Below are 40,680 nucleotides of genomic sequence, written 5' to 3' on the forward strand. Positions count from 1 at the left end.
GCCAAGGGCGCGTTAGCGTGAGTCACGAGGACCTCCAGTAGGTGGGTAGGTGTGGTAACCCCCTCCGTACTGGAGGTCCTCGCTATTCGTCTACGCCTCGCCGTTCACAACCTGATGAGGAACTACAGCTAGCTGGTGGTCGCCAGCACCAGCGGACGGACCTCCGCGGCGCCCGCGGCGCGCACCGCCCGGGCGGCGAGGGTGAGGGTCCAGCCGGTCACCACGAGGTCGTCGACGAGCAGGATCCGCGACCCCGCGGGGACCTCACCCTGCAGGGCGGACCGACGGCCGACGGCGGCCACCCGCTGCGCCGAGTTGGCCGCTCCCTGGCCCGGGACGACGTCGGGGTCGACGATCGCCCACCGGCCCACGACCGGCACCTTCAGGTAGCGCGAGAGCCCCTCGGCGAGGTCGGCGGTGAGGGTCGGCCGGCTCGCGGACTCGACCTCGACGAGCCCGTCGACCGGCGGTCGCCAGTCGCCGAGCACCTCGATCACGGCCCGCACCAGCGGGACCGGGACCGGGCCGTCGGGGGTGCCGGGGGCGAAGAGCTCGCGCAGCGCGTTGCCGTAGCCGAGGTCGGTGAGCCGCGCGACCGCACGGCCCTCCTCGGCCGCCTCGGCGATCTTGCCGCGCAGGTCGATGCCGAGGTTGGCCAGCGAGGTCGGCCACATCTTGCGGGGCTCGACCACGACGCCGGGCCGGGCCAGCCGGGCCTCGGCCTCCTCCACGGCGTCCGCGGAGACCTCCCGGGCGACGTCGAAGCCGCCGCAGTTGTCGCACCGGCCGCAGTCGACGGCGCCGGGGTCGTCCAGCTGCTCGCGCAGGTAGCGCATCCGGCAGTCGTCGGTCGCGATGTAGTCGAGCATCGCCCGCTGCTCGCGCTCCCGCGCCTCCTGGACCCGGCGGTAGCGCTCCTCGTCGTAGCTCCACGGCCGGCCGGTGGACTCCCAGCCGCCGCGGACGCGGCGTACGGCGCCGTCGACGTCGAGCACCTTGAGCATCGTCTCGAGGCGGGTGCGGTTGAGGTCGACGTAGGTCTCCAGCGCGGCGGTGCTCAGCGGCCGGCCCTCCTCGGCCAGCACGTCCAGGACGCGGCGGACCTGCTCCTCGCGCGGGAAGGCGAGCGAGGCGAAGTAGGCCCAGATGTCGCGGTCCTCGATCGCCGGCAGCAGCACCACGGTCGCGTCCGGTGTGCCGCGGCCGGCGCGGCCGACCTGCTGGTAGTAGGAGACCGGCGAGGACGGGGCCCCGAGGTTGACCACGAAGCCGAGGGTGGCGTCGAAGCCCATGCCGAGGGCGCTGGTCGCGACCAGCGCCTTGACCCGCCCGCCGGCGAGGTCCTGCTCGAGCGCCTGCCGCTCGGTGGTCTCGGTCTGGCCGGAGTAGGCGGCGACGTCGTGGCCGCGCGAGCGGAGGTAGTCGGCGACCTCCTGGGTCGCCGCGACCGTCAGGCAGTAGACGATGCCGGAGCCCGGCTGCTCGGCGAGGTGGTCGGCCAGCCAGGCCAGCCGCTGCTCGGCGGTCTTCAGGGAGACCACCCCGAGCCGGAGCGACTCCCGGTCGAGCGAGCCCCGGAGCACCAGGACATCCGTGCCCATCTGCTCCGCGACGTCCTGCGTCACGCGGGCGTTGGCGGTGGCGGTGGTGGCGAGCACCGGGATGCCGTCGGGGAGGTCGGTGAGGAGGGTGCGGATCCGGCGGTAGTCGGGCCGGAAGTCGTGGCCCCAGTCGGAGATGCAGTGGGCCTCGTCGACGACGAGGAGCCCGCAGGTCGCGGCCAGCCGGGGCAGCACCTCGTCGCGGAAGCCGGGGTTGTTGAGCCGCTCCGGGCTGACCAGCAGGACGTCGACCTCGCCGGCCCGGATGGCGTCCTGGATCGGCTCCCAGTCCTCGGAGTTGGTGGAGTTGATGGTGACCGCGCGGATGCCGGCCCGCTCGGCCGCGGCGATCTGGTTGCGCATCAGCGCGAGCAGCGGCGACACGATCACGGTCGGCCCGGCGCCCTGCTCCCGCAGCAGGAGGGTGGCCACGAAGTAGACCGCCGACTTGCCCCAGCCCGTCTTCTGCACCACGAGCGCCCGCCGCCGCTCGACGGCGAGCGCCTCGATCGCGGACCACTGGTCCTCGCGCAGCTGGGCGTCGTCGCTCCCGACGAGCGCGCGCAGGTGGCGCTCGGCGGAGGCGCGTACGTCGGTCGCGGCGGTGGTCATGCCCTCTGTCTACCAGCGGCGTCCGACGGCCGGCACGACGGTGGGGCCGGGCTGTGGATGACGGGCAGGATCAGGCGGCCGGGCCCTTGCTCCGGACGTCGGCGACCGACTGCATCGCCTCGCGCAGCTCGGCCAGCCAGTCCTCCTCGTGCTGGCCGACCAGGCGCACGCACCAGGCCAGCGCGTCCGAGCGCGACCGGGCCACGCCGGCGTCGACGAGCGTGTCGAGCACCAGCCGCTGGGGCTGCCGGAGCCGGGTCATCACCGGCGCGGCGACGTGGGTCCACAGCTCCGCGTGGTCGCCGACGACGACCCCCCACGACACCTTCGCGTCGTACCGGTGCTGGGCCTCGCGGGCGATCTCCATGCGCTGGGCGCGGGTCTCCTCGCGGAAGGCCGACGCGCGGCCGGCGCGGGCCTCCGCGCGGGCGACGTCGGTGGCGTCCTCGGCCAGCTCGACGTCCGGGATCGTGAGCCGGAGGGTGATCTCCTCGCGGTCGATCGTGATGTCCGCGGGGGCGGTCTGCCACTCCGCGGGGAGTCGCCCGGCGAACCAGCCGGCGACGCGCTCTCGCGCTTCCTCGGTCAACATGCTTACATGATTACACCGCAAGCAAAACGATGCCACGGGTGGAGGATGCCGACATGGGTGTGGACGAGCCGGGACTGCCGACGCTCTACGACTGGGCCGGAGGCGGTGACGCCGTCCGTCGCTTCATCGACGCCTTCTACGACCGGGTCGAGCGCGACGACCTGCTGGCCGGCTTCTTCCCCGGCGGCGTCCACGAGGACCACCGCGCCCACGTCGCCGCCTGGTGGTCGGAGGTGCTCGGCGGACCCGCGACCTACACCGCCGAGCACGGCGGCTACGAGGCCATGCTGGCCCACCACCGCGACCTCGCGATCACACCCGAGCAGCGGCACCGGTTCGCCTCGACCATGAGCCTCGCGCTCGACGACGCCGGGCTGCCCGACGACCCGGAGTTCCGCGCCGCGGTCATCGGGTACGTCGAGTGGGGCACCCGTCTGGCGATGCACAACTCCCGCCCCGGCGCAGCCGACGTCGTCGAGCACGCACCCGTCCCGCGGTGGGGATGGGGCGTCGCGCCGCCGTACCGAGGCTGAGGTATCGCCGACGACGACGTATCTGACGAATGCCCGTCCGCTCCTCGAACTCCAACGCGGCTCACTCGGGTCGCCGACCTCAGGAGCGAATCATGAACAAGTCAGTCCCGATCGCGGCCGCAGGTTTCGCCGTCCTCGCCATCAGCGGCAGCGCCCTCCTCGGTGCCACCACCGCCACCGCCGCCGACGGCGGCAAGGCGGCGCTGCCGCACCTCGCCGCCAAGAAGGCGCAGGTGGTCGCCTGCTCGGGCGGCACCACCGTCTCGATGAACTACCGCAGCATGGACCAGCAGTCGATCGCCGCCGGCGCCACCGCCGACGTCGAGGGCTCGCAGATCACCGTCAAGGGCCCGAAGAAGGGCACCGACCGGATCCTCGTCACGCTCTCCGCGCTCGCCATCAACGGCAGCAGCCAGCTCGGCCTGGCCAGCCTCTACAAGGACGGCGTCGGCACGCCCGAGGGCCAGAAGTACTTCGGCTACGGGAGCACCCCGGCCACCGTGCAGTTCTGCGGCACGATCAACAAGGGCCAGCACACCTTCGTCGTGAAGATGCAGGACGACGGCGGCACCGGGCTCACGATGTACAACCCGACCATCACCTTCCAGCGCTTCAACTGACCGCCGTCAGGCGGCGGTGAAGGCCCCGTCGGCGAGCACGGGTACGACGTCGGACGCGTCGAGCTGGGCGGCCAGCTCGACATCGTCCGGGAAGCCCCCGTCGACGAGCTCACGCCCGCTGGTGCTGGCGGGCAGCTCGGTCGGCAGCCGGTCGGCCACCGCACGGAACGCCTGCTCGGCCACGCGGGCCTCCACGGAGAGGTCCACGGATCCGAGGTCGGCCAGCGCCGCCACGACCGCGCCGGCACCCCAGAGGTCCTCGACCGCCGGACGCAGGGTGTCGTCCGGCCACCGTTCTCCGGCCGCGACGACGACCACCGGGGACTCGTCGTCGTGGCCGGCCGGCCGGTCCCGCAGCCAGCGCGCGACCGCGCTCCGGTTGCGCAGCGAGGCACCGACCACCTGCACCCCCGCGTCCGCGAGTCCGAAGCAGATCGACGAGCCGTTGGGTGAGGGCAGCACCAGGCGTCGTACGCCGGTCGCGGCCAGCACCGTCGAGGGCGACAGGCTGACCTCGCCGGGGTGCGCGGCCCGACGTCCGACCGCGAGGACCGCGTCCCGGGTCCGGGCGTAGGTCGTCGCCCGGACGTCCGCCCACCGGAAGGGGTAGACGGTCATGCCGCGCTCGACCGCGACGGTCAGCGTGGTCGTGAAGGACAGGACGTCGACGACGACCGCCACGCCGCCGGGCCGGATCGACGCGGCCGCGCCGGTCGGACCCCACTCGACGTGGACGGACGTCACCAGATGCGCACCCGGTCGGCCGGGTCGAGCCACAGACCGTCGCCCTCGACGGTCTCGAAGACCTCGTGGAACTCGTCGAGGTTGCGCACGATGTTGGCGCGGAACTCCGGCGGGCTGTGCGGGTCGATGGTGAGGTACTGCTGCTCCTGCTCCTTGCGCCGCTTGGTGCGCCAGCAGAAGGCCCAGTTGAGGAAGAGCCGGCGCCGCGACTCGGCGTCCGCGCTCCCGTCCTGGGAGATCAGGTACGCCGTGTGACCGATCGTCAGGCCGCCGAGGTCGCCGATGTTCTCGCCGACGGTGAGCGCGCCGTTGACGTGCTCGCCGGGCAGGGCGCGCGGCTCGAAGGCGTCGTACTGCTCGATCAGCGCCTTGGACTTCACCTCGAAGGCGGCCTTGTCGTCGGGGGTCCACCAGTCGTTGAGGTTGCCGGCACCGTCGTACTGCGCGCCCTGGTCGTCGAAGCCGTGGCCGATCTCGTGCCCGATCACCGCGCCGATGCCGCCGTAGTTCTCGGCCTGCTCGGCGTCGGGCGAGAAGAAGGGCTTCTGCAGGATGCCGGCGGGGAAGCAGATCTCGTTGGTGCCGGGGTTGTAGTAGGCGTTGACGGTCTGCGGCAGCATGAACCACTCGTCGCGGTCGACCGGCCCGCCGATCTTGGCCAGCTGGCGGTCGGTCTCGAAGGCCGACGCCGCGGCGACGTTGCCCATGAGGTCGTCGCTGGTGACGTGCAGCGCGGAGTAGTCGCGGAAGGTGTCGGGGTAGGCGATCTTCGGGCGGAAGGTCGCGAGCTTCTCGTAGGCCCGCTCCTTGGTCTCCTCGGTCAACCAGTCGAGCTGGGAGATCGACTGGCGGTAGGCCGCGAGCAGGTTGGCGACCAGCTCGTCCATCATCGCCTTGGACGCCGGCGGGAAGTGCCGCGCGACGTACTCCTTGCCGACGGCCTCGCCGATCGCGCCCTCGACCAGGGCGACGCCGCGCTTCCACCGGGCCCGGAGCTCGGGCGTGCCGTTGAGCGTGCGGCCGTAGAAGTCGAAGTTGGTCTCCACGAAGTCGTCGGTGAGGTACGCCGCGGCCGCGCGCAGCACGTGCGCGAGCAGCCACGAGCGCCACTCCTCGAGGCCGATCACGTCGAGGACGCCGGACAGGTGGGAGAAGAAGGACGGCTGCCGCACGCAGACCTCGGCGAGGACGACGTCACCGTCGATCGCGGGCCCGCCGAGGTTGGTGATGTAGGCGTCCCAGTCGAAGCTCGGGCAGAGCTCGACGAGCTCGGCCTTGGTCATCAGGTTGTAGGTCTTCTGGACGTCGCGGGTCTCCGCACGCTCCCAGTGGCCGGCCGCGATCCGGGTGTCGATCTCGAGCACGGTCGCGGCGGCGACGTCGGGGTCCGGCGTGCCGGCGAGGCTGAAGAGGCGGGTCAGGTAGGCGACGTACTTCTCCCGCACCTCGGCGAACTTCTCGTCCCGGTAGTAGGACTCGTCGGGCAGGCCCAGCCCGCCCTGCACCAGGTGGAAGAGGTAGCGGTCGGAGTCCTTGGAGTCGGTGTCGACGTAGGAGCCGAAGAGGCCGTGTCCGCCGATCCGCTCGAACTCGCCGAGGAACGCCGCGAGGTCGCGCACGTCGCGCAGCCCGGCAACCGCCTCGACCAGCGGCCGGATCGGCGCGGTGGCGCGGCGGTTGATCGTGTCGGTGTCCATGAAGGAGGCGAAGAGCGCCCCGATCTTGCGGGCGTCCTCGTCGACCTGCTCGCCACGGGAGACGCGGCCGGCCAGGTCCTCGATGATCGCGTGGACCTGCTCCTCGGCGGCGTCGGCGAGCTGCACGAACGGTCCCCAGCTGGACCGGTCGGAGGGGATCTCGGTGTCGACGAGCCACCGCCCGTTGACGTGGCCGAACAGGTCGTCCTGGGGCCGGATGTCCAGGTCCATGCCCTCGCGGGCGTCCTCGAGAGTCGTCACGGCCCCGACCCTAGATGACAGGTGGCGAGAGGAGAACGGCACTAGCCTGCGGGCATGACCGACGTACCTGCCGACGCCCTGCGCGTCGTCGCCACGATCCCCACCGACCCGGCGAAGTCCGAGGAGGTCGGTGCCGCGCTCGCGACCCTCGCCGCCGCCACCCTCGCGAACGAGGAGGGCTGCTACGCCTACGACGTCTACGCGTCCGCCGCGACCCCCGGTGTCTTCGTCACCGTCGAGGCGTGGCGCGGCCAGGCCGACCTCGACGCCCACATGAGCACCCCGCACATGGCGGACGCCTTCGGTGTCCTGGGTGGCGCGATCGCCGGCGACGTGGCGATCCACCCGCTCCGGGCCCTCTGAGGCTGCCCGTCCGTCGGCGGGTCTTACCCGCCGGAAACACCCGCGGTCGATACTTCCGCACATGAGCACCGTCGACGTACCTCTGGAGCCCCGCGACTACGGCAGCAAGGTCGCCGCCGTCGAGCCGGGGGGCGTGGAGTTCATCCCGCTCGAGGAGCGGCACGGGTCGCCCGTGCAGCTCCTGTGGACGTGGGCCTCGCCCAACCTCGAGTTCGCGACCGTCTTCGTCGGCGTGATCGGCACCCTCTTCTTCGGGCTGTCCTTCACCCAGGCGGCGCTGGCGATCCTTCTCGGTACGGCGCTCGGCGCGATCACCCACGGCTACCTCTCGACGATGGGCCCACGCACCGGGCTGCCGCAGATGGTCGCCTCGCGCACGGCGTTCGGCTTCTGGGGCAACGCCCTGCCGGCCGTGGTCAGCTCGGTGATGGCCGGCATCGGGTGGTTCGCGGTCAACAGCGTGAGCGGCGCGCTGGCGCTGGCGTCGCTGACCGACCTGCCCGACGTCGTCTGCCTGCTCATCGTGGTCGGCATCCAGGTCGTGGTCGCCTTCTTCGGCCACAACTTCGTGCACGTCTTCGAGCGCTTCGCCTTCCCCGTCCTCGCGGTGATCTTCCTGGTCGCGATCGTCGTCGTCTTCACCAAGGCCGACCCGGGCGCGCCCAGCGGCGGCGGTGGCTTCGGCGGCTTCATGCTGCTGGCGTCGGCGAGCTTCGGGTACGCCGCGGGCTGGAACCCCTACGCCTCCGACTACTCCCGCTACCTCGCGCCGACCACCGGCCGGGTGCAGGTCTTCGCGTGCGCCGGCCTCGGCATCTTCCTCTCCTGCGCCGTCCTCGAGCTGGCCGGTGCCGCGGCCGTCACCGCCGGGGCGGACCCCTTCTTCGGCAACCCGACCACGGCGTTCACCGACCTGCTGCCGTCCTTCCTCGGCAACCTGACGCTGCTGGCGATCGCGCTCGGCGCGGTGTGCGCGAACGTGCTCAACATCTACTCCGGCGCGATGGCCTTCCTGACCCTGGAGATCCGGCTGCCGTCCCACATCCGGCGCGCGCTGGTCGCGGGCGTCTTCGGCGTGATCGGCTTCTTCGTCGGCTGGAGCGGCCTGCAGGACGCCGGCTCGAAGTACGAGAACTTCCTGCTCGTCATCGCCTACTGGGTCGCACCGTGGCTGGGCGTGATCCTCACCGACCGGCTGCTGCGCCGCGGCACACCGTCGGTCGGCGCGATGCTGACGAAGGGCTACGCCAACTGGGCCGGGCCGATCGCCTTCGTCGTCGCGACGGTGGTCTCGGTGTGGCTCTTCTCCGACCAGACCAAGTACGTCGGCCCGATCCCGTCGAACCACCCCGGCGTCGGCGACCTGACGCCGGTCGTCGGCTTCCTGATCGCGGCCGTCCTCTACGCCGTCCTCTACCGACCGCTGGCGGCCCCCACCCCGCCGACCCCGGCAGCGGTAGCGTCCGAGGCATGAGCCTGGACCTCACCACCGCCCGGGACTGGCTGGCCGTCGCCGTCGAGGAGGCCCGGCTCGGGCTCGCCGAGGGCGGCATCCCGATCGGCGGCGCCCTGGTCGCCGCCGACGGCACGGTGCTCGGTCGCGGCCACAACCGCCGGGTGCAGGACGACGACCCGTCGATGCACGGCGAGACCTCGGCCTTCCGCAACGCCGGCCGGCAGCGCACCTACGCCGGCACCACGATGGTGACGACCCTGTCGCCGTGCTGGTACTGCTCGGGCCTGGTCCGCCAGTTCGGCATCTCGCGGGTCGTGGTCGGCGAGGCGACGACGTTCTTCGGCGGCCACGAGTGGCTCGCCGACAACGGGGTCGAGGTGCTCGTGCTCGAGGACCCGGAGTGCATCGGCCTGATGACCGACTTCATCGCCGCGCGGCCCGAGCTGTGGTTCGAGGACATCGGCGAGGACCCCGCCTGAGCGGGATCGTCGGCGTCGATCGTTGCCGGGTCAGTCCCGGACGCGGACGACGGACTTGCCGAGCGTCTTGCGGTCGTCCATGTCGATGAGCGCCTGGCCGAACTCCTCGAGCGCGTACGACGCACCGATCGGCGGTCGGACGATGCCCGACTCCATCATCGGCAGCAGCTCGGCCCACTGCTGCTGCATGTAGCCGGGACGGAACATCGCGTAGGCGCCCCAGCCGACGCCGCGGACGTCGATGTTGTTGAGCAGCAGGCGGTTGACCTTGACCTCGGGGATCCCCTGCCCGGCGGCGAAGCCGACCACGAGCAGCCGGCCCTGGGTGCCGAGGGAGCGCAGCGAGTCGGTGAAGACGTCGCCTCCGACCACGTCGACCACCACGTCGACACCCTGGCCACTGGTCAGCTCCTTGACGGCGTCCTTGAACCCGTCGAGCAGCACGGTCTCGTCCGCGCCCGCGGCCTTCGCGATCGCGGCCTTCTCGTCGGTGCTCACCACGGCGATCGTGCGCGCGCCGTACCCCTTGGCGACCTGGATGGTCGCGGTGCCGACGCCGCCGGCGGCGCCGTGCACGAGGACGGTCTCGCCGGCCTTCAGGTCGCCGCGCTCGGCGAGCGCGAACTGCGCCGTCAGGTAGTTCATCGGCAGCGCCGCACCCTCGTCGAAGGAGAGCGCGTCGGGGAGGTGGAACGTCGAGTCCGCGGGGTTGGCCACGAGCTCGCCCGCGCCGCCCCAGCCGCCGACGCCCGCCACCCGCTGGCCCGGCTCGTAGCCCTCCGGCCCGCTGACGACCACCCCGGCGAAGTCGACGCCGAGCGTGAACGGCACCTCCGGCTTGAGCTGGTACTCCCCCTTGCTCAGCAGCAGGTCCGGGAACGAGATCCCGACCCGGTGCACCTCCACCAGCACGTCGCTCTCTCCGGGCGTCGGCTCCAGCACGTCGCGCACGACGACGTCAGCAGGACCGGTGGTGTCGATGACCTGGGCTGCACGCATGCGCCCGACGCTAGCGGGTGGGTGTTGGCCGTCGCTGGTTGAGGTGCGAAGGCGCCCTGGCGCCTGAGCCTCGAAACCCGGCGAGCTGACCTTCGGCCTGCGGGAGGCGCGGACTCCTCGCCGACAGGCAGCAAAGGCGGGTACGCCGCGCTCCCGGTCACCGCCGCCCCCGAACTTTCCGGTAAGTGCCAACCCGGTGGTTGAGGTGCGAGGAGCGCCAGCGACGAGCCTCGAAACCCCGGAAAGCCGACCATGGCCTGGTGCGCTGGTAGTCGACTGTCGGCGGTCGACGAGCAGGCGTTCCGGCGCGGGATCACGGCTCGGGATCGTGACCATCCTGTGACCCAGAGCCCTGTGGATATGGGGGTTCTGAGCATCTCACTGTCGGTGGCCAGTGGTTGAGTGGACGTATGGCAACGACCGCGACTCCCACCCACCGAGTGTCGGTGGCGATCGCGCACGCGAGTGCTGATCTGACCTCGATCGCCGACGCTCCGGTCTGGTCGATGAGCGACACCGAAGCCGCCGAGGCGCTCGTCGAGCTTCAGTCACTGAAGGCGCAGGTCGCCGAGCTCGAAGCCCGAGTCGCCGCCCACGCCGACGAGCAGCACGTCGGGCAGGACCGCGGCGCGTCTTCGACCGCGGTGTGGCTCGCCAACCAGACCCGGACCACCCGCGCTGCGGCCCATTCGGCTGTGAAGCTGGGCAAGGACCTTCACGCCCACCCGTTCACCCGAGCCGCGCTCGCCGCCGGCGTGATCTGCGCCGACCAGGCCCGCGCGATCCTGCGCTGGGTCGACACGCTCCCCGACGACCTCGACCCGGAGCTGAAGGTCAGGGCCGAGCAGCACCTCCTCGACCTCGCGATGGAGCACGACGTCAACGGCCTCAACCGGCTCGGGAAGCGACTCTGGGAAGTGATCGACCCCGACGGTGCCGACGCCCGCGAGGCGGAGATCCTCGAACGCCAAGAGGCCAAGGCACTGCGCTCGATGTACCTCAAGGTCTGGGACGACGGCGACGGCTCCACCTGCAGTGCGTTCAAGATGCCCCACCTCGGCGGCGCCGCCCTGAAGAAGATCATCGCCGCCGTCATGGCCGCCAAGCACCAGAACGCCACCAAGGGCGCCGGCACCGGCCACCTCACCTCAGAGCGAACCGGTCCCGAGGCTCAGGGGCAGGCGTTCTACGAGCTGCTGATGCGGTTCCCGAAGAACAAGCTCCCCAAGCTCGGCGGCCTCAACGCCACCCTCCTCGTGACCATCTCCGAGGAGTCGCTGCTGGGGCGCCTCGAGCAGGCCGGGACCATCCTCGACACCGGCGACCGCATCAGCGCCGCGCTCGCCCGGAAGCTGGCCTGCGAGGCCGGAATCCTCCCCGTCGTCATGAACGGGAAGTCCGAGGTCCTGGATCTGGGTCGCGAGCAGCGGCTGCACTCCAAGGCCCAGCGGATCGCGATCACCCTGCGCCAGCACGGACAGTGCGTCGCCGAGGGCTGCGACCGTACGAACGGCCTGCATGCCCACCACCTCATCGAGTGGGCGAAAGGCGGACCCACCGACCTGACCAACGCGGTCGGGTTGTGCCACTGGCACCACATGAAGGCCCACGACACCGGCTACGACTTGACCCACCACCCCAACGGCAGCGTCACCTTCCACCGACGCTTATAGGAGGCCCGTGGAGCCGGCACTGGCTCGGCCCCTACAGGTCAGCACCGAAGACCAGCGCCGGTGCTCCGCCCTTCTCCACCTCGCGCTCGAGTGCGAGACCGATCTTCACTGCCACCCGCTGCGACGGTTCGTTGTCCGGACGGATGATGGCGATGAGATGCCCGACCCCCGAAGTGCGAGCGACCTCGCGGACGGCCAGGCCCGCCTCAGGCGCGTATCCCCGACCCCGCAGGTCCGGACGGACGTGCCACCCGGCCTCGACGAACCACTCTCCCTCGACCTCCTGCATGGTCAGGCCGCAGTCGCCGACGAACTCCCCGGCGTGGGTCTCGAGGACCCACAGACCGAACCCGTGCTCGGTGTAGTTGCGTCGGTTCCACGAGATCCAGCCCTCAGGTCCGCGCGAGCCCCCGAGGTCCAGCGAGGAGATGTCCGGCAGGTCCGCCTCGGTCATCTCGCGGAAGCGGAGCCTCGGCGTCGGCTCGGGCAGCACGCCATCACCGTAGTCCCGGCGGGAGGATCAGCCGGGGCGGACCAGCTGGTTCATCTCGAAGTGCATCGGGTCGGTGTAGTGCCAGTCGCCGCCCCAGGTGAAGCCCCAGTGCTTGAAGATCGCGACGACGCCGCGGTCGATCTGGCCGGCGGTGCCGCGCTGGTTCTCGACGGCGTTGATGTCGAGGGCGAGACCGAAGGCGTGGTTGGAGAGCGTGGTGGTGCCGGCGATGAAGCGGGGGTAGTAGCAGCCGGCGTACTGGCTCGGGTGGATCTTGTCGGCGAGGCCCTGGGCCTGCACGTCCTGGAGGGCGGCCTTGAGCTGGGGGAAGATCAGCTTGTTGCAGGTGACGTTGCCGAGGATCGGCACCGTCTCGGTGGTGATGTGCGAGGCCACCCATGCGGGGTCGGGGGCGATGTGGCCGCCGCCGAGGACGGTGTAGCGGTAGGTGCCGACGGCGTCGGCGATGGTGCCGACGACGACGGCGGTCTGCACGACACCCGGGTCCAGGCCGTAGCGGGCGACGGCATCGGTCATCGAGACGGTCGTGTCGGTGCCCTTGAGGATCTTCTCGATCGGCTTGCGCAGCGGCTCCGGGGCGGTGCCGCCGGTCCGGATCAGCAGCGCGTTGCCCTCCGTCATGCCGAGGTCGTCGATGTAGGTGTCGTTGACGACGGCGTCGACCAGCCAGGACTGCGCGGAGTAGGCGCCGACGTGCACCTTCACCGCGTCGTCGGTGCTGCCGAGGGCGAGGTAGTCGTTCTTGTCGATCGGGGAACGCTTGACCAGCCCCGGTCGGATCGCCAGCTCGCCGCCGGCGACGCGCTGCCAGAACGTGTCGGCCTGGGCGCTGTCGGCCTTCGTGACCCAGTTGCGGTAGGTCGCGGGGTCGACCGCCGCGACCCGGATCGTGCGGTTCTCGATCGGGATCGAGGCGAGCGAGATCTGCTCGACGTCCTGGACCCCCTCCAGCTTCTCGATCGCGTCGATCCGGTCCTGCGGGATCGTCGCGGCGCCGTTGACCACGATGTCGGCGGGCGCGATCGCACCGGTCCGCTTGCCCGGCGGGTCGACCGCGTGGGCCGGGTCGAGGACGGACGCGGTCGCCGTCGGCGACCCGGACGCGGAGGCGCCGGGGTCGGTCGGCGGCGTCGACGACGCCGGGTCGCCGGCGTGCTCGCCGCCGCCGTCGCAGGCGGTCAGCGACGCCGTCAGCGCACCCATGAGTGCCGCCGTGCCGAGCGCGCGCGCCAGTCGCATAACCCCTCCCCAGGTGACGAGGGTACGTCTACCCCGGGCGGGACCCGGCTACCCCCGGCGGCGCCGGATCTCGGCGTTGATCGCCGGGACCACCTCGTGCAGGTCGCCGATCACGGCGTACGTCGCCTTGGTGACCATCGGCGCCTCGGCGTCGGTGTTGATCGCGAGGATCGCCTTCGCCGACGAGCAGCCCGCCCAGTGCTGGATCGCGCCGCTGATGCCGCACGGGATGTAGAGGTCCGGCGAGATCCGGGAGCCGGTCTGGCCGACCTGCTCGTGGTGCGGCCGCCAGCCGAGCGAGGTGACGACGCGGGAGACGCCGAGCGAGGCGTCGAGCAGCTCGGTCAGCTCGAGCAGGTCCCCGAAGCCGTCCGACGACCCGGCGCCGCGGCCCGCGCCGACCACGACCTTCGCCGACTTCAGCGACCCGGACAGGTCCGGCTCGGGCTCCTCGGTGGACACCACCCGCGCGACCAGGTCGGCCTCCGCGACGGCCGGCGTCTCGACGACGACCTCGGCCGGGCCCGGCGCGTCGGCCGGAGCCGCCTCGACCGCGTGCCCGGCGACGGTGAAGACCGCCGGTCGCTGCGAGAGCTGCATCTCCTCGAGCGCCGCACCGCCGACCACCTGCCGGGTGACCGTGAAGGGTGAGAGACCGCCGAAGGACAGCACGTTGGCGGCCATCGCCACCCCGGCCCGTGCTCCGACGTGAGCCATCACCTCGTTGCCCCGCGGGGTGCCGGCAGCCATCACCACGACCGAGCCCGCGGTCTCGCGGACCGCGAGGACGCCCGACGCCCAGGCGGCGCCCGAGAACGCCTCGAAGGCCGGACCGGTCAACGCGTGCACACGACGTACGCCGTACGCCGCGAGCTCGTCGACCAGCGACGCGGACGGCTCACCGACCAGCACCACGTCGATCGGGACGCCACCGCCCGCTGCGGACAGGTCGCGAGCGAAGGTGACCGCCTCGCGGGACACCTCGACGGCATCGCCCGCGAGCGAGGTCTCCACCAGCACCAGGATCATCGGGACAGCACCCCCAGCTGTTCGAGCACGTCGACCACGGCCGGCGCGGCCTCCGCACCCTTGCCGAGGATCTGCACGTCGGACGGCGCGGGCGGCGGGAGCAGCAGCCGCACGCGGCCCGGACCGGCCGGCTCGGCGGTCGGGGTGCGCTCGTCGATGGCGACCTTCTTGGCCTTCATCCGGCCGGGCACGGTCGGGTAGCGGGGCTCCACGCCGCCCTCGAGGACGGTGACGACGGCGGGCAGCGGGAGCCGGTAGGTCTCGTGGCCGTCCGGCCCGGCGCCACTCGCGGCGACCTGACCGTCGGCGACCGAGACGTTGGTGACGCCGTTGACCACGGGCCAGCCGAGCTCGTAGGCGAGCCGGATGCCGACCTGGAAGTCGCCGCTGTCGGCGGCGTCGTTGCCGAGCAGCACCAGGTCGTGGCCTCCCCCGGACTCCTGGGAGTCGCGGACGACGGCGGCGATCTCGCGCGCCACGTCGGCCGGGCCGAAGGTCTGCGGGTCGGCGACGACGTGGGTCGCGGCGGTGCAGCCGACGGCGAGCGCCGCCCGCAGCTGCTCGACCGCGTCGGCGTCGCCGAGCGTCATCACCGTGGCATCGCCCAGCTGGACCGCGATCTCGACCGCGCACTCCTCGTGCGCGCTCATCGTGAAGCCGGCGTACCGGCCGTCGACGGCCTGCGCGTCGTCGGTCAGCACGACCTCGCTGGAGGAGTCGACGACCCGCTTGATGCAGACCAGGGTGGTCATCGAATGCGCTCGTTCGAGGGGTCGAGGAGGGCCGTCGCGTCGACCGAGCCGACGGTGACCGGGTAGAGCTCCTCCATGTAGGACACGGCGAGCTCGTTGCCGATCACCGCCTCGGCGGGCGGCAGGTAGGCGAGCAGCAGGTGCTTGCCCAGCGAGGGCGCGGAGCCGGCAGTCGTGACGTAGGGGTGGTGGCCGTGGCCGTCGGTCAGCGTGCCGCCGTCGCGGGTCAGGACCGGCTCCCCGCCGAGCATGTAGCGCTTCACCCCGGATGCCGAGGTGTGGTCGTCGACGACGAGCGTGCAGAGCACCGCGGCCGGCGAGGACTCCCGCTGGGCCAGGTAGGCCTCCTTGCCGACGAAGTCGGCGGCCTTCACCTTCGGCCGCTGCATGCCGGCCTCGACGATCGACCGCTCGGCGTCGAGCTCGTAGCCGAACGCCCGGTAGCCCTTCTCGATGCGGCCCGTGGTGCCGTAGACGCCGATGCCCACGGGCACCGCGCCGTACGCCGCCCCCGCGTCGAGCAGCGTGTCCCACAGCCCGGCGGCGTCGTCGGCCGCGACGTAGAGCTCCCAGCCGAGCTCGCCGACGTAGGAGATCCGCGAGGCCAGGACGGTGACGTCGCCGACCGCGATCTCGCGGCAGGTCAGGAAGCCGAAGCCGGCGTCGCTGACGTCCGCGGAGGTCAGCGAGGCCAGGATGTCCCGGGCCCTCGGGCCCCAGAGGCCGATGGTGACGACGTCGTCGGTGCGGTTGGTCAGCGTGGTGCCGGCAGGCACGTGCGCGGCGAACCACTGACGGTCGGCCGGCCCGTGCGCGGCGCCGGTGACCACCCGGAAGTGGTCGTCGCCGAGCCGCATCACCGTGAGGTCGGACTTGAAACCGCCCTTGGGGTCGAGCACCGGCGTGTAGATCACCTTGCCGACGGGGACGTCGCACTGCGCCACGCAGGTGACCTGCACGGCGTCGAGCGCGCCCGGACCCTCGATGTCGAAGACCTCGAACGCCGACAGGTCGATCACGCCCGCCGCCTCGCGCATCCGCAGGTGCTCGGCGTTGATGATCGGGCTCCACCAGCGGGCGTCCCACTCGTGCTCGCGCGGCATCACGGCGTCGCCGTACTGCTCGAGGAGCCCGGCGTTGGACTCGTACCAGTGCGGCCGCTCCCAGCCGCCGGTCTCGAAGAAGACGGCGCCGAGCTTCTGCTGCGACTCGTGCATCGGGGCGAGCCGCTGGTCGCGGTCGGACTCGTACTGCTCGGCCGGGTGCACGATGCCGTAGGTCTTGATGAAGGACTCGGTGGTGCGCAGCCGGGTGTGCTCGCGGCGCAGCTGGTGGGGGTGGAAGCGCGCGATGTCGCTGTGGCTGACGTCGATCTCGGAGTGGCCGTTGACCATCCACTCCGCGACCGCGCGCCCGACGCCGGGACCCTCCTTGATCCAGACCGCGGAGGCGGTCCAGAGGCCGGCGACGTGGCTCTCGCCGAGGATCGGGCTGCCGTCGCAGGTCAACGAGAGCAGGCCGTTGATGGCGTAGCGCATCTCGGCGCCCTCGGCGCCGAGCAGCTCCGGCATCAGCTCGTAGGCCTGCTCGAGCTGCGGATCGAAGTCGTCGGAGGTGAAGGGCATCTCGGTCGGCGACAGCTTCGCCTGCTCGATCGAGGGGATCTCCTCCGGCTCGTGGAGGATCGCCCGGTGGGCGTAGGAGCCGACCTCCATGTCGGCGCCGTGCTGGCGCTCGTAGCAGAAGGTGTCCATGTCCCGGACGATCGGGAAGGAGATCTCGCCCTCCCGCTCGGACAGCTGCGGGCACGGGCCGACGCTGATCATCTGGTGCACCGCCGGCGTGAGCGGGATCGAGACGCCCGCCATGTCGCCGATCTTCGGGCTCCAGACCCCGCACGCGATGACGACGTACTCGGTCTCGATGTCGCCCTGGTCGGTCCGCACCCGCCTGATCCGCCCGTCCTCCACGTCGAGCCCGAGCACCTCGACGTTGGGGACGGTGGTCAGGGCGCCGGACTCGACCGCGCCGTCGCGCATGATCGTGCCGGCGCGCAGCGAGTCGACGACGCCCACGCTCGGCGTCCAGAAGGCGCCGATGAACTGGTCCTCCTCGATGAAGGGGACCTTCTCCTTCACGAAGGCCGGCTCGACGAGCTCGGCCTCGATCCCCCACGCCTTCGCCGACGACATCCGGCGACGCAGCTCCTCCATGCGCTCCTCGGTGCGCGCGATCTCGAAGCCACCCGACTCCGTGAAGACGCCCATCTCCTTGTACTGCCTCATGGAGTCGAGGGTCAGGTCCGTGATCTCGCGGGAGTGGTCCACCGGGAAGATGAAGTTCGACGCGTGGCCGGTCGAGCCGCCCGGATTGGGCAGCGGGCCCTTGTCGATCTGCACCAGGTCGCGCCAGCCGAGCCGCGCGAGGTGGTGGACGAGGCTGTTGCCGACGATGCCGGCGCCGATCACGACGACCTTGGCCGAGGCGGGAACGGTGGCCATGGAGCTCTCCGGTCTGTGTCCGAGGGATGGTGCCTGCGTTGCGTATCACGCAACGTGATTCGCCATACGAAACTACGACAAGGATCGCCCGGCCCCGGCCGGGAGGTCAACCCCCGGCCGGGGTGGGTGATCGTGGGTCAGCCGGTCAGCTGGAGACGCCGGCCGCCTCGAGCCAGGGGGCGACCTTGTCCGGGTTGGCGTCGACCCACTTCTTCGCGGCGTCCTCGGGGTCCATGCCGTCCTCGGCGATGTACTTCGCGACCAGGTTCTGGTCGTCGTTGGTCCAGCTGAACGCCTTGACGAGGTCGTACGCCGGGCTGCCGGAGTCGGCGAAGTCCGACGAGACGATCTTGTTGAGCGGGTAGGGCGGGTAGTCGCAGGCGACCTTGTCCGGGTCGGCGTCGCAGCCGTCCGTGTACTTCGGCAGGTCCACCTTGACCAGCGGCACCTCCGCCAGGAACCACTGCGGCTCGTAGAAGTAGCCGATCATCGGCTTCTTGTTCTCCTCCGCGGTGCGGAAGGCCTCGATCAGCGCGTTCTCGCTGCCGGCGTAGACGACCTTGAAGTTCAGGTCGAGGTTCTTCACCAGCGCCTCGTCGTTGGTCACGAAGCCCGGGTCACCGTCGTAGAGGGTGCCGAGGTCGCCCGACTCGCTGGTCTTGAACATGTCGGCGTACTTGTTGAGGTTCTCCCAGTTGGTGATGTCCGGGTACTTGTCGGCCATCCACGGCGGGACGTACCAGCCGATGACCCCGTCGTTGCCGGTCAGGCCTGCGTCGACCGCACTGCCGTCGCCGCCCTGGTCGGTCATGTACTTCTTCGCGAGCTCCGGGTGCCCCCAGTTCTCGATGACCACGTCGACCGAGCCGGTCCCGAAGCCCTTCCACGACACCTGCTCGTCGAGGTTCTTGTAGTTGACCGTGCACCCGAGCTTGGTCTGGGCCAGGTAGCCGACCACGTAGGCGTCCGCCTCGTAGCCGACCCACGGGTTGACCGCCATGTTCAGGTCACCGCAGTCCTTGGTCCCCGCCGGTTCGTCGGCGTTCTGGATGGAGTCGCCACCACACGCACCGAGCGTGAGCACCGACGCCGTCACGAGGGCGGAGAACCCCGCCAGCGTGCGCTTGACTCTCATCTTCGACCTTCCATTTCTCTTAGTGACGATTCATCCGAGCATCGTGGACGGCCCGCGCTGCGGGCGTCGTCCGGCCTTGAGGGTGGCGCTCTCTCCCGCGCGCGCGGCGCCGTACGTCGTGATCCGGTCGAGCATGATCCCGAGGAGCACGATGGTGATGCCGGCGGCGAGGCCCTTGCCGACGAAGTCGGCCTGCCGGAAGCCCCAGATGATGTCGAAGCCGAGACCACCGGCGCCGACCATCGCGCCGATGACCACCATCGACAGCACGTAGAGCAGACCCTGGTTGGTGGCCAGCAGCACCGAGCCCCGCGCCATCGGGAGCTGGACCTTGGTGATCTCCTGCCACCGGTTGGCGCCGGTCGAGCGCGACGCCTCGATCGTCTCGGAGGAGACCCCGCGGATGCCGTCGGCGACCAGCTTGGTCGCGATCGGCGCGGCGTAGATGACGCCGGCGATGATCGCGGTGAAGCGGTTGGGTCCGAAGAGGATGAGCACCGGGATCAGCGGCACGAACGGCGGGATCGTCTGGCCGGCGTCCAGGAAGGGGCGCAGCACCCGGTCCGTGGTGAGGTTGCGGCCCATCGCGACGCCGAGCACGACGGCGATCGCCACGACGAGCACGGTCGCGACGAGCACCGAGGTCAGCGTGACCATCGCGTTGTACCAGAGGTCGAGGAGGTAGATCCCGGCCAGGCAGACGAACGTCGCGACGAGGGCGCGCAGGCCGCCGACGATCATCGCGATCAGCAGCAGCGCGAGGCCGGTGACGAACCACGGCGACTCGGCGACCAGGCTCTGCACCGGGTTGAGGAACCAGTTGGTGAAGCCGTCCTGGATCGAGGTGGTGAAGCCGGAGAGGTCGGTGAGCAGCCAGTCGCCGAAGTCGTCGACCGCGTTGCGTATGGGGGTACCGAGGTCCGGACTCGAGGGGAACTCGTTCGCCCACACGTACATGTGTGAGAGGTAGAGGGCGACCAGGGTCCCGGCCGATCCGGCGACCAGCACGATCCGGCGCAGGCGACGGCCGTGGTTGCCGGCGCGACGGGCCTGCTCGGCGCGGACGCTCGCGGCGGTGGTCGTGCGGTCGAGCGTGATCGCGAGCACCACGATGCAGATGCCGGCGACCGCCGCCGTGCCGAACTGGTTGCGCTGGAGCCCGTCGATCACAGGCTGCCCGAGGCCGGGACCGTCGATGTACGCCGCGATCGTGGCCATCGCCAGCGCGGCCATGATCGTCTGGTTGACGCCGACGATGATGGTGCGCTTCGCGAGCGGGAGCTCGACCTTGACCAGCCGCTGCCACGCGGTCTGACCGAGCGACGAGGTCGCCTCGACGACGCCGGGGTTGACCGTGCGCAGGCCGTGGGCGGAGATCCGGATGACCGGCGGGGTCGCGTAGACGAGGGTGACCATGATCGCCGCGGCGGGACCGATGCCGAAGAGGATGCTGAAGGGCAGCAGGTAGACGAAGGACGGCATCGTCTGCATCACGTCGAGGACCGGCGTGACGATCGCCGAGACGACCTTGCTGTGCGCCATCCAGATGCCGAGCGGGATCCCGACGAGGCAGGAGAAGACCACCGAGAAGAGGGTGATCAGCAGGGTGTCGACCGACTCGGTCCAGAAGCCGAGGAAGCCGAAGAGCAGGAACGCCGGCACCACGAGCAGGACCAGCCGCCACCCCGCGATCGCGAAGGTCGCCAGCGCGGCCAGCGCGACGATCCCGAGCCAGCCGAACTGCGGGAACGGCCGCGGGAACGGCGCAACCGTGAACAGGTGCTGCAGCCAGGTGAAGATCGAGTCCAGGCCGTCGGAGAGGCCGCTGATGATCCGGACGACGATGTCGGACGGCGAGGCGAAGGCGTCCTGGAGGTTCTCGCTGAGGTCCTGGAGCCAGTCGTGGACGCCGGTGCTCGTGGAGGTGCCGATGTGCAGCGTGTGGGTGCCCTCGGTGAACGACCAGACGATCACCCAGCCCACGACGACGGCGAGCAGCGCCCACAGCCGCGGGTGGGCGCGCACCACCGCGACGACCCGGCCCTCGTCCCGGATCCGGGCCCTGGAGCTGGTCGCGGCGGTCGTCATGCGAGCGATTCCTCGGCCACGACGACCCGGAGGATGTCCTCGTCGTCCACCAGCCCGACCACGGTGTCGCCGTCGACGACCCGGCAGGGCCCACGGTGGTCCAGCACCGTGCGGGCCGCGTCGCGGACGATCTGGTCGGACCGCAGCACCGGACCGTCGACCGCCTGGCCGTCGGGCTCACGCATCACCCACTTGAGCGTCAGCACGTGCGACTTGGGCACCTCGGAGGTGAAGTCCTTGACGTAGTCGTCGGCCGGCGCGCCGACCACCTCGTCCGGCGTGCCGATCTGCACGATCTCGCCGTCGCGCATGATCAGGATCCGGTCGCCGAGCTTGAGCGCCTCCTGCAGGTCGTGGGTGATGAAGACCATCGTCTTGCCGAGCTCGTGGTGGAGCCGGATCACCTCGTTCTGCATGTCCCGCCGGATCAGCGGGTCCAGCGCGGAGAACGGCTCGTCGAAGAGCAGCAGCGACGGGTCGTTGGCGAGCGCCCGGGCCAGGCCGACGCGCTGCTGCATGCCGCCGGAGAGCTGGTCGGGGTAGGACATCTCGTAGCCCGACAGCCCGACCAGGTCGACGATCTCGGCGGCCTTCTCGCGGCGCTCCTTGCGTCCGACGCCGCGGACCTCCAGGCCGTAGGCGACGTTGTCGATCACCTGGCGGTGCGGCAGCAGGCCGAAGTGCTGGAAGACCATCGAGGCGTGGGTACGGCGCAGCTCGCGCAGCTCGGACTCGTTGGCCTTGGTGATGTCGTGCCCGTCGATGACGACCTCGCCGGCGGTCGGCTCGATCAGCCGGGTCAGGCAGCGCACCAGCGTCGACTTGCCGGAGCCGGACAGGCCCATGACCACGAACACCTCACCCGGTGCGACCTCGAAGGAGACGTCGCGGACGCCGACGACACAGCCCGTCTTGGCCTTCAGGTCGGCGCGCGAGAGGTCCGCGTCCGGCGTACCGATGATCTTGTCGGCACCGCGGCCGAAGATCTTCCAGAGGTCCTTCACGGTCAGCGCGGCGTCGGTCATGACGACTCCTCGGGATAGAGCGGCATGCCGTCGCGGTAGCGGTAGAACGGCACGTCGGCGGGCGGGAGCGGGGTGTTGCCCGCGATGAGGTCGGCGGCCTTCTCGGCGACCATCATCACCGGGGCGTAGATGTTGCCGTTGGTGACGTAGGGGAAGACCGAGGCGTCGACGACGCGCAGCCCGTCGACGCCGTGCACGCGCATCGACGACGGGTCGACGACCGCCGTGTCGTCGACGCCCATCTTGGCCGTGCACGACGGGTGCAGCGCGGTCTCGGCGTCGGCGCGGACCCAGGCGAGGATCTCCTCGTCGGTCTCGACGGCCTTGCCGGGCGAGAGCTCGCCGTCGTTGTACGGCGCGAACGCCGGCTGGTTGAGGATGTCCCGCGCGACCCGGATCGCCTCGACCCACTCGCGCCGGTCGTTGGGCGTCGAGAGGTAGTTGAAGAGGATCGACGGGTGCTGCTTGGGGTCGCGGCTCCGGACCTTCACGTGGCCGCGGGTGTCGGCGTACATCGGACCGATGTGCACCTGGTAGCCGTGGCCCTCGGTCGGCGCGGACCCGTCGTACCGGATGGCGACGGGGAGGAAGTGGAACATCAGGTTGGGGTAGTCGACGTCCTCGTTGCTGCGCGCGAAGCCGCCGCCCTCGAAGTGGTTGGTGGCGCCGAGGCCGCGGCGGTGGACGAGCCACTGGTAGCCGATGCCCGGCCGCTTGCGCCACGCGAGGCCGGGCGCGATCGAGACCGGCTGCTTCGAGGCGTACTGCACGTAGACCTCGAGGTGGTCCTGCGCGTTGGCGCCGACGCCGGGCAGGTGCTGCACGACCGGGATGCCGAGACCGCCCAGCAGCGCCTGGTCGCCGATGCCGGAGAGCTGGAGCAGCTGCGGCGAGTTGATCGCGCCGCCGCAGAGGATCACCTCGCCGGCGTGCGCCGTACGACGGGCGCGGCCGGCGCGCAGGTAGTCGACGCCGACCACGCGCTTGCCCTGCACGCGCAGCCCGGTGGCGAAGGCGAGGGTCTCGACCTTGAGGTTCTTGCGGTGCCGGACCGGGTGCAGGTAGGCGCGGGCGGCGGAGAGCCGGCGGCCGCGGTGGACGTTGCGGTCGAAGGGCGCGAAGCCCTCCTGGCGGTAGCCGTTGACGTCGTCGGTGAGCGGGTAGCCGGCCTGCTGCGCGGCCTCGAAGAAGGCGCCGAAGAGCGGGTTGTCGGCGGGCCCACGCTCGAGCACGAGCGGCCCGTCGCCGCCGCGCCACGCGTCCGCGCCGCTGCTGCCGTCCTCGAGGATCCGGCGCTCCATGCGCTTGAAGTAGGGCAGGCAGTGGAGGTAGTCCCACTCCTTCATCCCCGGCTCGGCGGCCCAGCGCTCGTAGTCGAGCGGGTTGCCGCGCTGGAAGATCATCCCGTTGATCGAGCTCGACCCGCCGAGCACCTTGCCGCGGGCGTGGTAGACCCTCCGGTTGTTCAGCTCCGGCTCCGGGTCGGTCTCGTACTTCCAGTCGTAGAGCCGGTTGCCGATCGGGAAGGGCAGCGCGGCCGGCATGTGGATGAACGGGTCGATCCGGAAGTCGGAGCGGCCGGCCTCCAGCACGAGGACCGTCGTACCGGGGTCGGCGGAGAGCCGGTTGGCGAGCGCGCACCCGGCCGAGCCGCCACCGACGATGACGTAGTCGTACCGGTCCGCACCCATGACCCGACCCCTATCCCTGGAACCAGCGTTGTTCGGCCGGGCGGATGTTGTGCCAGACGTGCTTGGTCTCGCGGTACTCGTCGAGTCCCGCGCTGCCGAGCTCGCGGCCGATGCCGGACTGCTTGTAGCCGCCCCACTCGGCCTGGGGGACGTAGGGGTGGTAGTCGTTGATCCACACCGTGCCCATCCGCAGCCGGCCCGCGACCCGTTGTCCCTTGCCGGCGTCCTGGGTCCAGACCGCGCCGGCCAGTCCGTAGATCGAGTCGTTGGCGATCCGGACCGCGTCGTCCTCACCCGCGAAGGTCTCGACGGTGAGCACCGGGCCGAAGGACTCGTCCTGGGTCACCGACATCCCACTCGTGCAGCCGTCCAGGATCGTGGGCAGGTAGTAGAAGCCCCCGGCGAGCGTGGGGTCGTCGGGACGCCGTCCGCCGGTGCGCAGGATCGCCCCCTCGGCGATCCCGCGCCCGACGTACGCCTCGACCTTGTCGCGGTGCGCGGCGCTGGTGAGGGGTCCGGTCTCCGCCTTGTCGTCGAAGGGTCCACCGATGCGGATCCGCTCTGCCCGCTCGACGAGCCGGTCGACGAACTCGTCGTGGATCGACTCCTCGACGACGAGCCGCGCGCCGGCCGAGCAGACCTGGCCGGAGTGCAGGAAGACCGCGGTGAGCGCGAAGTCGAGGGCGACGTCGAGGTCGGCGTCGGCGAAGACGATGTTGGGGTTCTTGCCGCCCAGCTCGAGCGCGACCTTCTTGACCGTGCCGGCCGCCGCGGCCATCAGCCGTCGCCCGGTCTCCAGACCGCCGGTGAAGGAGACCAGGTCGACGCGCGGGTCGGTCGAGAGCGGCGCGCCGGCCGTGGCACCGGCGCCGAGCACGAGGTTGCCGACGCCCGCCGGCAGGCCGGCCTCCTCCAGGAGGCGCATCAGGTGGATCGCGGTGTGCGGGGTCAGCTCGCTCGGCTTGAGCACGAACGTGTTGCCGGCGGCGAGGCAGGGCGCGACCTTCCAGGACACCTGGAGCAGCGGGTAGTTCCAGGGCGTCACCAGGCCGCAGACGCCGACCGGCTCGTGGACGATCCGGCTGACCACGTCGGGGTTGCCGGTGTCGACGACCCGCCCCGCGTCCTCGGCCGCGACCCGGCCGTAGTGGCGGAAGACCGAGACGACGTCGGCCACGTCGTACTGGCTCTCGACGAAGCGCTTGCCGGTGTCGAGCGACTCCATCCGCGCGACGTCGTCGGCGTCGCGCTCGAGCAGGTCCGCGACGGTGAGCAGCAGGTCGCCGCGCTCGCGGCTGGAGGTGTGCGGCCAGGGCCCCTCGTGGAAGGCGCGGTACGCCGCGGCGATCGCGGCCTCGGTGTCGACGGCCGTGGCCTCGTCGACCTCGGCGACGAGCGACCCGTCGGCCGGGCACCGGATCTCGCGGCGCGCGCCACCCTGCGCGCTCGTCCACGCGCCGTCGAGGTAGAGCTCAGCCACCCTGCGACCCACTCCCCGCGCGACGAGCGTTATGTTGCGTATCACGCAACGCGATGCTCTCCGCGCAACCGGTTGTTAGGCCTGAGGATGGTGAGCGGCCACCGCCCCGTCAAGGGGAAGCGACCAGATGTAACGCTCTGGTGATGTCAGCGGTGACCCCAGCCGAGGCGGTGCGAGACCTCCTCGGCGGCGGTCAGCAGCAGCGGCAGGACCTCCTCGACGCGGGGGTCGGGGAGGCGGAACGTCGGGCCCGAGACGCTCATCGAGGCGATCACGTCGCCGTGCGCGTTGCGGATCGGGGCGGCCACCGCGGTGAGTCCCTCCTCGAGCTCGTCGACGGCGACGGCGTACCCACGCTCGCGGACGTCCTCGAGCTCGGCGCGCAGCTTGGCCTTCGTCGTGATGGTCATCGGGGTGTAGCGCGACAGCGTGCCGAGCACCTCGGTGACCCGCTTGTCGTCCAGACCACTGAGCAGCACCTTGCCGTTGCTGGTCGCGTGCAGCGGGATGTGCTGGCCGACCCAGTTGTGCGGCTGCAGCGCGGACGATCCGGCGACCTGGTCGAGGTAGAGCGCGGAGCTCTCGGAGAGCACGGCGATGTTGACGGTCTCGCCGCTGTCCGCGGCGAGCTGGCGGCAGACCGGGCGGGCCTCCTGGACGAGGTCGAGCCGCGCGGTGGTGGCACCGGCGAGGCGCAGCACGCCGACCCCGAGCCGGTAGCGGCCGCGGTCGGTCGTCTGCTCGACGAGACGGTGGGACTCGAGCGTGGCCACGAGGCGGAACGCCGTACTCTTGTGGACGCCCAGCTCGCCGGCGATCTCGGTGACGCCCGCCTCGCCGACCCGGGCGAGGACCTCGAGGATGGTCAGCGCCCGGTCGACCGACTGGACGCCGGCGCTCGCGTCGTTCACGATGGCGACAGTAGCCGAGTTTGTTGCGTATCGCAGAAACTGTTTCGATCAGCGCAACACTGATGCGAAGGTGAGACCGTGCCCTCTCTCGCGCCCCCGACCATCGCGGCGGGTGACTTCGTCCTGATCCTGTCCTGCCCCGACCGGCCCGGCATCGTGCACGCCGTCTCCGGCTTCCTGGTCGAGCACGGCGGCAACATCCTCGAGAGCCAGCAGTTCGGCGACCGGCTCAGCGGCACCTTCTTCATGCGCATCGACGTCGAGGTGCCCGGCACCACGACCGCCGACCAGCTGCGCACGGAGTTCGCGCCCATCGCCGCGGAGTTCGAGATGCGCTTCGAGCTCTGGGACGCGCGGGCGCCGTACCGCACGCTGATCATGGTCTCCAAGCAGCTGCACTGCCTCAACGACCTGCTCTTCCGCACGAGCACCGGCTCGCTGCAGATCGACGTGCCGGCGATCGTCTCCAACCACCCCGACGCCGCCGACATGGCCGCGTCGTACGGCGTGCCCTTCTTCCACGTGCCGGTCACCCCGGACACCAAGCCGCAGGCGGAGGCCCGCCTGCTCGAGCTCGTCGAGGAGCTCGACGTCCACCTGGTCGTGCTGGCCCGCTACATGCAGGTGCTGTCCGACGGGCTGTGCCGCTCGCTCGCGGGGCGGGCGATCAACATCCACCACTCGTTCCTGCCGAGCTTCAAGGGCGCCAAGCCCTACCACCAGGCCTACGACCGCGGCGTGAAGCTGGTCGGCGCGACCGCCCACTACGTGACGGCCGACCTCGACGAGGGGCCGATCATCGAGCAGGACATCATGCGCGTCGACCACGGCTACGACCAGGACGCCATGGTCGGCGCCGGACGCGACGTCGAGGCGCAGGTGCTCTCCCGCGCGGTCCGCTGGCACTCCCAGTCGCGGGTCCTGCTGAACGGCTCGCGGACCGTCGTCTTCCGCTAGCGGTGGCGCCTGCGGGGTCCGGCTGTCAGCAGCCGTGACCCGCAGGTGACTCAGGCCGTCCAGCGCACCGAGTCGGCCACGAGGTCGGCGGCGGGGTGCACGCCGAAGAGGTCGGGGCGCCGCTCCATCAGCTCGGCGAGGTGCCGGGCGCGCACGCTGGCGCGGGCCGTGCGGGCGTCGGCCTCGGACTCGAACTGCTGCTGCTCGTCAGTGGTCATCGACGGGTCCCCTGTCGCGTGGAGTGCTGCTCGAGGCGCAGTACCCACCAGGCGGCGGCGTACGCCGCGGCCGCGACCGGCAGCATCGCGAAGGTCTCGGTCAGCGCGATCGCGACGACCGTGGACCCGGCCATGCCGAGCAGTGCGCCATTCATGCCCAAAGTCTAGTTACTCACTAGACTTTTGAAAGCGCCGTCCGAGTCGGGTCAGGCGGTCCAGCGGATCGCCTCCGTGGCGACGTCCGCCGGCTCGTAGACACCGACGAGCTCGGGGCGCCGCGAGAGCAGGGCGCTGAGGAACTGCACGCGGGCGTAACCGCGTGCGGGCTTGAGGGCGGATTCCCACGCGGACAGCGGGTCGCCCGAGGTGAGCTGGGTCATACCCGGAGGGGTGCCCGCCCGCGGGTTCGCCTGAACCCGCCGCGCCGACCCGGACTGGACCAGCGCCCGCCGGAATGGCGCAGCCCGGCGCGGGTGGCGCGGGGTGGTCAGCCGAAACCCGCCCGGCACGCCGGGAGGCGCCTGCGTGTCGGGCGGGTTTCCCCGGCCGGCCGGGGAAACCCGCCGCTGCCGCGTCGGCCCGGCCGGGTCAGTCGCCGAGCTCCGCCCGCCGGCGTACGACGTAGGCCTCGAGCTCCTCGCGGGTCGCCTCGTCGAGCGGCGGCTGCTCGTACTCCTCGAGCCGCTTCTGGTAGACCTCGCCGGCGCGCACGGCGGTGTCCTTGGCGCCGTTGCGCATCCACCGCTCGTAGTTCTCCGAGGAGGAGAGGAACGGGCGGTAGAAGCAGGTGCGGAAGCGCTCCATCGTGTGCATGGCACCGAGGAAGTGGCCGCCGTGGCCGACCTCCTGGTGGGCGTCGAAGGCCAGCGACGCCTCGTCGATCTCCAGCGGCGTGAACTCGTGCTGGAGCATCTGCACCAGCTCGCAGTCGATGACGAACTTCTCGTAGCCCGACACCAGGCCGCCCTCGAGCCAGCCGGCCGAGTGCATCACCCAGTTGGCGCCGGCCAGGAAGGTCGGCAGCAGCGTCATCATCGCCTCGTAGCCGGCCTGCGCGTCCGGCACCTGGGCGGAGGTCAGGCCGCCGCCGGTGCGGAACGGCAGCCCGAAGTGCCGCGCGATCTGGCCGGTGCAGAGCAGGCCGATGCCGGACTCCGGCGTCCCGAAGGTCGGCGAGCCGGACTGCATGTCGATGTTGGAGAGGAACGACCCGAAGACCACGGGGCAACCGGGCCGGATCAGCTGCGACAGGGCGATGCCGGACAGCGCCTCCGCGATCTGCTGCACGAGCGCGGCTGGAATCGTCACCGGCGACATCGCGCCCATCAGGATGAACGGCGTGAGCACGACCGCCTGGTTGGCGGCGGAGTACTCGAACTGCGCCTCGAGCATCCGGTCGTCCCAGCGCAGCGGGCTGTTGCAGTTGATCAGCGAGATCAGCGCCGGCGTCTCCTCGATCGTCGCGCGCGAGCCGAAGAGGATCTCGGTCATCGCGATCGTGTCCGCGGCGTTGACCCCCGAGACCACGTTGCCCATGTAGATCTTGTCGGTCAGCGTCTGCAGCGCGTAGGTCATGTCGAGGTGGCGGCTGTCGAGCGGCGTGTCGTTCGGCTCGGTGACCACGCCGCCCGCGGAGTCGAGGACGCCGAAGGACTGCGAGAGCTTCGCGAAGTTGCGGAAGTCCTCCATCGTGCCGTCACGGCGTACGTCGCCCTCGCGCACGAACGGCGGGCCGTAGACGGCGCCGAAGGCCATCGCGTCACCCCCGATGTGCACCGAGTGCTCGGGGTTGCGGGCCTGGAGGTCGAACTCCTTGGGCGCCTTGGCCACCTGCTCGAGCACGAACTCGGGATCGAGGAAGACGGTGTTGTCCTCGACCTTCTGCCCGGCCGCGGCGAAGAGGTCGCGCGCGCGGGCGTCCATGAACTCCACGCCGATCTCGCTCACCAGGCGTCGCCACCCGGCGTCCAGCGTCGCCATCGCGTCCTGCGACAGCACCTCGTAGCGCGGCATCCGGTTGCGGAACATCGGCCCTCCTGCCTAACCTCATGATGTGGGACCACAGTTCCACAACATGGAACAGGACGGAAGCACCCCATGGCCCCCTCGGTTGAGCAGAGCGCCACCGGCACCCAAGCCGTCGACCGCGCGGCCGCGCTGGTGTCGACGGTCGTGCACGCCGACGCCCCGCTGAGCTTCGCCGACCTCCAGGAGGCCAGCGGCCTCGCCAAGTCCACGACCTCGCGGATGCTCGCGGCCCTCGAGCGCGGCGGCCTCCTCGAGCGCGACCCCGAGGGCTCGTACGTCGCCGGCAGCCTCTTCTGGCTCTACGCCGCGCGCCACGACCCGTGGGAGGAGCTGGTCCGTCTCGCCCGCCCGGCGATGGAGCGGATCGGCGAGGAGACCTCGGAGACCGTGCACCTCTCGGTGACCCGCGGCGAGAAGGTCGTGCAGGTCGCGCAGGTCGACAGCCGCTACCTCCTCGGCACCCGCGACTGGACCGAGATCGACGTCCCGGCCCACACCTCCGCGCTCGGCAAGGTCTTCTACGCCTGGGGCGCGCTGCCCGTCCCCGCCCATGAGCTGGAGCGGCTCACCCCGACCACCATCACCGAGCCCGAGGCGCTGCGCCACGACGGCATCCGCACCCGCAAGCGCGGCTGGGCGGTCACCGACGGCGAGCTCGAGGTCGGCCTGACCGGCGTCGCCGTCCCCGTCCAGGGTGCGCGCGGCGACGTGGTCGCCGCCCTCGGCATCTCGGGCCCCACGCCTCGCCTCGAGGACCGCCTCGACGAGATCGGCACCAACCTGTCGTCCCACGCCGAGCAGCTGTCGCGGCTGCTGCGCGGCCGAGCACCCAAGGAGGGTGTGGCATGACCCCAGAGGAGATCCTGCAGGGCCTGTACGACGAGACCCTGGTCGGCAACGCCCCGCGCGTGCTCGAGCTGACCGAGGAGGGCCTGTCGCTCCAGATGGAGCCGCAGACCCTGCTCTTCGACGCGCTCATCCCCTCGCTCGAGGAGGTCGGCGCCCGCTTCGAGCGCGGCGACTTCTTCGTGCCCGAGATGCTCATCGCCGGCCGGGCGATGGCCGGCGCGATGGAACGGCTCCGGCCGCTGCTCGCCGAGACCGGCGTCGCGACGATCGGCAAGTTCCTCATGGGCACGGTCAAGGGCGACGTGCACGACATCGGCAAGAACCTCGTCAACATCATGCTCGAGGGCGCCGGCTTCGAGGTGATCGACCTCGGCGTCCAGGTCGCGCCCGAGAAGTTCGTGGCCGCGATCGAGGAGCACCAGCCCGACGTGGTCGGCTTCTCCGCGTTCCTCACCACGACGATGCCGATGTTCAAGGCCAACATCAACGCGCTCGAGAAGGCCGGCCTGCGCGACAAGGTCGTCGTCATGGTCGGCGGGGCCCCCGTCACCCAGGAGTACGCCGACGCCGTCGGTGCGGATGGCTACGCCGCCGACGCCTCGGCGACGGTGAAGAAGGCCAAGGCCCTGCTCGACGAGCGTCGCGCCAAGGTCCCTGCCTGATGTCCTACGACGGAGAAGCCCTCCGCACGGTGCTGCGCGGCACCGGCGCCGAGGTCGTCATCGGTCACGACCAGCGCTTCTGCCTGATCGGCGAGCGGATCAACCCGACCGGCCGCCGGATCTTCCAGGAGCAGCTGCGCGCCGGCGACATGTCGGCGATCGAGAAGGACGTGAAGGCGCAGGTCGAGGGCGGCGCCGACGTCCTCGACGTCAACATGGGCGTCCCGCTCACCGACGAGCCCGAACTGCTCGCGCAGGCGATCCGGCTCGTCCAGTCGCTGACCGACAAGCCGATCTGCATCGACTCCTCGGTCGTGGAGGCGCTCGAGGCCGGGCTGTCGGTCTACCAGGGCCGGGCGCTGGTCAACTCCGTCACCGCCGAGGACGACCGGCTCGCCGCGATCCTGCCGCTGGTCAAGAAGTACGACGCCGCGATCATCGCGCTGCCCAACGACCACGACGAGATCCCGATGGAGGCCGACAAGCGCCTCGACCTGACGGCGAAGATCATCCGGGTCGCCACCGAGGAGTACGGCATCGCCCAGGCCGACATCGTGATCGACCCGCTGGCGATGCCGATCGGCGCGGACACCTCGACCTCGCTGGTGACGATGGAGACGATGCGCCGGATCCGCGACGACTTCGGGGTCAACATGACCTGCGGCGCCTCCAACACCTCCTTCGGCATGCCCGACCGGCACACCCTGGGCGCCGCCTGGCTGCCGATGGCGATGACCGCCGGCCTGACCAGCGCGATCATGGACACCCGCACCCCGCAGATCGTCGAAGCGGTCAAGGCGGCCGACGTCTTCCTCAACCACGACGAGTGGGGCATGGCCTGGATCGCGGCCCACCGGGCGAAGGCGGCAGCGACGGCGTGAGCGAGCCCGAGGCGCACGACGGCACCGGCCGGGTGCAGCTGTCGTTCACGGTCCTGGACCCGGATCCCGAGCGGACCGCGCAGCGCTCGGTCCGGGTGCCGCCGGGCGTCACCGTCTTCGACTCCGCGTCGTGGAACGGCATCGCCATCGACTCCACCTGCGGCGGCCACGGCACCTGCCACAAGTGCAAGGTGAAGGTCGAGGGGTCGACGCCCATCACCCGGCACGACGTCAAGACGTTCACGCGCGAGCAGCTCGACGAGGGCTGGCGCCTGGCCTGCCTGGTCAACGCCACGCGGGACATGGCCGTCGACGTACCGCCGCTGACCACCCGGCCCAAGGCCGCGACCGTCGGCGTCGGGCGCCAGGTGATCCTGCGACCCGCCGTCCAGAAGCGGTACGTCGAGCTCGACGAGCCCACCCTCGCCGACCAGCGCACCGACCTGGCGCGGCTCGTCGGCGCGATCGACGATCTCGAGCTCACCCCCGACCTGCACCTCCTGCGGCGGCTGCCGACCGTGCTCCGCCAGGCCGACTTCAAGGTGACCGCAGTGGTCGTCGACGAGGCGCTCATCGACGTGGAGCCCGGCGACACCACGAAGGCGGCGTACGCGATCGCCTTCGACCTCGGCACCACCACCGTCGTCGCGACCCTCCTCGACGTCAGCACCGGGACGCCGGTCGCGGTCGCCTCGATGCTCAACAAGCAGCAGCCCTTCGGCGGCGACGTGATCACCCGGATCAGCGCCACGATGATGGACCCCGAGGCGCTCGGCCGGCTGCGGTCCGCGGCGGCGGAGACCCTGGCCACGCTGGCGACCCAGGTCTGCACCGAGGGCGCCGTCGACCCGGCCCAGGTCTACGAGGTGGCCCTCGCCGGCAACGCCACGATGACCGCGCTCGCGCTCGGCATCGACCCCGAGCCGCTCGGCGTCGCGCCCTTCATCATGTCGACGGCGCAGCCGCCCGACCTGCTCGCCATGGAGCTCGGCCTCGACCTTCACCCGCGCGCCCGGGTCACCCTCTTCCCGGCGCTCGGCGCGTACGTCGGCGGCGACATCGTCGCGGGCATGCTCGCCACCGGGATGGACCGCGACAAGCGCACCCGGCTCTTCATCGACGTCGGCACCAACTGCGAGATCGTCGTCAGCAACGGCGACCGGATCCTCTCGACCGCCGCCCCCGCGGGTCCCGCGTTCGAGGGCGGCGCGATCCGCTGCGGCATGCGCGCGGCCGACGGCGCCATCGAGGTCGTGAAGCTCGGCGCCAGCGAGGAGCAGGGCGTCGAGCTGGGGGTGATCGGTGACGTCGAGCCCAAGGGCCTGTGCGGGTCCGGCCTCGTCGACGCGGTCGCGGAGCTGGTGCGGGTCGGGCTGCTCGACGCGTCCGGCCGGTACGTCGCCGACGACGTCGCCAAGGAGATCGCGCCGGCCCTGGCCGACCGGCTCACCATGCTCGGCCAGGAGCGCGTCTTCGTGCTGCACCGGCCGACGCCGGACGCCGAGCCCGAGGACTGCGTCGTGCTCTCGCAGCGCGACGTCCGCGAGCTCCAGTTCGCCAAGGCCGCGATCTCGACCGGCTGGACGCTGCTGCTCGAGGAGCTCGGGCTCGAGCACCGCGACGTCCAGCAGGTGCTGCTCGCGGGGTCGTTCGGCTCCTACCTGTCCGCGGCCTCGGCCGTGCGGATCGGCCTGGTCCCGAAGCTGCCCGTGCTCCGCATCGTCGCGGCCGGCAACGTCGCGGGCGAGGGCGCGAAGATGGCGCTGCTGTCCGTGCGCGAGCGGGCCGGCGCGCAGGCGCTGCTCGAGGAGGTGACGTATGTCGAGCTCTCCGACCGCGCCGACTTCAACGACCGCTTCGTCGACCAGCTCGGCTTCTGAGCGTCGGGTCGCCCTCATCGCCTGCGGCGCGATCGCCCAGCCCTGCCAGGCGATCGTCGAGCGCACCGGCTGGCCGATCGACGTGCACCCGCTGCCGCCGCTGCTGCACAACCAGCCGCACCTGATCGCGGACGCGGTCCGCCGCCGGGCGACCGAGCTGCGGGCGTCGTACGGCGCGGTCGTGGTGGGGTACGCCGACTGCGGCACCTACGGCGCGCTCGACACCGTCTGCGAGGAGCTCGGCCTGAGCCGGCTGGCCGGCCTGCACTGCTACGACGTCTACGCCGGCGCCGACGTCGTCGAGCGGCTCTTCGACGAGCAGCCCGGCACCTACCTGCTCACCGACTTCCTGGTCCGCTCCTTCGCGCGCACCGTCGTGCAGGAGCTCGGCCTGGACCGCTGGCCCGAGCTGCGCGACGAGTACTTCCAGCACTACACGCGCATGGTCTGGCTCGCCCAGGAGCCGGACGAGGAGCTGCGCGCGCTGGCCGTCGCGGCGGCCGACCGCATCGAGCTGCCGCTCGAGGTCGTCGAGACCGGTGACACCGGGCTGACCGCCGCCCTGGCCGGGCTGCTGCTCCACTAACCTCGCCACGTGGAGGGTGTGATCGGGGTCGAGGACCCGCGGACCGACGACGTGCGCCGCCTGCTCGAGGCGCACCTGGCGCTGATGAACGCGTCCAGCCCGCCCGAGGACGTGCACGCACTGGACGTCGAGGCCCTCACCCATCCGTCGATCACCTTCCTCACCTACCGGGTCGACGGGGAGCTGATCGGGGTCGGCGCGATCAAGGACCACGGCGACGGACAGGGCGAGCTCAAGTCGATGCACACCGCGGCGGCCGCGCGCGGCCGAGGAGTCGCCGGCCTCCTCGTGCAGCACCTGCTCGACCTCGCCGTCGACCGCGGCATGACCCGGGTCAGCCTGGAGACCGGCACCCAGGACGTCTTCGCACCGGCCCGCGCGCTCTACGGCCGGCACGGTTTCGTCGAGTGCGGCCCCTTCGCGGACTACGACCTCAGCCCGTCCAGCGCCTTCTTCACCCGTGAGCTGGAGGTCGAGTCGTGGACCGCCTGAACCGCCTCGCGGAGTACGGCGTCACCGAGCGCGCCGCCCTCGACGAGCTGCTCGACTCCCAGTGGGCCGGTGTGCTCTCGACCGTGGTCGGCGGGCAGCCCCTCGCCGTACCGATGCTCTACGCGCGCGACGGCGACCGCGTGCTCCTGCACGGCTCGACGGGAGCAGGCGCGCTGCGCGCCGTCGCCGCCGGCGCCCCCGCGGTGTTCACGGTCTTCGCGGTGGATGCGCTCGCGGTCGCGCCGACCACGTTCGAGTCCTCGGTCAACTACCGCTCCGCGACGATCCGCGGCCGGCTCGTGACCCTCCCCGACGACGAGCGCGAGGCCACGCTCGACCGGTTCAGCGAGGTGATCCTCCCGGGCCGTACGACGGAGGTCCGTCCGTCGAGCCGCAAGGAGCTGGCCGCGTCGCTGGCGATGGCACTCCCGATCGCCGACGGCGGCTGGCTGCTCAAGGTCAGTGGCGGCTGGCCGGCCACGCCCGAGGAGGCCGACGCGGACCCCGACGTCTGGAGCGGGCTGGTCCCGGTGCGCACGGTCCTCGACCCGCCGCTCGCGGCGCCGTGGGCGGAGGACCTGCCGGTCCCGGAGTCGGTACGCCGGCTCAGCGCAGGCGACTGAGCAGGTCCTGGCGCCAGGCCTCGGTCTCGGCGATCTGGTTGAAGGTGAAGACGTGCAGGCCCTCGACCAGCGCGGTCGGCTCCCCGAGGGTCGGGGCGCACTTCTCCAGGAACCGCTCGCCGGTGAAGCCGCCCGGTGCGGCCAGCCGGGCGAAGGTGCCCTTGTGCTTGGCCAGGAAGCGGGTCGACTCCCCGACGCCGATCTTGGTCGCCATCGCGAGCAGCTTGGTCCGCTCGACCGGGCCCGGGATGCCGAGCAGCAGCGGCATGGTGATGCCGCGGCCGCGCATCCGGTGCACCCAGTCGCGGATGACGTCGGGGTCGAAGGTCAGGTTGCTGACCACGTGGGTCGCGTAGCGGCGCTTGTCCCACATCGACTGCACGGTGAGGTCGTCGTGGATGGTCGGGTGCGACTCCGGGTAGCCGGTGATGCCGACCTGGGCGAACGGCCGACCGAGCTCGCCGAGGTCCTCGAGCAGGCTCAGCGCGTCGGGGTAGTCGCCCGCGGCCTCGGCGTCGCCGCCGGGCACGAAGACCCGGCTGATGCCCTTGCCGGTCAGCCGGTCGCAGATCTCGGCGAGCTCGGCCCGGTCACGCACCATCCGGGCGGCGACGTGCGGCACCACGGCGTACCCGTGGCCGGTCAGCCGCTCGGCCAGGTCGAAGGTCGCCTCGAGGCCCTTGCCCGGCGACGCGGTCACCGTGACGGTGACGTCGCGGGGCACGTTCGCGAGCACCTTCTCCTCGGTGCTGGCCGTGGGCAGCACCTCGTAGCGTGCCTGCTCGAGGAGCCGGACCAGGGTCTGCCGGTTCGAGATTTTGTTGCGCATAGAGCAACCCATTTCGTGATGCGCACCGCCGAGCCCGAGTCTAGCCGTCCCGGGCCACCACCGGAACAGCCGGCGTGCGGATCGTCAGCCACGAGATCACCCCACCCGCCGCGAGCAGCACCGCGCAGACGACGATCGCGTCGCCGTACGCCGCGTCGAACGCGTGCGGGTCGGCGTACTCCTCGCCGGTGAGCCCGACCGCCACCGGCAGGGCAGCGACCGCGAGCAGCGAGCCGGCGCGGGCGACCGCGTTGTTGACGCCGCTGGCGATGCCGGCGTGCTCGTCGGGCGCGGCCGCGAGCACGGTCGCGGTCAGCGGCGCGACCATGAGCGCGAGACCGAGGCCGAAGACGGTGAGGCCGGGGAGCACGTCGGTCCAGTAGCTCACGTCCTCGCCGACCCGGAGCAGCAGCAGCGTCCCGGCCGCCATCACGAGCGGCCCGAGCGTCATCGGGATCCGCGGACCGATCCGGGTCGCGAGCTCACCGCCTCGCGAGGCGAGGAGCAGCATGCAGATCGTGATCGGCAGCGTCGACATGCCGGCCTCGAGGGCGCCGTACCCGCTGACCGTCTGGAGCTGGAGCACGAGGAAGAAGAGGACGGCGCCCAGGGCCGCGTAGACGACGAGGGTCATCGCGTTGGCGGCGCTGAAGGTGCGGTCCGCGAAGATGCCGAGCGGCAGCATCGGGTGGTCGCTGCGGCGCTCGTCGACCAGGTACGCCGCGGCGCCGAGCACCGCCACCAGCAGCGCGACGTAAGCCGCCGCACCGCCCCACGAGATGAGCGCGTAGGTCAGTCCGCCGAGCGCCAGCGCCGCGCAGACCGCACCGCCCAGGTCCAGCTCGCGCGGCGCGTGCGGGTCGAGCGTCTCCGGCACCGCGCGCTGGGCGACGACCACGGTCACCGCCGCGAGCGGGAGGTTGATGAGGAAGATCCAGCGCCAGTCGGCGTACTGCACGAGGGCGCCGCCGACGAACGGCCCGATCGCCGACGCGATCCCACCGAGGCCGGTCCACGCGCCGATCGCCTTCGCCCGGTCCTCGCGGACGAACGCACCCTGGATCATCGCGAGGCTGCCCGGGGTGAGCAGCGCCGCGCCGAGCCCCTGGAGCACGCGGGCGGCGATCAGCACCTCCGGGTCGGGCGCGAGACCGCAGAGCAGGGAGGCGATCGCGAACCAGACGGTGCCGACCACGAAGACGCGGCGCCGGCCGAAGCGGTCGCCGAGCGAGCCGCCGAGCAGGATGAAGGAGGACAGCGAGAGCAGGTAGCCGTTGGTGATCCACTGCAGCTGGGCCAGCGACGCGCCGAGGTCCTCGCCGATGGTGTGGAGGGCGACGTTGACGACGGTGCCGTCGAGCATCGTCATGCCCGAGCCGAGCACCGCGGCCAGCACGATCGCGCGTCCCGTGGCGGTGCCGAGGCGCACCCCGGCCGGGCCAGGCAATCCAGGGACGTCCGTCACACCGAAGACGGTATCGGGGACATCCCCGATGTAGGTCACCCTTACTCGCACCTAGGATCCCGTCATGACGCGCGCGTCCCTGAACGAGTCGAGGCTCTCCGAGCACGTCGACCGGCTCGGCCTCGAGCACCCACCGATCGACCTCGACTCGGTCGACTACGCGGTGGCCCGCCCGGACCTCTTCAACGAGCGCTACGGCCACGTGCTCGACTACATGGCGCGGGTCGAGCTCGAGGTCGACCGCAACGTGCTGGAGCTGACCACGCTGCTGCCCGACCCGCCCGAGATCGACCGCCGCTTCTACGCCGAGGTGTGGCAGCCGCAGGAGACCCGGCACGGGCTCATCCTCGACAAGCTCCAGGTCGAGCTGGGGCGGCCACCCGCGACGCCGGACCTCACCTCGATCGGCGTGAAGATGCGGATCCTCGGTGCACTCGCCCACCTCGACGCCTTCCAGGACGTCTGCCGGATGCTCTACTACCTGACCGGCATGGCCACCGAGCGCTCCGCGGTGCTCGCCTACAACCTGCTCCACGACGGCGTCGTCGAGATGCGCGAGACCGCGGTCGCCGAGACCGTGATCGCGCCGATCAAGCGTCAGGAGCCGGGCCACTACGCCTTCTACCAGCTCTCCGCCCGCGGCCTCTGGGGCCAGCTCGCGGGCTGGCAGAAGTGGATGGTCCGCCGGATGCGGTCCTTCTCCTTCGCCCCGGTCGGTGCCAACGACGACCAGCAGAAGGCCGACTTCGGCGAGCTCATGCGCACCCTCCACATCGACGAGCGGGCCGACGACTTCGCCCAGCAGATCTCCCGCGTCGAGCGGGAGCTCCTCTGGGCGCACCAGCGCGGCCTGCACGTCCCGCCGTACGTCGCCAAGGCCTTCCGCGAGGCGGTCGAGCTCGCCCGGCTGCGCCGCGCGGCCTGACCTGTGCGCTAGGCGCGGAGCGCGCGTCCGGCGAGCCAGGCGATGCCGTCGGCCGTGGCGGCCGGCGAGCCCGAGGGCTGCATGACGTGGCTGAGCACGACGCGCACCACGAGGTCGACGGCGATGTCGAGGTGGGCGGCGTCGAGGCCGGTGTCGTAGGGCGCGACCCGCTCGCTGACCACCTGCTTCGCGACGGCCAGCAGCGACTCCGAGTGGGTGGTCAGCAGGGGCAGCAGCTCGGTGTCGGCGCCGTGGGTGGCGGAGACGACCGCGTGCAGCAGCTTGTTGTCACGGGCCAGCTCGAGGACGCCGTACGTCGCTCCTCGGATCGCCGCCGTGAGGTCGGCCGGCTCGGCGTCGAACGCCGCGGAGACGACCGCGAGGAAGCGCGCCAGCTCGCGGAGGATGACCGCCTCGGCGAGCCCCTCCTTGGAGCCGACCTCGTTGTAGACGGTCTGCCGGCTGACCCCGACCCGCTCGGCGAGCGCCGCCATCGTGACCGCCGACCACCCGGACTCCGTGGTCATCGCGACCGCAGCCTCGACGATGCGGTCCCGGGTGGTCACAGCACTCAGGCTACGGCCTCGAAGTCGACCTTCTCGCGGACCCCGCAGTCGGGGCAGCACCAGTCGTCGGGCACCTCGCGCCAGGCCGTGCCGGCCGCGAAGCCCTCGAGCTCGTTGCCCTCCTCGACGCGGTAGGTGTAGCCGCAGCCGGGGCAGCGGGCCGCCAGGACCTCCAGCTCGGGGGCCTCGTCCGTCCCGGGGTTTCGAGACGGTTGCTGCGCAACCTCCTCAACCACCGCGACGGGGTACCTCGCCAGGATCCTGTCCCGCTTGCGCGGGCTGAGGTTGGCGCGAGAGAGGTCACCGTCGAAGTGGGCGAGGACACGGGGGTCCATCACCCGCCGCCAGACAGCGGGCACGATGGCGAGCACGATCATCCCGGCGTACCCGGTCGGGAGCACCGGGCTCTCCTCGAAGTCGCGCAGCGACTGGTAGCGCCGGGTCGGGTTGGCGTGGTGGTCGCTGTGCCGCTGCAGGTGGTAGAGCAGCACGTTGGTCGCGATGTTGTTGGAGTTCCACGAGTGCGACGGGTCGACCCGCTCGTAGCGCTGCCGCTCGCCGACGCCGACCTTCTGACGCAGCATCCCGTAGTGCTCCATGTAGTTGACGACCTCGAGCAGCGAGAAGCCGACGACCGCCTGGATCACCAGGTAGGGCAGGATCCCGACGCCGAGCCAGGCGATCAGCGCTCCCCAGAGCACGGCCGACATCAGCCAGGCGTTGAGCACGTCGTTGCCCAGCCGGAAGGGGTGCTGCTGGCGGCGGGCGTAGCGACGCTTCTCGAGGTTCCACGCGGACTTCAGGGAGCCGCCGACCGTGCGCGGCCAGAACTGGTAGAAGTTCTCGCCCACCCGCGACGAGGCCGGGTCCTCGGGGGTCGCGACGCGCACGTGGTGGCCGCGGTTGTGCTCGATGTAGAAGTGGCCGTAGAAGCTCTGGGCCAGCGCGATCTTGGACAGCCAGCGCTCGTTCTCCTCGCGCTTGTGGCCGAGCTCGTGGGCGGTGTTGATGCCGATGCCGCCGATGCACCCGATCGAGATCGCCAGGCCGACCTTGTCGATCGTCGAGAGCGCCGTCCCGTCGAGGGAGCCACGCGAGACCAGCCACATCGCGCCCACGAAGCCGGCGTACTGGATCGGCAGGAAGAGGTAGGTGATCCACCGGTAGTAGCGGTCCTGCTCCAGTGCCTCGATGACGTCGTCGGGCGGGTTGGAGCGGTCGAGGCCGGCGACCAGGTCGATCGCCGGGACGACGACCAGGATCACGATCGGGCCGATCCAGAACCAGACGCCCCAGCCGGTCAGCCACCACAGGCCGAGGCCGACGCCGGCGAGCGAGGGGACGACCAGGCCGATCAGCCACAGGTAGCGCTTCTTGTCGGTCCAGGTCGCGGTCGACCCGACCGGGACCGTGCTGTTCGCGATCTGTCCTGCCATGTCCGAGATGCCTCCTGCCGGTGACGGCGGTCACGTCTGGTGGTTGACAAGACCCTAGGAAATGTCAACCCGTTTGACAAGAGGGCATTGAATGTAAACCTCGCGGGTGCCGGCCGAGCTTTGTCGGCCGGCCGATGAATCTCCCCCGCGTCCCGGCTAGGTGTAGTTCCCCGTGACGTTGTGAACGCGGTCGGCGGGAGTGAGGCCTCCGATGCCGGTATGGGGTCGGTGGTGATTGTAGAAGTGGAGCCAGGCGGCGTAGGTCGCTGCGCGGGCCTCGTCGGAGAG

The 40,680-nt window shown here is 71.2% G+C and carries 40 protein-coding genes; 15 read left to right on the forward strand and 25 right to left on the reverse strand.

Annotation, left to right across the window (positions count from 1 at the left end; all coding sequences use genetic code 11):
• Positions 1-128 precede the first annotated feature (128 nt).
• Both K8U61_RS23925 and abmR read right to left on the reverse strand, forming a co-directional pair.
• Positions 129-2,213, reverse strand: a complete 2,085-nt coding sequence (locus K8U61_RS23925) for a RecQ family ATP-dependent DNA helicase (RefSeq protein ID WP_224125527.1) — start codon at positions 2,211-2,213, stop codon at positions 129-131.
• A 70-nt stretch (positions 2,214-2,283) separates the two neighbouring features.
• Positions 2,284-2,805 carry an ATP-binding transcription factor AbmR gene (gene abmR / locus K8U61_RS23930; protein ID WP_272491988.1) on the reverse strand — a complete coding sequence of 174 codons (522 nt, stop codon included), beginning with the start codon at positions 2,803-2,805 and terminating at the stop codon, positions 2,284-2,286.
• Between the two features lie 53 nt (positions 2,806-2,858).
• Between abmR and K8U61_RS23935 the strand changes: the two genes are divergently transcribed.
• Together K8U61_RS23935 and K8U61_RS23940 are read left to right on the forward strand one after the other, a co-directional pair.
• Positions 2,859-3,338, forward strand: a complete 480-nt coding sequence (locus tag K8U61_RS23935) for a group II truncated hemoglobin (RefSeq protein WP_224125528.1) — start codon at positions 2,859-2,861, stop codon at positions 3,336-3,338.
• Between the two features lie 92 nt (positions 3,339-3,430).
• Complete coding sequence (locus K8U61_RS23940; RefSeq protein WP_224125529.1) at positions 3,431-3,958, forward strand: hypothetical protein; 528 nt, start codon at positions 3,431-3,433, stop codon at positions 3,956-3,958.
• Between the two features lie 6 nt (positions 3,959-3,964).
• Here K8U61_RS23940 and K8U61_RS23945 read toward each other — a convergent pair whose 3' ends face one another.
• Both K8U61_RS23945 and K8U61_RS23950 read right to left on the reverse strand, forming a co-directional pair.
• Entirely contained in the window at positions 3,965-4,702 is a 738-nt protein-coding gene (locus K8U61_RS23945) for a 2-phosphosulfolactate phosphatase (RefSeq protein ID WP_224125530.1), read from the reverse strand.
• Positions 4,699-6,660: a M13 family metallopeptidase gene (locus tag K8U61_RS23950; RefSeq protein ID WP_308043351.1), complete on the reverse strand. Its 1,962-nt coding sequence runs from the start codon at positions 6,658-6,660 to the stop codon at positions 4,699-4,701. The genes K8U61_RS23945 and K8U61_RS23950 overlap by 4 nt, the downstream gene beginning before the upstream one ends.
• Before the next feature lie 54 nt (positions 6,661-6,714).
• Here K8U61_RS23950 and K8U61_RS23955 point away from each other — a divergent pair, with 54 nt between their 5' ends.
• From K8U61_RS23955 to K8U61_RS23965, 3 genes are all read left to right on the forward strand, one after another.
• A complete protein-coding gene (locus tag K8U61_RS23955) occupies positions 6,715-7,023 on the forward strand; it encodes a putative quinol monooxygenase (RefSeq protein ID WP_224125531.1) in 309 nt (102 codons plus the stop codon).
• A 61-nt stretch (positions 7,024-7,084) separates the two neighbouring features.
• Entirely contained in the window at positions 7,085-8,497 is a 1,413-nt protein-coding gene (locus K8U61_RS23960; protein WP_224125532.1) for a purine-cytosine permease family protein, read from the forward strand.
• Positions 8,494-8,958, forward strand: coding sequence for a nucleoside deaminase (locus K8U61_RS23965; protein ID WP_224125533.1), 465 nt, complete (start codon positions 8,494-8,496; stop codon positions 8,956-8,958). The genes K8U61_RS23960 and K8U61_RS23965 overlap by 4 nt, the downstream gene beginning before the upstream one ends.
• A 30-nt stretch (positions 8,959-8,988) precedes the next feature.
• On the opposite strand, the gene K8U61_RS23970 is transcribed toward K8U61_RS23965, so the two are convergent.
• The gene (locus K8U61_RS23970) at positions 8,989-9,957 is read right to left on the reverse strand and encodes an NADPH:quinone oxidoreductase family protein (protein WP_224125534.1); all 969 of its coding nucleotides are present in this window, start codon (positions 9,955-9,957) and stop codon (positions 8,989-8,991) included.
• A 506-nt stretch (positions 9,958-10,463) separates the two neighbouring features.
• Between K8U61_RS23970 and K8U61_RS23975 the strand changes: the two genes are divergently transcribed.
• On the forward strand, positions 10,464-11,630 hold the full coding sequence (locus K8U61_RS23975) for an HNH endonuclease (protein ID WP_224125535.1): 1,167 nt from the start codon (positions 10,464-10,466) through the stop codon (positions 11,628-11,630).
• A 31-nt stretch (positions 11,631-11,661) separates the two neighbouring features.
• Here K8U61_RS23975 and K8U61_RS23980 read toward each other — a convergent pair whose 3' ends face one another.
• The 11 genes from K8U61_RS23980 to K8U61_RS24030 all read right to left on the reverse strand — a co-directional run bounded on the left by K8U61_RS23980 (position 11,662) and on the right by K8U61_RS24030 (position 25,995).
• Positions 11,662-12,123 carry a GNAT family N-acetyltransferase gene (locus K8U61_RS23980; RefSeq protein ID WP_224125536.1) on the reverse strand — a complete coding sequence of 154 codons (462 nt, stop codon included), beginning with the start codon at positions 12,121-12,123 and terminating at the stop codon, positions 11,662-11,664.
• Positions 12,124-12,150: 27 nt separating this feature from the next.
• Entirely contained in the window at positions 12,151-13,383 is a 1,233-nt protein-coding gene (locus K8U61_RS23985; protein ID WP_224125537.1) for a M15 family metallopeptidase, read from the reverse strand.
• Between the two features lie 48 nt (positions 13,384-13,431).
• Positions 13,432-14,412, reverse strand: a complete 981-nt coding sequence (locus tag K8U61_RS23990; RefSeq protein ID WP_224125538.1) for an electron transfer flavoprotein subunit alpha/FixB family protein — start codon at positions 14,410-14,412, stop codon at positions 13,432-13,434.
• Complete coding sequence (locus K8U61_RS23995) at positions 14,409-15,164, reverse strand: electron transfer flavoprotein subunit beta/FixA family protein (RefSeq protein WP_224125539.1); 756 nt, start codon at positions 15,162-15,164, stop codon at positions 14,409-14,411. Before K8U61_RS23995 ends, K8U61_RS23990 begins: the two co-directional genes overlap by 4 nt.
• Entirely contained in the window at positions 15,161-17,665 is a 2,505-nt protein-coding gene (locus K8U61_RS24000) for a GcvT family protein (protein WP_224125540.1), read from the reverse strand. The genes K8U61_RS23995 and K8U61_RS24000 overlap by 4 nt, the downstream gene beginning before the upstream one ends.
• A gap of 145 nt (positions 17,666-17,810) precedes the next feature.
• Positions 17,811-18,800 carry an ABC transporter substrate-binding protein gene (locus K8U61_RS24005; RefSeq protein ID WP_224125541.1) on the reverse strand — a complete coding sequence of 330 codons (990 nt, stop codon included), beginning with the start codon at positions 18,798-18,800 and terminating at the stop codon, positions 17,811-17,813.
• A gap of 30 nt (positions 18,801-18,830) precedes the next feature.
• Positions 18,831-20,888, reverse strand: a complete 2,058-nt coding sequence (locus K8U61_RS24010; protein ID WP_224125542.1) for an ABC transporter permease — start codon at positions 20,886-20,888, stop codon at positions 18,831-18,833.
• The gene (locus K8U61_RS24015) at positions 20,885-21,913 is read right to left on the reverse strand and encodes a quaternary amine ABC transporter ATP-binding protein (RefSeq protein ID WP_224125543.1); all 1,029 of its coding nucleotides are present in this window, start codon (positions 21,911-21,913) and stop codon (positions 20,885-20,887) included. The genes K8U61_RS24010 and K8U61_RS24015 overlap by 4 nt, the downstream gene beginning before the upstream one ends.
• Positions 21,910-23,604, reverse strand: coding sequence for a choline dehydrogenase (betA, locus tag K8U61_RS24020; protein WP_224125544.1), 1,695 nt, complete (start codon positions 23,602-23,604; stop codon positions 21,910-21,912). The genes K8U61_RS24015 and betA overlap by 4 nt, the downstream gene beginning before the upstream one ends.
• Before the next feature lie 10 nt (positions 23,605-23,614).
• Positions 23,615-25,084 (reverse strand): aldehyde dehydrogenase family protein, encoded by a 1,470-nt coding sequence (locus K8U61_RS24025; protein WP_224125545.1) that lies wholly within the window; start codon positions 25,082-25,084, stop codon positions 23,615-23,617.
• Positions 25,085-25,230: 146 nt separating this feature from the next.
• Entirely contained in the window at positions 25,231-25,995 is a 765-nt protein-coding gene (locus tag K8U61_RS24030) for an IclR family transcriptional regulator (RefSeq protein ID WP_224125546.1), read from the reverse strand.
• A gap of 78 nt (positions 25,996-26,073) precedes the next feature.
• Between K8U61_RS24030 and purU the strand changes: the two genes are divergently transcribed.
• Positions 26,074-26,952 carry a formyltetrahydrofolate deformylase gene (gene purU / locus K8U61_RS24035; RefSeq protein ID WP_224125547.1) on the forward strand — a complete coding sequence of 293 codons (879 nt, stop codon included), beginning with the start codon at positions 26,074-26,076 and terminating at the stop codon, positions 26,950-26,952.
• 50 nt (positions 26,953-27,002) lie between these two features.
• Here purU and K8U61_RS24040 read toward each other — a convergent pair whose 3' ends face one another.
• From K8U61_RS24040 to K8U61_RS24055, 4 genes are all read right to left on the reverse strand, one after another.
• The gene (locus tag K8U61_RS24040; protein WP_224125548.1) at positions 27,003-27,170 is read right to left on the reverse strand and encodes a hypothetical protein; all 168 of its coding nucleotides are present in this window, start codon (positions 27,168-27,170) and stop codon (positions 27,003-27,005) included.
• On the reverse strand, positions 27,167-27,325 hold the full coding sequence (locus K8U61_RS24045; RefSeq protein ID WP_224125549.1) for a hypothetical protein: 159 nt from the start codon (positions 27,323-27,325) through the stop codon (positions 27,167-27,169). The genes K8U61_RS24040 and K8U61_RS24045 overlap by 4 nt, the downstream gene beginning before the upstream one ends.
• A 51-nt stretch (positions 27,326-27,376) precedes the next feature.
• Positions 27,377-27,550, reverse strand: coding sequence for a hypothetical protein (locus tag K8U61_RS24050; RefSeq protein ID WP_224125550.1), 174 nt, complete (start codon positions 27,548-27,550; stop codon positions 27,377-27,379).
• 208 nt (positions 27,551-27,758) lie between these two features.
• Positions 27,759-29,198, reverse strand: coding sequence for a trimethylamine methyltransferase family protein (locus K8U61_RS24055; protein WP_224125551.1), 1,440 nt, complete (start codon positions 29,196-29,198; stop codon positions 27,759-27,761).
• Between the two features lie 69 nt (positions 29,199-29,267).
• Here K8U61_RS24055 and K8U61_RS24060 point away from each other — a divergent pair, with 69 nt between their 5' ends.
• The 7 genes from K8U61_RS24060 to K8U61_RS24090 are packed head-to-tail and all read left to right on the forward strand — an operon-like array spanning position 29,268 to position 35,171.
• A complete protein-coding gene (locus K8U61_RS24060; protein WP_224125552.1) occupies positions 29,268-30,047 on the forward strand; it encodes an IclR family transcriptional regulator in 780 nt (259 codons plus the stop codon).
• Positions 30,044-30,709, forward strand: a complete 666-nt coding sequence (locus K8U61_RS24065) for a cobalamin B12-binding domain-containing protein (protein WP_224125553.1) — start codon at positions 30,044-30,046, stop codon at positions 30,707-30,709. Before K8U61_RS24060 ends, K8U61_RS24065 begins: the two co-directional genes overlap by 4 nt.
• A complete protein-coding gene (locus tag K8U61_RS24070) occupies positions 30,709-31,590 on the forward strand; it encodes a dihydropteroate synthase (RefSeq protein WP_224125554.1) in 882 nt (293 codons plus the stop codon). The genes K8U61_RS24065 and K8U61_RS24070 overlap by 1 nt, the downstream gene beginning before the upstream one ends.
• Complete coding sequence (locus K8U61_RS24075) at positions 31,587-33,470, forward strand: ASKHA domain-containing protein (RefSeq protein ID WP_224125555.1); 1,884 nt, start codon at positions 31,587-31,589, stop codon at positions 33,468-33,470. Before K8U61_RS24070 ends, K8U61_RS24075 begins: the two co-directional genes overlap by 4 nt.
• On the forward strand, positions 33,409-34,056 hold the full coding sequence (locus tag K8U61_RS24080; protein ID WP_224125556.1) for a DUF1638 domain-containing protein: 648 nt from the start codon (positions 33,409-33,411) through the stop codon (positions 34,054-34,056). Before K8U61_RS24075 ends, K8U61_RS24080 begins: the two co-directional genes overlap by 62 nt.
• 9 nt (positions 34,057-34,065) lie before the next feature.
• Positions 34,066-34,548: a GNAT family N-acetyltransferase gene (locus tag K8U61_RS24085; protein WP_224125557.1), complete on the forward strand. Its 483-nt coding sequence runs from the start codon at positions 34,066-34,068 to the stop codon at positions 34,546-34,548.
• Complete coding sequence (locus tag K8U61_RS24090; RefSeq protein WP_224125558.1) at positions 34,536-35,171, forward strand: pyridoxamine 5'-phosphate oxidase family protein; 636 nt, start codon at positions 34,536-34,538, stop codon at positions 35,169-35,171. Before K8U61_RS24085 ends, K8U61_RS24090 begins: the two co-directional genes overlap by 13 nt.
• Here the strand turns inward: K8U61_RS24090 and K8U61_RS24095 are convergent.
• The gene (locus K8U61_RS24095; protein WP_224125559.1) at positions 35,155-36,000 is read right to left on the reverse strand and encodes a methylenetetrahydrofolate reductase; all 846 of its coding nucleotides are present in this window, start codon (positions 35,998-36,000) and stop codon (positions 35,155-35,157) included. The two genes, K8U61_RS24090 and K8U61_RS24095, sit on opposite strands and share 17 nt — an antisense overlap.
• 40 nt (positions 36,001-36,040) lie before the next feature.
• Positions 36,041-37,465, reverse strand: a complete 1,425-nt coding sequence (locus tag K8U61_RS24100) for an MFS transporter (RefSeq protein ID WP_224125560.1) — start codon at positions 37,463-37,465, stop codon at positions 36,041-36,043.
• Between the two features lie 64 nt (positions 37,466-37,529).
• Here K8U61_RS24100 and K8U61_RS24105 point away from each other — a divergent pair, with 64 nt between their 5' ends.
• Positions 37,530-38,390: a GTP-binding protein LepA gene (locus K8U61_RS24105; protein WP_224125561.1), complete on the forward strand. Its 861-nt coding sequence runs from the start codon at positions 37,530-37,532 to the stop codon at positions 38,388-38,390.
• Positions 38,391-38,398: 8 nt separating this feature from the next.
• On the opposite strand, the gene K8U61_RS24110 is transcribed toward K8U61_RS24105, so the two are convergent.
• From K8U61_RS24110 to K8U61_RS24125, 3 genes are all read right to left on the reverse strand, one after another.
• Positions 38,399-38,956 carry a TetR/AcrR family transcriptional regulator gene (locus K8U61_RS24110; RefSeq protein ID WP_224125562.1) on the reverse strand — a complete coding sequence of 186 codons (558 nt, stop codon included), beginning with the start codon at positions 38,954-38,956 and terminating at the stop codon, positions 38,399-38,401.
• 5 nt (positions 38,957-38,961) lie between these two features.
• Positions 38,962-40,392: a fatty acid desaturase gene (locus tag K8U61_RS25275; RefSeq protein WP_272491989.1), complete on the reverse strand. Its 1,431-nt coding sequence runs from the start codon at positions 40,390-40,392 to the stop codon at positions 38,962-38,964.
• Between the two features lie 156 nt (positions 40,393-40,548).
• Positions 40,549-40,680: integrase core domain-containing protein (locus tag K8U61_RS24125; protein WP_224123671.1), on the reverse strand; the 132-nt coding region annotated here is incomplete at its 5' end.

The organism is Nocardioides mangrovi, from assembly GCF_020073815.1.
Taxonomy (GTDB): Bacteria; Actinomycetota; Actinomycetes; order Propionibacteriales; family Nocardioidaceae; genus Nocardioides; species Nocardioides mangrovi.

Bases quoted from the DNA above. Each gene is read 5' to 3' on its own strand.
- abmR (WP_272491988.1), bottom strand. From the start codon at position 2,805: ATGTTGACCGAGGAAGCGCGAGAGCGCGTCGCCGGCTGGTTCGCCGGG.
- K8U61_RS24045 (WP_224125549.1), bottom strand. From the start codon at position 27,325: ATGAATGGCGCACTGCTCGGCATGGCCGGGTCCACGGTCGTCGCGATC.
- K8U61_RS25275 (WP_272491989.1), bottom strand. From the start codon at position 40,392: ATGGCAGGACAGATCGCGAACAGCACGGTCCCGGTCGGGTCGACCGCG.
- K8U61_RS24065 (WP_224125553.1), top strand. From the start codon at position 30,044: ATGACCCCAGAGGAGATCCTGCAGGGCCTGTACGACGAGACCCTGGTC.
- K8U61_RS24015 (WP_224125543.1), bottom strand. From the start codon at position 21,913: ATGACCGACGCCGCGCTGACCGTGAAGGACCTCTGGAAGATCTTCGGC.
- K8U61_RS24010 (WP_224125542.1), bottom strand. From the start codon at position 20,888: ATGACGACCGCCGCGACCAGCTCCAGGGCCCGGATCCGGGACGAGGGC.
- K8U61_RS23960 (WP_224125532.1), top strand. From the start codon at position 7,085: ATGAGCACCGTCGACGTACCTCTGGAGCCCCGCGACTACGGCAGCAAG.
- K8U61_RS24050 (WP_224125550.1), bottom strand. From the start codon at position 27,550: ATGACCCAGCTCACCTCGGGCGACCCGCTGTCCGCGTGGGAATCCGCC.
- K8U61_RS23955 (WP_224125531.1), top strand. From the start codon at position 6,715: ATGACCGACGTACCTGCCGACGCCCTGCGCGTCGTCGCCACGATCCCC.
- K8U61_RS24095 (WP_224125559.1), bottom strand. From the start codon at position 36,000: ATGCGCAACAAAATCTCGAACCGGCAGACCCTGGTCCGGCTCCTCGAG.
- K8U61_RS24055 (WP_224125551.1), bottom strand. From the start codon at position 29,198: ATGTTCCGCAACCGGATGCCGCGCTACGAGGTGCTGTCGCAGGACGCG.
- betA (WP_224125544.1), bottom strand. From the start codon at position 23,604: ATGGGTGCGGACCGGTACGACTACGTCATCGTCGGTGGCGGCTCGGCC.
- K8U61_RS24060 (WP_224125552.1), top strand. From the start codon at position 29,268: ATGGCCCCCTCGGTTGAGCAGAGCGCCACCGGCACCCAAGCCGTCGAC.
- K8U61_RS23995 (WP_224125539.1), bottom strand. From the start codon at position 15,164: ATGACCACCCTGGTCTGCATCAAGCGGGTCGTCGACTCCTCCAGCGAG.
- K8U61_RS24040 (WP_224125548.1), bottom strand. From the start codon at position 27,170: ATGACCACTGACGAGCAGCAGCAGTTCGAGTCCGAGGCCGACGCCCGC.
- K8U61_RS23940 (WP_224125529.1), top strand. From the start codon at position 3,431: ATGAACAAGTCAGTCCCGATCGCGGCCGCAGGTTTCGCCGTCCTCGCC.
- K8U61_RS24000 (WP_224125540.1), bottom strand. From the start codon at position 17,665: ATGGCCACCGTTCCCGCCTCGGCCAAGGTCGTCGTGATCGGCGCCGGC.
- K8U61_RS24005 (WP_224125541.1), bottom strand. From the start codon at position 18,800: ATGAGAGTCAAGCGCACGCTGGCGGGGTTCTCCGCCCTCGTGACGGCG.
- K8U61_RS23935 (WP_224125528.1), top strand. From the start codon at position 2,859: ATGGGTGTGGACGAGCCGGGACTGCCGACGCTCTACGACTGGGCCGGA.
- K8U61_RS24105 (WP_224125561.1), top strand. From the start codon at position 37,530: ATGACGCGCGCGTCCCTGAACGAGTCGAGGCTCTCCGAGCACGTCGAC.
- K8U61_RS24070 (WP_224125554.1), top strand. From the start codon at position 30,709: ATGTCCTACGACGGAGAAGCCCTCCGCACGGTGCTGCGCGGCACCGGC.
- K8U61_RS23975 (WP_224125535.1), top strand. From the start codon at position 10,464: ATGAGCGACACCGAAGCCGCCGAGGCGCTCGTCGAGCTTCAGTCACTG.
- K8U61_RS23925 (WP_224125527.1), bottom strand. From the start codon at position 2,213: ATGACCACCGCCGCGACCGACGTACGCGCCTCCGCCGAGCGCCACCTG.
- K8U61_RS23965 (WP_224125533.1), top strand. From the start codon at position 8,494: ATGAGCCTGGACCTCACCACCGCCCGGGACTGGCTGGCCGTCGCCGTC.
- K8U61_RS23970 (WP_224125534.1), bottom strand. From the start codon at position 9,957: ATGCGTGCAGCCCAGGTCATCGACACCACCGGTCCTGCTGACGTCGTC.
- K8U61_RS23985 (WP_224125537.1), bottom strand. From the start codon at position 13,383: ATGCGACTGGCGCGCGCGCTCGGCACGGCGGCACTCATGGGTGCGCTG.
- K8U61_RS24080 (WP_224125556.1), top strand. From the start codon at position 33,409: ATGTCGAGCTCTCCGACCGCGCCGACTTCAACGACCGCTTCGTCGACC.
- K8U61_RS23990 (WP_224125538.1), bottom strand. From the start codon at position 14,412: ATGATCCTGGTGCTGGTGGAGACCTCGCTCGCGGGCGATGCCGTCGAG.